We start from the raw sequence: 44,156 nt of genomic DNA on the forward strand, positions 1-44,156 counted from the left end.
ACACGGTAGGAAGGCCCATGCGCGAGGGACGCGCGGCAAGGAGGCGCATGGTCAAGAGCAGCATGCCCAGGAGGCGCGCGGGGAGGCAGGGGCCGCCCCGGCCGATCTCCAGGCCCGGGTCGAGGAGCTCCAGGCCCTGGTGACCGATCTGCAGGACCGCTGGCGGCGCGCCCTCGCCGACCTCGACAACCTGCGCAAGCGCGTCAGCAGGGACACCGGGCGGATGCGGGAGGAGGAGCGGGCACGGGCCGCCGCCGAGTGGCTGCCCGTGCTGGACAACCTGGACCGCGCGCTGGAGCACGCGGAGACCGACCCCGCCTCCATCGTCGACGGGATGCGGGCGATCAGGGACCAGGCGCAGGAGGTACTCTCCCGCCTCGGCTACCCACGCCGCGACGACGCCGGCGCCACGTTCGACCCGGCCAGGCACGAGGCGGTGGCCGTGCTCCCGCAGGAGGGCGTGCCCGACGGCACGGTCCTGCAGGTGGTGCGGCCCGGCTACGGAGACGGCGAGCAACAGCTACGGCCCGCGCTGGTCGTGGTGGCCAAGGGGGAATGATGCCCCCCGACCGCGACTTCTACGAGATCCTCGGAGTGCAGAGGGGCGCGAGCCAGGAGGAGATCCAGCGCGCCTACCGCAAGCTGGCACGGGTCAACCACCCCGACGTCAACAAGGACCCGGCCGCCGAGGACCGCTTCAAGGAGGTCTCCGAGGCCTACAGCGTGCTGTCCGACCCCGCGACCCGGCGCCGCTACGACGCGTTCGGGCCGAACTTCCGCCAGGTGCCCGAGGACGTGGACCCCGAGACGTGGGCGCGCGCCCAAGGCCGCCGTGCGCGTGCCGGTGCGGGGGCGGGGGCGGGCCGTGCCGGCTGGGGCAGGGCCGGAGAGCAGGCCGGCTTCGGGGAGGGGATCGACCTCGACGACCTTCTCGAAGGGCTGTTCTCCGGACGGGGAGCGCGGGGAGGCAGGGCCGGTGGAGGCTGGGGGCCGATCCCCGGCGCCGACCAGGAGGCCGAGATCGAGCTGACCGTCGAGGAGGCCTACCGGGGCGGCCGCCGCTCGATCACCGTCGGCTCGCGCAGGCTGCAGATCGAGATTCCCGCGGGCGTCTCCGACGGGCAGCGCATCAGGCTGGCCGGGCAGGGTGGAAGGGGCGGCGACGGGGCACCCGCGGGCGACCTCTACCTGATCGTCAGGATCGCGCCGCACCCCCGGTACCGGGTCGAGGGGCGAGACATCCACGTCCTGCTCCAGGTCACCCCGTGGGAGGCGGCGCTCGGCGCCTCCGTCGCGGTCGACACCCCCGCGGGCGAGGCCAAGGTCAAGGTGCCGGCGGGCACCTCCAGCGGCAAGCGGCTGCGGCTGCGCGGCCGGGGGATGCCCAGTCCCCGGAACAAGGCGGGTGATCTGTACGCCGAGGTGCGGATCATGGTTCCGGCCCGGCTGTCGGAGGAGGAGCGGCGGCTGTTCGAGCAGCTCGCCGCCGTCTCCACGTTCGATCCGAGGAGACGGCGATGACCCACCCCTTCCCGGAGCGCAGGCCGCCCCACCCGGGGGCGCGGCCTGCCGGGCCGGGGGCGGCCCCGGCCGGGGGCTCCGCCTCCCGCCCGCGGAGGGCGCCTGGCGGAGTGGAGCGGACCTACCAGCTCACCAGGCCCGAGCGCCTGGATCTGGAGACGTTCGCCAGGGCGACGGGGACCCACCCCGATCTGGTGCGGCGTCTTGTCGCGCTGGGCCTGCTCGACGCCGGGACCGACTCCGCCGGGCACCTGTGGTTCCCGCCTCCCGAAGTGCTCACCATGGCGCGGATCCGGCGGCTGCGGGCCGGGTTCTCGATCAACTATGCCGCGCTCGGCCTCGTACTGGATCTGCTGGACCGCATCGCCCAGCTGGAGGCCGCCCAGCGTGGGCGTTCCCGACTCACCGGAGGCTCGCCGTGGACATGAACCAGCTGACCCAGAAGTCGCAGGAGGCGCTGCACGACGCGCAGACCAAGGCCCTGCGCTTCGGGCACACCGAGGTGGACGGCGAGCACCTGCTGCTGGCGTTGCTGGACCAGCCGGAGGGGCTGACACCCCGCCTGCTCTCGTACGCGAACGTCGACACCGACAGGCTCAGGGGCGATCTGGAGGCGGAGCTGGGCCGCCGTCCCAAGGTGAGCGGTCCCGGCGCCGCGCCGGGCCAGGTCTACGTGACGCAGCGGCTCTCCCGCCTGCTGGACACGGCCAAACGGGAGGCCGACCGGCTCAAGGACGATTACGTGTCGGTGGAGCACCTGCTCATCGCCCTGCTTGAGGAGGGCAGCTCGAGCTCCGCCGGGAGACTGCTGCACGATCAGGGGCTGACCAGGGACGGCTTCCTCAAGGCGCTCACCTCGATCCGCGGCAACCAGCGGGTGACCTCCGCGATGCCCGAGGTGGCGTACGAGGCGCTGGAGAAGTACGGGCGCGACCTGGTGGCCGATGCCCTGTCGGGCAAGCTCGACCCGGTCATCGGGCGCGACGCCGAGATCCGCCGGGTCGTCCAGATCCTGTCCCGCAAGACGAAGAACAACCCCGTCCTGGTCGGTGACCCCGGCGTCGGCAAGACCGCCATCGTGGAGGGACTCGCGCAGCGGATCAGCCACGGGGACGTGCCGGAGGGACTCAAGGGCAAGACGGTCTTCAGCCTCGACATGGGCTCGCTGGTGGCCGGGGCCAAGTACCGGGGCGAGTTCGAGGAGCGCCTCAAGGCCGTGCTCAACGAGGTCAAGGCCGCCGAGGGGCGGATCCTGCTCTTCGTCGACGAGATGCACACCGTGGTGGGCGCCGGAGCGGCCGAGGGCGCCATGGACGCGGGCAACATGCTCAAGCCCATGCTGGCCCGCGGCGAGCTGCACATGATCGGGGCGACGACCCTCAGCGAGTACCGCAAGCACGTCGAGAAGGACGCCGCACTGGAGCGCCGGTTCCAGCCGGTGATGGTCGACGAGCCCTCGGTCGAGGACGCCGTCTCCATCCTGCGTGGCCTGCGCGAGCGCCTGGAGATCTTTCACGGGGTGAAGATCCAGGACAGCGCGCTGGTGGCCGCCGTCGTGCTGAGCCACCGCTACATCTCCGACCGTTTCCTGCCGGACAAGGCCATCGACCTGGTGGACGAGGCGTGCGCGATGCTCCGTACGGAGATCGACTCGATGCCCGCCGCGCTCGACGAGCTCACCCGCAGGGTGATGCGCCTGGAGATCGAGGAGGCCGCGCTCGCCAAGGAGGAGGACCTCGCGAGCGGGGTCCGCCTGGAGGAACTGCGCGCGGAGCTCGCCGACGTGCGCGCCGAGGCCGACGCCATGCGGGCGCAGTGGGAGGCCGAGCGGCACGCGCTACGCGCCGTCCAGAGCCTGCGCGAGGAGATCGAACACGTACGCGCCGAAGCCGATCGGGCCGAACGCGACTACGACCTCAACCGTGCCGCGGAGCTGCGGCACGGCAAGCTGCCCGAGCTGGAGCGGCGGCTGGAGGCGCAGGAGGAGCGTCTGCTCGCCAAGCAGGGGACGGCGCGTCTGCTGCGCGAGGTCGTCACCGACGACGAGATCTCGATGATCGTTTCCCGGTGGACGGGCATCCCGGTGAGCCGCCTGCAGGAGGGCGAGCGGGAGAAGCTGCTGCGGCTGGACCAGGTCCTGCACGAGCGGGTGATCGGCCAGGACGAGGCGGTGCGGTTGGTGGCCGACGCCGTCATCCGGGCCCGTTCCGGCATCAAGGACCCGCGCCGCCCGATCGGGTCGTTCATCTTCCTGGGACCGACGGGCGTCGGCAAGACCGAGCTGGCCAAGGCGCTCGCGGAGGCGCTCTTCGACACCGAGGACAACATGATCCGCATCGACATGAGCGAGTACCAGGAGCGGCACACGGTCAGCCGCCTCGTCGGCGCGCCCCCCGGCTACGTGGGGTACGAGGAGGGCGGCCAGCTGACCGAGGCCGTGCGGCGCAAGCCGTACTCCGTGGTGCTCTTCGACGAGGTGGAGAAGGCGCACGCGGATGTCTTCAACACGCTGCTGCAGGTGCTGGACGACGGGCGGCTCACCGACGCGCAGGGCAGGACCGTCGACTTCCGCAACACGGTCCTGATCATGACCTCCAACATCGGCTCCGTCTACCTCCTCGACGGCGTCACACCGAGCGGAGAGATCGAGCAGGAGGCGCAGCAGCGGGTGATGGCCGAGCTGCGCGCGCACTTCCGTCCCGAGTTCCTCAACCGCGTCGACGACATCGTGATCTTCAAGCCGCTCACCATGGAGGAGATCGAGCGCATCGTCGGCCTGATGTTCGTCGAGCTGCGGACCCGTCTCGAACAACGGGGGATCCGGCTGGACGTCACCGAGGCGGCGCTCAGGTACATCGCCGAGCGGGGCTACGACCCGGTGTACGGCGCCCGCCCGCTGCGCCGGTTCATCTCCAGGGAGGTCGAGACGCGCATCGGCCGCGCTCTGCTGTCCGGGGAGGCGTACGAGGGGGGCGTGGTCCGGGTCGACCTCGCCGAGGGCGAGCTCGACGTCACCTACGCATGAGGAGAACCGGCAATGTCATCAAATATCGTGCAATGCCGGAACTGTGGGGAAGAGGAACCGGGTACCCGCGGGCGCGGCGCCCGCCTCCGAACCGCGCTCATGGGCGGAGGGCGCGATCGCGCCGGTAGGTGAGGGGAGTGGCTGAGACGGGGGCCAGGTGAGCGGGCTCCTGGGGCGGAGGCCTCAAAGGATCTCAGTGCGGATCTCAGCGAGGAGCTCGGTGACCCTGGTGGGCGCCCTCCTCGGCGGAGAGCCTGGCCAGCTCGACCCGGGAGTGGATGCCCAGCTTGCGGAAGACCTGCCGCAGGTGGAAGGCGACCGTGTGCTCGCTGATGAACATCTGCTCGGCGGCGTTCCGGTTCGTCAGCCCCTGGGAGACCAGGTCGCAGACGGCCTGCTCGGTGCCGGTCAGGCTGGCCCACCCCGAGGTGGGATGGGCGGTCCTGACCCAGTGGCGGCGCCGCTCGCCCAGCAGCCGCAGCCTGCCCCGTACCCGCGCGGCGTCACGGACGGCCTCCACCGCGCCGTAGCAGGCGAGCGCGATCTTGAGGTTCTCCACGGCCGTATCCCGGCAGCCGTCCGCGCCGAGCAGCACGCCCAGATCCTCCGCCGCCGAACCCCTGGCCCACGGATCGCCGTGCCCGGCCACCGCGCGGCCCAGCGCCTCGGGGTCGCCCTCCCGCAGTCCACGGGCGTGGTCGGCGGCCACCGACGGATTGGGCAGGCCGGGGCTGCGCCAGGCGATGCCCTCGGCCGCGTCGACCACGGCGTCGGCCCGGTGCCGCTGACCCGTCGCCATGGCCATCCGTACCAGCCATGCCGCGGCGGTGGGCTCGCTGGTCAGCGCCCCGGTGTGCCGAGGCAGCGCGTCGTACAGCCCGCCGAGCGAGCTCATCCCGCCCGCGGCTCCGTCGCGCGCCTCGTTGATCCGCCCGGCCACCAGCTCCGAGCGCAGCCGCGTGCGCGGGGGCAGGTCTCGCGCCGACCCGACGAGGTTCCTCTCCATGTACCTGATGGCCCCCGGCAGGTCGCCCGCCCGCAGCGACGCGGTGCCGAGCACCGACAGGGCCGAGGAGGCCGGTGACGGGGCGCCCAGGGTCCCGGCGGCGGCCAGACCGGCCTCCGCGTGCTCGATCGCGCTGCCGAGCCTGCCCGCGGCCAGGTGCAGGCGGGCGCGCAGGACGGGGATCTCCGCGGCCCAGGCCGGCTCGCACTCGGCCTCGGCCGCGGCGATCTCCGTCGTGGCCTCCGCCTCGTCCAGCAGCCAGAGGTCGATCAGCATCGAGGCCAGCACCGCCCGGGGCTGCTGCCGCCGTCGTCCACCGGCCGGTTGCTCCACGGCTTCGCGTGCCAGGTCCAGCCCGTACGAGAGCCTGCCCTCGTCCCAGGCGAGCAGGGCCAGGTCCGTCAGCGTCTCGGCGTCGCCGCCCCCGGTCAGACGGGCCGGGCGTGTCCGGGCGGCGCGCTCGACCTGTTCGCGCAGCGCTCGCCGCACCGGTTGGGGCACCTTCTCGACGACCGAGCGCCACAGCAGCTCGTGCCTGAACGCCAGCTCGTCGGGGGTGGTGACGAGCACACCCGCGGCCAGGGCCTCCTCCAGAGCGGGAAGCAGTGCCGCCGGGGTCTCGCCGAGCATCTCGGCCGCGTACGCCGGTGAGAACGAGCGCCCGAGCACCGCCGTGGCCTCCAGCAGGTACCTGGTCCTGGTGCCGAGCTCGTTCAGCCGCCGCCGGACGGCGGTGTGCACCCGCAGGGGCAGCTCCGCCCCGGCGGGAGTGGTCTCGGCCAGCCGGGCGACGCCGTCCCGCACGAGGACGGCGCCCTCCTCGCACAGTCCGGTGAGATACTCGGACAGCAGCAGCGGGTTGCCGCCGGCCTGGGCGGCCAGCGCCGCCAGATCCTTCCCGGGAGCCGCGCCCAGGATGTCGGTGGAGATCTCGGTGACCGCACCGTCGTCGAGCGGGCGCAGCACGGTCCGGGTGGCGCCCTCCTCCTCGAGCAGGTCGAACAGCCGTCTGGCGTCGCCGCGCGCCGGGGTGCTGCGGCAGGCCAGCAGCCATGCCACCGGGCGTTCGGCCAGCCGCGAGGGCAGCGTGCGCAGGGCCATGAGCGTGGCCGGATCGGCCCACTGGAGATCGTCCAGGGTGACCAGCAGCGGCCCCGCGCCCAGCCTTCTCTCCAGCGAGGTCCTGACCTGCTCGGCCAGCCAGAGCAGCAGGCCGGGACCGTCGGGGAAGGCGTTCCTGGCCACGGTCATGGGCGCCGGCGACTCCTCCAGGGCCGACAGCAGCGGCCCCAGCGGTGTCAGCCGTCCCAGCTCGTCGGCCCGCCCGCTCGCGACCGCCGTCCCCCGCGCGGCCGCGAGGCCGGCGGCCTCGCCGAGCAGCAGCGTCTTGCCTATCCCCGGCTCGCCCTCGACGAGCATGACGTTCCCTGCCGTGGACGCGATGCCTTCCAGCAGGGCGAGGACCGCCGCCTGTTCATCTCTCCGGCCGCGCATCGTCTTGTCTCGGATCTGGGGTCATACGCCAGGCTTTCTTAGCGGTGATTACCGGTATGACATCCCCATCAGGCGAAATGCCATGCGGTGGATGCTCCCGGCTACTGGTTGTTTGATGCAGATTTGACCTTTAAGTACGACTTCTAGTCGTTCTGTCGATCTGGCCGATGCCCGACGAGCGTGATCTCCGGGAGGCGATCGCCGCGCGCGTTCCGTACGGGTCCCGCCCCCCGGAGGGGATCGGAACGTCCTGACGAAAAACGGCCGAGGCTCGCGGAGATGCCCGCCACGCGGGTAGGGGGCGTGCGTTCTCGTACAGGATGGGAGTCGGGGCGGCTCTCGGCGCCGGTCGGCAGGCTCACCGGATCCTTGCCGCCCGGTCCGCTCCCGAGACCGCCGGCGACCGGCGCGGCCCGATCGCGTCAATGGAGGAAGCATGGATCAGAGCACCTCGACAGAGCTCTCGGCCGTCGCGGTCGAGGCCGCCCGCGCGGTGGGCGAGCGGCTCCGCAAGGCGTTCAGGTCGCGTCCCGCGGTCGAGACCAAGAGTGACTTCCACGATCCGGTGACCGAGCACGACCGCGCCGCGGAGGAGACCATCCGGGGGGTCATCGAGAGGCGCGTCCCGGGCAGCACGGTCATCGGCGAGGAGGGCGGCAGCGAAGGGTCCGGTGAGATCCGCTGGTACGTCGACCCGATCGACGGGACCGCGAACTTCGCCGCCGGGCTGCCCTTCTTCTGCGTGTCGATCGCCGCCGCCGCCGGGGACGAGGTGGTCGCCGGGGTGGTCTACGACCCGGTGCGCGACGACGAGTTCCGGGCCGACCTGGGCGGGGCCTGGTGCAACGACGTGCGGTTGCGCAGCGCCGGTGCCACGCGCGATCGGGAGGCGATGCTGCTGACCAGTTATCCCACCCCTCGCGAGCTGGCCGACGGCGGGGAGGAGGTGCTGCGCGAGTTCGGCCGGATGCTGGCGTCGTTCGCCTCCACACGCCGTCCGGGCAGCACGGCGCTCAAGCTGGCCCATGTCGCGGGAGGGTGGGCGGACGTCGCCTACGGCAGTAGGGTCAGTCCATGGGACGTGGCGGCGGGGGCGCTGCTGGTCCGGCAGGCGGGGGGAGTGTTCATCCCGCTGGACGGATCGATCTTCGAGCCCGGCGGCTACCTCGCCCATGTCGGCGGGTTCGATCTGGCGGGATCGGTCATGAGCGATCTGGTTCCTCCGGGCCGCTCCGCCTGAGCGCCGGTGAGGGAAGGCCCGCGTACCCGGCCCGCGTGGTCCACGGGCAGGCGTCACCGCATTACCTATTGATCCTGTAGGAAATACAGGTAACATGATTGTCTCGCCGTACGAAGGAGCCGCCATGAGCCTGGAGTCGGGGGCGGAGAGCCCGCTGGCCACCGCGGTCGAGGCCGCGCGCTGGATCCGCTCGGCGGCCGTGGACGACGAACGGGGACGGCACTGGCAGGCCAACCCCGACCCCCGGGGCCGGGCCGCCATGCCCGACCACCCCCTGTCGTTGTACTCGGGGGCGGCCGGGATCATCCTGTTCTTCCTGGAGCTCGCCGCCGCCACGGGTGACGAGGGCTACCTGGACGATGCCGGGGCCGGGGCCCGCTATCTCGCCGCCACCTGGCGGGAGCAGGCCGATCTCTCCCTCCACCACGGTCTGACCGGGGTGATGTTCGCCCTCGCCGAAGCCGGATGGGCCACCGGTGAACGGGATTTCGAGGTCGAGGCCGGCGCGGTCGCCGACCGCATCGTGCGCAGCGCCCGCCCCATCGACGGCGGCCTGGGCTGGACCGGTGACCCCGCCCAGCGCGGCGACGGCGGGATCATCCTCGGCCTGCTGCACGCCGGCGGCATCCTGGGGGTGCCCGCCTACCAGGAGATCGCCGTCGAGGCCGGCGCCCGCATCGCCGCGCTCGCCGTCCCGGGCCACCGCTTCGGCGAGGGCGCCTGCGCCGACCTGCCGCTGGACGCGGTCACCCCGGGGTTCCTGTCCGGCACGGCCGGCACCGCCTTCCTGCTCGCCCGCCTGTACGGCGTGACCGGCGAGACCCGCTTTCTCGACGGCTCCCGCAGGGGGGCCGACTTCGTCCGCGCGGTCAGCGCCGTGACCGAGCGGTGTGCGCTGGTGCCGCACCACATCCCGCAGGGCCGCGATCTGCACTACCTGGGCTTCTGCTCCGGTTCCGCGGGGGTCGCCCGGACGTTCTACGAGCTGTACCGGGTGTCGGGTGACGCCGGAGACCTCGACTGGGTCGAGCGGCTGGCCAGGGGGATCGTCAGCAGCGGTGCCCCCGCCAGCCAGAGCGGTGGCTACTGGAACTCGGCCTGCCAGTGCTGCGGCACCGCCGGGCTGGTGGAGCTGTTCGTCGGGCTCTGGGCGGCGACCGGCCGCCCGCAGCACCTGGAGTTCGCCCGCACGCTGGGGGAGAACCTGACCGGCCTGGCCACCGGCCACGACGGCCGGGGCTCCCGCTGGTACCAGGCCTACCGGCGGCTGCGCCCCTGGGAGGTCACCGCCGACACCGGCTACATGGTCGGCGCCGCGGGCATCGGGGCCGCGCTCCTGCACCTGGACGCCACCGCGCGCCCGCAGGAGGCCCGGCGGCTCATCCTGCCGCCGGACAACCCGTTCCCCGCCATCCCGCTGCCGAGCGCGACGCTCCGCCGGTCCTGAAGAGCGTGGAAGGCGCGTCGCCGGTGAACCGGACGGTCACCGCGGGGGAGCGCGGCGCGGGTGCCGGCCTGGCCGGGGGCCCGCACGGCTCGGGCCCGCGCACGTCCCCGTACCCTGTACGGTCGGCATCGAGGTCTCCGCGGGCCCCGGCATCACGGACCCGTCCCCTGGCGCGCACGGCATCCGGGCCATGTCACCCCCGCGCGCCCGATCGTGCCGGTCCGGCCGTGGAGGGGCGGCAGCCGCCGCGCCTCTCACGCCGGAGGCCCCGAGAACGACGCACCCTTTGGCCGTCAAGGGGTGACAAAACTCGTGACCATGATTGGTGATTCTCCGTGAGTGCCACCCAGGGCCTGCCTAATCTCGGTGTCGTGACAATCGAGGATTTCCTTCCCGACCCGGGCCGTTCCACAGTCGCGATCGAACCGGCCCAGCCGGGCGCGGGCCACTGGGCCGGTGCGCCGAGCGCCGTGGCGAGCGACGGGCTGATCTATCTCGCCTACCGGCTGCGCCGCCCCGTCGGCGAGGGCCGCGGCTACGCCGTCGTCGTTGCCCGCTCCACCGACGGTGAGCGGTTCGAGACCCTGCTCACCATCGGCAGGCAGGAGATGGACACCGAGTCACTGGAGCGGCCCACCCTGGTCCGCACACCGGAAGGGCGCTGGCGGCTCTACCTCAGCTGCGCCACCTACGACACCAAGCACTGGCGGGTCGAGGTGCTGGAGGCCGACGACCCGTCCGGGTTCCGCGCCGCGCAGCGGCAGGTGGTGCTACCCGGCGACCCGAAGACCGGCGTCAAGGACCCGGTGATCGTGCGGCGGGGCGACGTGTGGCATCTGTGGGCCTCCTGCCACCCCCTGGCGGAGGACGACGAGGCCGACCAGATGGTGACCGACTACGCCACCAGCGCCGATGGCATCGAGTGGACCTGGCAGGGCACCGCGCTCAGCGGCCGGCCCGGAGCCTGGGACGCCCGGGGGGCACGGGTGGCGGCGGTCCGCTTCCTCGGGGAGCAGGTGGTGGCCTTCTACGACGGCAGAGCCACCGCGGTGGAGAACTACGAGGAGAAGACCGGTGTCGCGGTCGGCACCGACCCGGCGGAGCTGACCCCGGTCGGCACCGGGCCCGCCGCCCTCTCGCCGCACGCGGGCGGCGGCCTGCGTTACCTGGACATCGTGGACCTGCCGGAGGGCGGGCGGCGACTCTACTACGAGTACACCCGCGCGGACGGGGCGCACGAGCTCCGCACCGAGCTGCGCTGAGCACGGCCGCCGACCTGCGCGGGGCCGTGCCGATCACGCCCCGGCCGGGCACGGCCGGGCACGGTGAGGCCCACGAGCCCCGTAGCGGGCGGTGCCGATCGCGGCCTGGTACGGGGCTCGCCCCCACTGTCCCGCTCGAGGGAGGGGGTCAACCCTGGGGGCGGCCGTTGCGGGCCTGGCGCTGGCCGTTGGGGCGGACGCCCACCAGGCCGCCGGAGCGCTCGCGGGGACGGAGCCAGTCGCTGAAGTCCTCGCCGGTCACCCTCTGCAGCAGCGCCACGTCCTGGGTGAAGTGGGAGATCAGTTTCTCTCGCTGGTCCCAGGTCAGCGGCTGGCGGGAGCGGGCCCGCCGCTGCAGCTTGCGCTCCAGCGGGTCGGTCAGCGCCACGCTCACCCGCGACGGCAGGAATCGTCCCACGGACGACCCCACGCGCAACGCCCGCGACAGCATCCGGTGTCCGCGGGTCGGTTCCGGATGGGCGGTCACGTTCTCCCGGGGGACCTCGGTGACGACGCCGGTCTCCACGCCGAGGAAGCGGCAGATCCGGTCCAGGGTGTCGGCGGGCCGGTCGACCAGGTCGCGGTAGCGGTAGACGAGCACCTGCTCGCGGGGGAACAGGGTGAACAGGTGTTCCAGCTGTCTGCCGTACTTGCCGAGCCCCAGGTAGTGCCAGAACGGCGCCCAGCCGGCCGTGACCCTTCGCTCCTCCTCGGCGCAGGCCTCCAGCACGTCGCCGATCGGCTCCAGTCCGGCCGACCACAGATGTGTCCAGTTGGAGTGGGCGCGCTCCACCGGGTCGCGCAGCACCACGATGAGCCTGGCGTCGGGGATGGTCTTCCTGATGCGCCGCTGGGCCGCCAGGTCGTAGAGGTAGAACGGGGTGGACTCGCCGGTGAGTGTTCCCGGCGGTGCCGCGTCGAACAGGGCTTCGTAGTCCTCGCGCCGCCAGACGTGCTCGCGGTAGGTCTGGGCGTCGCCCGGGCCTCCTCTGCTGGGAGGGGGGCCGTCACTGAGGAAGAACTTCGGCTCCTTCACCGGGGACATGAACAGCTCCGGGTGCCGGGCCAGTGCGGCGTGCAGGGCGGTGGTCCCGGTTTTAGGGGCACCGATCGTGAGGAAATTCGGCAGGGGCATCGTTATTACCCTTAATCCCTACTATTATTATTGGTAAATATAACCCCTTTCCCGGCGAAGGCAAGCGTCCCACCACGGGGTTGTCGTGCCCCAAAGGCCTGCCCCATGGCGGGAGTTCCAGTCGCCGACGCCTATCCCCAGCTCATGGAGGCGAGCCGTGCTGTTCCGTTCAATGAACGCCAGGCGCTTCTCTCCTATTTCGACGTCGCGAGGGAGTTTTGTCGCGTTGTAAATAAACGCAACATCCGTTCCGTATTCCGACCCTGATGTGCCTCCGGCGGGACCCCGCGCCGCCGGATTCCCGGGGGAGCCGGTCGGGCGAACACGGCGAGAGACCGGCCTCGAACTCCTTTCCGCGGCGCCGATCAGGCATCGAACCACCTGCCGCGAGGGCTTCGGCATCAGGGCGTACCCTGGGCGGCCGGAAACACGTGCGCGGTGGCGCGAACCGGGAACCCCGCCGATACCCTTGCCGGATGCCCGACCCGTACCTGACCCCGCGGAACACGACAGAGCACGAGATCGACATAAAACGCTCCCGTTTCCTGTGCGCCATCGGTCAGGTCGCCTCGGAGGAAGAGGCCAGGGAGTTCATCGCCGGCCGCAAACGGCTGTACGGTGACGCCACGCACAACTGCTCGGCCTACGTGATCGGCGGTGACCGCCACATCCAGCGGGCCGACGACGACGGCGAGCCCGGTGGCACCGCGGGTACCCCGATGCTGGAGACCCTCCTGCGCAGGGGCGTCGCCGACGTGGTGGCGGTGGTCACCCGGTACTTCGGCGGGGTGAAGCTCGGAGCGGGAGGCCTGGTCCGCGCGTACGGCTCGTCGGTCGGCAAGACGCTGGATCTCACACCACTGGTCGAGATGGTGCCCGCCAGGGTCATGACCGTGACCGTGGACCACGTCCAGGCCGGGCGGCTGGAGAACGACCTGCGCATCTCGCCGTACGAGGTCAGGGAGGTCCGCTACGGCGCGGAGGTCGGCTTCCGCGTCGCGGTACGCGAGCGTGACCTGGCCGACTTCCCCGGCTGGGTCGCCACGCTGACCGCAGGCCGCGCCAGGATCGAGCAGGGCGAGACGGTCCATCTCAGAAACAGCTGAAACGGTGCCGGACCGTATAAGAGTAAAGATATCTGGACGTCCCTCGCGTGGGCCCAAACCACTTTTCGGCGGTGGTCAATGTGGGATAGGTCACAGTTGCGGGCGGAGAGCCCGGCCGGAAGGCGGGTGCGCCCGCCCCTTCCCGGGCCGCGACGGCCTCTGCCCGCCGTACCCGCCTGGCCGGCCAATACCCACCCTGACGTGCGAGAACTCCGGAGATTTTGTGATCGTCACGATGGAGTTCCAGGCACCTGTGGTTTTCCGCAGCCGAACCCTGTGGCGTGTACGAGGCAGAAGCGGGCGCATTCCTCATCCACGCCCTACCCAACCCTCCGTAGCCTTGTCCCTATGAGTTCACCGAATCTCGACGGAGTCGCCGGATGGGCGATCAACCTTATGGAAACCCTGGGTGCGCCAGGGGCGGGACTGGCGATCGCACTTGAGAACCTGTTTCCGCCGCTGCCCAGCGAGGTGATCCTGCCGCTGGCCGGGTTCACCGCGAGCAAGGGGAACATGGGGTTGTTCGACGCCGTGCTCTGGACGACCCTGGGATCGGTGATCGGCGCACTGGCGCTGTACGCGGTCGGGGCCCTGCTGGGCCGCGAACGTGTGGTGTTCATCGCCTCCAAGCTGCCGCTGGTCAGTGTCTCCGACATCGAGAAGACCGAGGCGTGGTTCGCCAAGCACGGCAGGAAGACCGTCTTCTTCGGCCGGATGATCCCCATCTTCCGGAGCCTCATCTCGATCCCGGCGGGGGTCGAGCGCATGCCGATCGTCATCTTCACCCTTCTCACCACCCTGGGCAGCCTCATCTGGAACACGGCGTTCGTGATGGCGGGGTTCCTGCTGGGAGAGAACTGGTCGCTGGTCGAGGACTACATGGGGATCGTCTCGAAGGCCGTGCTGGGCATCGTGATCCTCGCCGTGGTGGTCTTCGTGGTCGTCAGGCTGTCCGACCGGCGCAAGGGCAAGCACCACGCCTGATCGTGAACCCGCTGAGCAGGGCCTGCCGGGCGCTTGCCGGTCTCGCGCTCGGGACCCTCTCGGCCGGGGCCGGACCGCACCGAACCGGCCGGGACATGGACGGGCATCGTGGCGGCGGTCGATCAGGAGCGCAGGCGCATCGAGCGCGACCTGCGCGACGGCGTGCAGCAGCGCCTGGTCGCGCTGGCCATGTTGATCGGGGCGCTCGTCCGAACTGCTCGATGAGCTTCTCCGTCAGGCCCACGATCAGGCTCAGCAGGTGCTGAGAGACCTGAAGCCGCTGCCCTTGCCGCACGCTCCGACTCCGAGCGCCAAGCGCTCCCCGCGGCGGCCCCCGTCGCCGCGGAGGCCGCCGCCGAAATCAAGACGAGCAACCACCGAACCCGACCGCACGCCAAGGAACCTGAGCGCGCGGCCGACACCACGGTGTCCACGGTTCACGTGAAGGCCCAAAGCTCGTTGTCGTCGACCAAGGTCGCGGCGTCGATACGCTTGAACTCATCTGATTCGTAGTACGTGAACGTCCTGCCCTCCGTAGTGCGCCACCACAACTCAAGCTTGGCTTTGAGTCGATGCTTCAGGTCCTCGTATGTTGTGTCGGCGGCGAGGTTGCGCTCCTCGCGGGGATCATGCTGAAGGTCGTACAACTCCTCGGCGGGCTCGTCGGGGCCGTAGTAGTAGACGTACTTGTAGGAACGAGTCACGATCATCCGGAACGGGTGCCACCCCCAGTAGGCGCCGTAGTGCTCCATGAAGACCTGCTCAGGACCTTCTGCCTGCCGGAGCACCACATCGGTGACCGAGCGGTTCGGCCAGTCGTCGGGCACTTCCACCCCGGCGAGTTCCATCAGAGTTCGGGGCAGGCTCACGTTCACTCCGAGGCTCGCCGTGCGGGCACCACCCGCGACACCGGGCGCCTTGATGATCAGAGGAACACGGAAGAGTTCTTCGTACGGGAACGTGCCTTTCAGCCGCAAGCCGTGGCCGCCCATCATGTCGCCGTGATCTGATGTGAACGCGATAACCGAATCGTTCCAAAGACCGCGGCCCTCGAGTGCGTGGCGGACTCTGCCAAAGAGTTCGTCTACTTTGGTGATCATTGAGTAGTACTGCGCCATTTCAAGACGCAACTGTTGCCTGGTGACGCCCCCTCCGGGTGACTCTCTTCTTTTTCTCTGGAACTCGGGCTTGCCGGCCAGGTCGTCGGCAAAGGAGGGGGGAATCGGCATCTGTTCCGGGTCGAACGACCGGATGTATGGCTCGACGGACTCGAAGGGAGGATGCGGCTGATGGAGGGATATCACTAGGAAGAGCGGTTCCGTCGCGTCGTAGCTCGCCAGGAAGTTCGTGGCGTCGCGAGTGATCTCCTCGTCCACGACGGCCAGGGAACTTCCGCCACCGCGTTCGATCCCCTTCTCGTAGCCGAGCTTCTCAAGCGGGTACCCGAAGTGACTCTTACCGAAGTAGGCGGTCCGGTAACCGTGTTCCTTGAGGACCTGCGCGATGGTGCGGTGCCGGGGGCCAAGGTGGCCGGTATGGCCACCGAAGCCATAGATCACCATCACGCCGGCCTCGTGGGGGTGGAGGCCTGTCTGCAGGGACATGCGAGACGGTGAACATTGTGGGTTCGAGCAGTAGAACCGGTCGAAGAAAACGCCTTCGTCGGCGAGCGCGTCGAGGTTGGGCGTCCGGGCCAGAGGATCGACACGGCCCTGTCTCATGTACTGCATTTGGTCGCAGATGAACAGCACGATGTGCTTTCCGCGTAAATCAGACATGTTCACGTCATGCTCCGATCCGATCGATGATGAGGGGAGAACAGCTATGGGCGGGTCTTCGGGCGCGGTGATATCCGCCCTTGAGTGCGCACCCGCGTCCCGTTCGTCGGGGCGTGATGTTGAGCAGCGGCCGGCCTCGCATGAGCACTGTCCTGGCGTGGTGTGGATCTCCATGCCATCGCAGGCCCGCCATCGAAGCCGGATGAGGGTACCTCGGAATTTCACCGATGGAGTCGACCACGCCTCCTAGCGTCGTACACGCCCCGTAGCGCCGTTGAGTACCTCCCAGGTCGCGATCTCGTCGACGCTGACCGGCTTCTTCAGGACACCGAGCTGTTGGTACTCGCTGAGCGCGCTCTTCCAGAGCGCCTTGTCCATCCACCCCCATCCGTGCTGCTGGGTCTGGGGTCCGTAGAGGAAGTCAGGAAGAAGGGTCTTGATCTCCTCAAGCTCGTGCTTCTTCTGAAGCCCGGGAGCGGCCTCGGCCACCATGTCGACCGCCTGCTGTGGGTTGTCGATCGCGTAGGCCCATCCCTTGGAGACCGCTTCGAGGAAGGCGACCAGCTCGTCTCGGCGGTTGGTGAGGGTTTCCTCCGTGGCGATGTAGTAGTTGGACTGGATGCGCACGCCGTTGTCCCACAGGGTCTGGTGGTTGAGGCCCTTCTCCTTGGCGGGAGCCAGTTGCTGGAGGTTGAGCACCCAGGCGGCGAAGAGGTCTACCTGCCCCGTGATGAGCGGGGTCGTGTCCGCACCGACCTTGACCAGTTCGACGTCCGACAGGTCCAGGCCGTTCTTGCGGAGCAGCGCGGAGAGCAGGGGCTCTCCACCGACCTGCACCCCGACCTTCTTGCCCTTGTACTGACTCACGTCGGTGATGCCGCTGCTCTTCAGGGAGAAGTAGGCCAGCGGCGCCTTCTGCATCGCGGCGCCGAAACAGCGGACGGGGATGCCCTGACTGCGCGCCAACATCAGCGCGGGCGCGTAGGTGATTCCGACCAGGGAGTTTCCCCCCGCCACCAGCGGGATCGGATTGGCGTTCGGGCCACCTGGCCGGGTGGCGACCGTCAGCCCGACTTCCTTGAAGTACCCGAGCTTGTCGGCCGCGATCTCGCCGGCCGACTGGACGTTGGCGAGCCAGGCGAGCTGCAGGGAGAGATTCTTCGCGCCGGGCGCGGCGGTGTTCTGTGTGCCCGCGTCGCGACGGTCCTGCCCGCAACCCGCGAGCAGAGTGGCTGAGCTTAGCCCGGTGACGCCTGCGAGCGCTGTCTTGAGCACGGAGCGCCGGGAGAGATCATTGTTTGACATGGGTGTCCTCTGGGGGTGTTCTCATGAAAGGAGAGGCCGTACGGAGAATGCACCGAAAGCCGAGATGTGAGCTCGACGTGTCGGCGGCCTGGGGACTGCGAGCTGCCGGTCGGTAGCGTCGGCAGTAGTTGGGGGCGCACAGATGCGAGCCGCCCTTGATGACGAAGCGCGGAATATGGGCTTGTGGCATCGCGAGATCCCACGCGTCGTCCGGAACTCGCGGGGTGCCGCAGCAGGGTGACGGGGCTTTCGCTGACCGGCGGGTGGCGGTCCACCAGCTGGTGGTCCACTCCCACACGTTTCCCGTCATGTCGTGGAGGCCGTACCGGTTTGCCGGGTAGGAGCCGACGGGGGAGGTCCCCACCCAGCCGTCCGCGGCGAGGTTCTCCCAGGGGAATCGGCCCTGCCAGGTGTTCGCCCGGTGCTCCCCGCCGGGGGTGAACTCGTCGCCCCACTCGTAGCGCGCCTGGTGCAGACCTCCGCGCGCGGCGTGCTCCCACTCGTCCTCGCCGGCGAGCTCGGCTCCTCGCCAGCGCGCGTAGGCGCGGGCGTCCTCGATCGTGACGTGGACCACCGGATGGTCCTCCACACCGGCGATGTCACTGCCCGGCCCTGAGGGGTGATACCAGGTGACGCCCGGTACGACCTGCCACCACTGCGAGGCGTCGTGCAGGTCGACTGGATGGTCACCGGGAGTGAAGAGCAGAGAGGAGGGGGCTCGCAGGTCAGGAGGCAGGTCGCGGTACACGCTCGCGTCCAGCGGACGTTCCGCGTCGGTGACATGGCCTGTCGCCTCGACGAACTCAGCGAACTGCCGGTTTGTCACCGGGCAGGGGTCCATCCAGAAGCCGGCCACGAGCGCCTCGCGCGCGGGGGCTTCCTCCGGATACGCGGTGTCACACCCCACGATGGTTCTGCCGCCGGGAATCCAGACCATTCCCTCGGCGGCAGCGGGCCCGGTCATGTGGGACGCTCCTCAAGCAGTCTGAGGTCCAGTCGCAGCAGACGCTCCAGCACCCCACCACTGAGTACCGGTGAGGCGCTGTCACGCCCAACGGCCAGGCCGAGGAACGAGACGTTGTTGAGCGTCAGGGGGATACGTCCCTCGCCGACGGTCACATCGTCGATGAGCAGCCGGACGCTGCCGCCCTGCTCCCGCGCGGGGCGAAACGAGATCTCCACTCGCGCCGGGACGGCGGGAACGGGCATCCCGGCACTGACACGGGTGCGGTGGCCGAGCGCGTTGTACTCGTAGACCAAGATCCCGTCGATGATGCCGAGCCCGTGCCCGGTGAGCGCGCTGCCCTGGGCGAACACCGTCCCGTCGCCCTCCCCGGCCAGCAGGTCTGCCCGGCAGCTCCAGGCAAGCCTCGCCAGGTTGGGGGCGAGGCCGTACGGAACGTAGGTCGGCGGATACAGGGTCCACCGGGTGCGTCGGTAGGCGGGGGCGACGTGGCCGCCGTTGAGCATGTCGCGCATGGGACGGTCGTCCAGCGGGAGGATGCCGTTGGCCTCGGCCTCCCGCCACCAGAGTGCGGCCAGTTGCTCGACGAGACGAGGTTGCTGGGCGGCGAGGTCGTGGCATTCCGAGACGTCGGTGTGGAGGTCGTACAGGTGCCACTGGTCCTGGGCGTAGTCCTCACCCGTCACGTGCTCGGCGACGATCTTCCATCGCTCGTGCACCAGCGCCCGGTGACCGAACATCTCGAATGCCTGGGTTCGGCGGCCTGCGGGGATGTCCGGATCGTCGAGTACGGCGGCGACGCTCCGCCCGTCCATCGGACGTTGCAGCACACCGGCGATCGACCTCGGCGGGTCGATGCCGGCGACGTCGAGGATCGTCGGGGTGATGTCGATGGCGTGCACGAACTGCGTCCGCACCGCCCCGGCGTCTCCGATCCTGTGGGGATAGCGGACCAGCAGCGGCGTGTTGACACCACCGCCGTCCACGTACTGCTTGTAACGCCGGAACGGGGTGTTGCTCGCCATGGCCCAGCCTGCCGGGTAGTGCGGGGCGGTCGTCCTGCCCCCGGCTGACTCAAGGAAGCGCTCCGACTCGGACAGCTCCTCCGACAGGCCGTTGTACGGGGCGAGCACCTGCATGGCGCCGCTCCCGCCCTCGTGACTGGCACCGTTGTCGCTCAGCAGCACGATCATCGTGTCGTCGAGAACGCCGCATTCGCCCAGTGCGTCGAGCAGCCGTCCGATCTGTGTGTCGGTGTGCTCGAGGAAGGCCGCGTAGGTCGCCTGCAGCCGGGTGGCGACGCGGCGCTGCCGGTCGTCGAGGTCATGCCAGGCCGGTATGTCCTGGGGCCGCTCTGACAGCTCCGTCCCCTGTGGAACGATCCCAAGCTCGATCTGCCGCTGGAGGCGTTCCAGGCGAACCCGGTCCCAGCCGTGCGCGAAGACCTCGTCGTACTTCTCGACCAGGTGCACCGGCACCTGAAACGGCGCGTGGGTCGCGCCGAAGGCCAGATAGAGGAAGAACGGCCGGTCGGCAGCCAGTGAGGTCTGTTCGCGTACGAAGAGCACGGCTTCGTCGGTCAGGTCTTCGGACAGGTGGTAGTCGTCGCCGAAGTCCCGGCGTATCCGTGTGTTGTCCCGGACGAGCTCCGGTGTGTAGTGGTCGGTCACCCCGCCCATGAAGCCGTAGAAACGCTGGAATCCCCGGCCCAACGGCCAGTTGTGGAAGGGGCCGGCGTGCGAGGTCTCCGTCAGCGGCGCGAGGTGCCACTTGCCGACCGCCATGGTCGCGTAACCGTTCGTGTCAAGGATCTGGGCGAGCGTGCCGCAGGTGGCGGAGATCTGGCCACGGCAGTTGGGAAATCCGGTGTCCACCTCGGACAGGAACCGCATACCGACGTTGTGTGAATTCCGGCCGGTGAGGAGGGCCGCCCGGGTCGGGGAGCACAGTGGCGTGGTGTGGAAGTTCCTGAAGCGCAGGCCGTCGGAGGCGAGCCGGTCGATGTTAGGCGTCCTGATCTCCGATCCGTAACAGCCGAGGTCCGCGAATCCGGTGTCGTCGAGGACGATCACGACGATGTTGGGCCGGTTTGAGTGGCTGGGAGTCTCGGGCCACCACGGCGTGGACTCGGTGACGGAGGTGCCGATGACGCCGCGGAACTCTTCCTCGAAGGTCATCGCGCCGGCTCCTGCTCCCAGCGCACGATCAGCTTCTCGGCGACGGCGACGAGCCCGAAGGCGATTATCGCGAGTATCGAGACGACCAACATCGTCGCGTACAGCAGTGTCGTGTTGAAGTCGAACGTCGACTGGATGATCAGGTAGCCGAGTCCCCTGTCCGCGCCGATCCACTCACCCACCACGGCGCCGAGCACGCAGTTCCCTGTTGCGATCTTCAGTGCGGAGAAGATGAAGGGAAGGGCGCTGAACACCCTCACCCGCAGGAACGTCTCCCACGGCCGCGCCGAGAGGATCGCCATGAGCTCCAGCATCTTGGGATCGACGTTCTTGAAGCCGACGATCGCGTTGACCAGCGTCGGAAAGAACGAGATCAACGCCGCGATCACGATCTTGGGTGTGGCGTCGTTGCCGAAGATGATGATGAGGATCGGCGCGATGGCGATGATCGGGACCGTGCGCAGGCCGACCACGATGGGAAAGGTGAGTCGTTCGAGGAACGGGCTCATCACGAAGACGACGGCCAGCGCGATGGCCGCGGCGTTTCCGATCGCGAAGCCTAGGAAGGCCTCCTGCGCGGTCTGACCGGTGTTGGAGTAGATGAGTTCCCAGTTGTCGACAAAAGCGGTGAAGACCTCCGAGGGGGCCGGCACCAGGTAGACGGGCACGGCAAAGGCCCGAACCACGGCTTCCCACAGCGCGACGAACAGGACGAAGCCCATGGCCGGTACGAGAGTTCGCGCGATCGGTGACCGCTTCTTCGACCTCCTTTTTTCCTGGAGGCGGCCGTGCTCACGAGTGCCCGACTGGACGGTCACAGTTCCTCCTCGGTGAGCAGGCGCCGCAACTGGGCGACGATGCCGGTGAACTGGGGGCTGTCTCGCAAGGACAACTCGCGGGGGTACGGCAGAGGCACCTCCACCGTCGCCCTGACGCGACCCGGTCTGGAGGACATGAGGATCACGCGCTGCCCGAGGAACACGGCCTCCGGGATCGAGTGCGTGACGAAGACGATCGTCGTCTTGCTGGCCTGCCAGATGTCCAGAAGCTGGACATTCAGCCGGTCGCGGGTCAGCTCGTCCAGGGCGCCGAACGGCTCGTCCATCAGGAGAATGTCGGGCTTGGTCACCAGCGCCCGCGCGATGGCGACCCGCTGCCGCATTCCTCCCGAGAGCTGGGACGGGTACGCCTGAGAGAAGGAGGTGAGCCCGACCACGGCGAGAGCCTCGTCCGGCGACATGCCGAGCTTGCCGCGCACGCGCGATGGCCCGACCTGGGTCGGTAGGAGCACGTTGTCGATGACTCGCCGCCAGGGCAGCAGGGTGGCGTCCTGGAACACGAAGCCAACGCGCCGATGCGCCCGGGCGGTGCCTGGGCTGTCGCCCAGGACGTTCAGCTCTCCCTCCCCGGGATGCAGCAGGTCGGCGATGAGGCGCAGTGTGGTGGACTTGCCGCAGCCGGAAGGGCCGAGTACCGACAGGAACCCGCCGTGCTCGACCTCGAAACTCACGTCGTCAAGAGCGACGATCCTGTCACCGCCGACGGTGAAGGAGACGGTGACCCGGTCAAGGGCGAGTGCCTCGCGGTCACCGGTGTTAGGTAGTGTGTCTGATTTTTCACGCTCGGTCGATCTGTTCATCGCCGCTCAACTCCTATCCGACCGGCATGTCCGACGCCTCCGATGAGCGGTGGCGTCAAGTTGCCGCTGATAAGGCCATCAGGATAGGTTGGACCTTCTACCTCGTCAATATTCATTCCGGCAGAATCGGTGCTGTCGGATGGGCAGTAGTGGTGTGACCGGAAGCAAGGAAGGGTGGGCCTGATGCCATCACAACCTGCGACGCGATCAGTGCAGCGCACTCAGCGGAGCGCCCTCGTGCGGGAACTGCTCGAACGATTCCCCGCCGACTCCAAGCTGCCCCCCGAGGTGACCCTCGCCTCCGACCTCGGGGTTTCACGCAACACGCTCCGCGAGGCGTTGGAGGAGTTACGTGTCCGTGGGCTCGTGGTTCGCCGGTGGGGCATAGGCACCTTCATGGCGAAGCGGCCCGAGCAGATCGAGTACACGCTCTCGGACCTGGTGTCCGTCGAGACGCTGCTCACCGCTGCCGGACGTGTGTGCCGCATCGTCGAGCAGCCCCACGGGAAGGTGCCGGCGGACGACGAGGTCGCCACCGCCCTGCATGTCCCGCGAAAAAGCGAGGTCTGGAAGACCGACCGGCTCTACTTCGCCGACGAGATCCCCGTGGTGTGGGTCCACGAGTTCCTGCCCGCCTTGCTCGACGGAGTCTCCATCGACCCTCAGGGGGTGGGCGATGACATCCAGGCGTACTTCGCGCAGCAACTCGGCATACCCCTGAGTCACGCCGACGCCTACCTGGAGCCACTGGTGCCGGACGAGAGGATCTCCGAGTTGTTGGACGTCGATTCCTCGACGCTGGTGGTCCGCACCTGGCAGACGATCTATACGGTCAGGGGGCACACCGCGGTGTACGCCGTGGCGACGTTCCGGCCCGACATCCTCCACATCAAGTTCCAGCGTCGCCCCCCTGTCCTGTAGCGCCAGTGAGCGGGCTGCTGCACGTCACCGGCTACAGCCGCCGTGTCCTGGCCGTGCTGCGCTATCTCGGCTCCCGACGCCGGATCCCGGCCGGTCGAAGATCGAGGATACGGCGGCCGCCCCGGGACGCCCGCCGGTCAGAGCCGGAGCTCGTCCTCCTGGGCCGAGGTGAGGTCGCTGGGCCAGAGCCGGTAGACGTTGAGGCGCGTCTCGTAGTACTTGTCCGTCTCGCCGACCCACTGCATGCCGATGCGCCTGGCCGTGCCGGCACCGCGCTCGTTGTTCACCCGCACGACCGCGACGAGCTCGTGGGCACCGATGGAGAAGGCCCATCCGGCCAGGGCGCGGCCGGCCTCGGTGGCGTAGCCGTGACCCCAGAAGTCGGGGGCGAGCTGCCAGCCGATCTCGATGTCCTCCTCGTCGGGCGGCAGGTACCTCAGGGAGAGGCCGCCGATGATCCGCTGGTCGGAGTTGCGGACGATCGCCCAGCGGCCGAGCGGGGGCGTCAGGGTTTCACGGTTGCGTTCCCATGCCTCGAGCGTGGCCCGCATGGCCCCCTCACCGTCGAGCCGGTTCATCGCCGGGGACAGCCACCGGGTGACCTCCGGTGTGCCGTAGATGGCCAGAGCATCGCGGGCGTCCTCGGGACTCCAGTCGCGTACCGTGAGGCGGTCGGTGGTCAGTAACGCCATGGTCTTCCTCTCCCCGGCGAGCGAGCCGGCCGTGCGGCGACGAGAGAACAGCGAGTAGAAGAAAGTGTCGTTTTCTTGCCGGAAATGTCCGATGTGTTGCCCTTGTGAGGGTACGCCTATCTGGCTGCCGCCGACCAGCCGGGTGGGAATTACCTGTTCAGGGATGATCGCCCTGGCCCGGCCTCCGGCCGGGCGCCCCGCGCGGCGGCGGTCAGCCCTCCAGGGCGTACTGCATCACCCGGAGCTTGGCCTGGGCCTCGGCGAGCTCGGACGCGGGGTCGGAGTCGCCCATGATGCCGCACCCGGCGAACAGCCGGGCCCGGGGGCCCTCGATCTGGGCGCAGCGCAGCGCGATCCCCCACTCGCCGTCCCCTCGCGCGTCGATCCAGCCGACAGGACCGGCGTATCCGGCGCGGTCCATACCCTCAAGCTCGCGGATGACGCCGAGCGCGGCCCCGGTCGGGGTGCCGCCGACGGCGGCGGTCGGGTGCATGGCCGCCACCACGTCCAGGACCGAGATCCCCGCCGACAGCCGCCCGGTCACCGGGCTGGCCAGGTGCTGGACGTTGGGGAGCACCAGGAGTTCGGGCTCCTCGGGGATCTTCAGCTCGGCGCAGAGCGGGTCGAGCGCCTCCCGTACCGACGCGACCGCGCAGACGTGCTCGTAGCGGTCCTTCTCCGAGGAGAACAGGGCCGCGCCGCGTGCCATGTCGTCCGCCCGGTCGCTGCCCCGCGCGATCGTGCCGGCCAGCACCAGGGACTCGATGGTCTCCCCGGTACGCCGGACCAGTAGTTCGGGGGTGGCACCGACCAGCCCCGCGCAGGAGAAGGTGTAGCACTCCGGGTAGCGGCCGGCCAGGCGGGCCAGCAGCAGGCGGACGTCGATCGCCCGCTCCGCGACGGCGGTCAGGTCGCGGGCGAGCACCGTCTTCTCCAGCCGGCCCGACCTGATCCGCCGGACGGCGCGGGCCACGGCGTGCTCCCACTCCGGCGCGCTCAGACTGCCGTCGCCGTACCGGATCCTGCCCGGGTCGCGGAGCGGGGTGACGGTGTCGAGCCGCTGCTCACCGACGGTGGTCAGCCAGGCGCGGCCGTCGCGGCGGGCGAGGATGGTCCGGGGGACGAGGAGGACCGACCCGCGTGACTCCGGGTCGAAGGTGAACGAGCCGAAGGCGACGGGGCCCGAACCGGGGGTCGTCACGTCGTCGTCGACATCCGCCTCGCCGAAGAGATCCGACAGCCGGTCGCGAGCCCAGTCGAAACGCCGGGGGCCGGGCGGCACCTCCAGGCGCAGGGCCTCGCCCCAGGCCACGAGGCCCTCCCCGCGCCTGACCCAGGCATAGGGCGCGGTCTCCGGCAGTCGTGCGAACAGGTCACCGGGGTCGTCGACGGAGGTGGTTCTCACCACGAGAGGACGGGTTGATCCGAGCGCTACACTCACCCCCGCCACTCTATGCCGGAAACTGAACATGTTCGACGGCGGTTCCCCCCGCCAGCACGGCCGCCACGCGGTGTCAAGAAAACCAAGGCACTCGGTCAACGGAACCTGCCGCCCTGGCCTGCGGTGATACATCCGAAGCAGACGCGATCTCTCAGCGGAGGTGTCATGCTTCGCAGGACTGTGACAGCACTCACAGGGCTGGCCGCCCTGACGGCCGCCTGGACCGTTCCGGCCGGGGCGACACCGGTGGAGCAACCCTGGCGGCCGGTGGTCATGGCCGCGCTCGGAGACTCCATCAGCGCGGGGTTCAACGCCTGCGGGTGGTACGTCACCTGCGCCTCGCGTTCCTGGTCGACCGGCGAGCACCGCGATGTCAGGAGCCACTACCTGAGGCTACGCGCCCTGGACGTGGCACTCGCCGGGCACAATGTGAACCTCGCCGTCCCCGGCTCCACCAGTGCCGACCTGGCCGGGCAGGTGACGCAGGCGGTCGGCCACCGCGCCGACTACGTGACGCTCCTGATCGGCGCCCAGGACGTCTGCGTGTCCGAGGAGCGGCTGATGACCCCCGTGGCCGTCTACGAGAGCCGGGTGGCCGGGGCACTGGCCCTGTTGCGGGCGGGCAGGCCCGACGCCCGGGTGTTCGTGGCGAGCATCCCCGACATCAGACGGCTCTGGCAGACCGGCAGGGACAACCTGGTGGCCCGCGGGTTCTGGGAGGTGGGCCGGATCTGTCCCACCATGCTGGCGCGCCCCACCTCGACGTCGGCGGCCGACCAGGCCCGCCGTGACCGCGTGCGCGCCCGGGTGATCGGTTTCAACGCCGCACTCGCCAGGGTCTGCGCGGCGTATGGCCCGAACTGCCGGTTCGACGGCAACGTGGTGTTCGGGCAGACGTTCACGCTGAGTCACATCAGCAAGTGGGACTTCTTCCACCCCAACGCCGCGGGCCAGCGGCTGATCGCGGAGAAGACCTACGGCGCGATGCGCGACTGGCTCGCGGAAGAGGCCCCGGAGCCCGTCCTCGCCCCCTGAGCCGGCAGCCCGGGGCGGCCGGTGACAAGTCGCCGCCCCCTTCAGAGCCAGCCGTTGTGCCGGGCGGTGCGGGCGGCCTCGATGCGGTTACGGGTGCCGGTCTTGCCGATCGCGGCGGACAGGTAGTTGCGGACGGTGCTCTCCGACAGGTGCAGCCGCCGCGAGATGTCGGCGATCGTCGCGCCGTCCGCCCCCGCGGCCAGCACGTCCCGCTCACGATCGGTCAGCGGGCTGGCGCCGGTGCTCAGCGCGGCGGCGGCCAGCGCGGGGTCGATCACCTTCTCGCCCGCCAGGACCCGGCGGATCGCCGCGGCGAGATCCTCGACGGGACCGTCCTTGACGAGGAATCCGGCGGCGCCCGCCTCCATCGCCCGGCGCAGGTAGCCGGGCCTGCCGAAGGTGGTCAGGATCAGCACCCGGCAGCCGGGCAGGCGGTCCCGGAGGCCGGCCGCGGCCTCCAGGCCGCTGATCCCCGGCATCTCGACGTCCAGCAGGGCGACGTCGGGACGCGTGTCCAGCGCGGCGGCCACGACCTCGTCGCCCCCGGCTACCGTGGCGACGACCTCGATGTCGTCCTCCAGACCGAGAAGCAGGGCCAGCGCGCTGCGCATCATGCCCTGGTCCTCGGCCAGCAGCACCCTGATCATGAAAGCGTTCCTCCTCGGCGGAAAACCAGCGATCTTGCGGGCGGAGGGCAAGCGATCATGAAAGGTTCCTCCCCGGTGGAAGAGCGCCGATCATGGGAGCGTCACCCTCAGCGCGAAGCCGTCGCCGCCGCCGGCCTCCAGCGTTCCGCCGAGCGCGACGACCCGCTCGGTCAGGCCGCGCAGGCCATTTCCCAGGGCGCCCGCGCCGGCCCCCCGGCCGTCGTCACGGATCTCCAGCACCGTGCCCTCCAGGGTGATCTCGCAGGTGCGGGCGGCGCTGTGGCGGACGACATTGGTCACGCCCTCCCGTACGGCCCAGCCCAGCAGGGCGTCGGCCTCCGGCGCGGGGCGGCCCTCGGAGACGGTGACCGTGGCGGCGATGCCCGCGTCGGCCAGTACCGTGCGCGCCGAGGCCAGCTCGGCGGCCAGCCCGCGCCCCCGGTAGCCGCTGACCGCGGCCCGCACCTCGGTGAGCGCCTCCCGGCCGACCGTCTCGATGTCGGCCGCCTGCCGAGCCGCCGCCTCCGCGTCGCGGGGAACCAGCCGTCGTACGGCCTCCGCCTTGACCACCATCATCGACAGGGTGTGCCCGAGCAGGTCGTGCAGGTCGCGGGAGAACCGCAGCCGCTCCTCGGCCACCGCGGCCCGGGCCAGCTCCTCACGGGTCTCCTGGAGCTCGGTGATCACGGAGAAGAGCTTCAGGACGACGCTGACCACCAGGCCGCCGGTGGCCGTTCCCCAGGTGGCCAGGGAGATGCTCGTCCAGCCGGCTCCCGCGCGCCACATCACCGCGGTCAGCGCGAGCGTCAGCACGGTGAGGAGGAGGTAGACGGACCTGCCGCGCAGCACGACCCCGCAGGCGATCGTCATCAGCGGTGCGAGGTAGAACCAGTTCTGCGCAGGCCCGGTCAGCAGCAGGAAGATCACCACCAGCAGCCCGGCCAGGGCCACGGCCGCCGCTCGTCGCCGGCCACGGAAGGACAGCCGGATGCAGAGCACGTACAGGGTGGCGAAGGCGACGACGCCCAGCGCGGCCGGCGGCGCCGGCCGCACCTGCCCCGCCACGAGGTCGCTGATCGGGGGATAGGCGATCAGCAGCCACGGATAGAAGGCGAGTTCCCCGGGCCCCTGCCTTCTCAACCTCCCCGACCATTTCCGTCTGGCCGCTCCCAGCAGTTTCGCTTTCGCCTTCTTCGGCCCTTGCGGCCTCTCCCGCTCCGTCACCTCCGGCCTCCCGCTCATCCGGCCACTCCTATCACGCGACTCGCGCGATTCACACCACGCGCCCGGCCCGGCGGTAGCCGTACACCGCCAGGACGCCGAAGGCGACCAGCCAGCCGGTCAGGATCAGCGCCACGCCGGCCCCGGGTGCCTGGCCAAAGGCGATCTTCCGCGCCAGGTCGGCGTAGGTGAAGCTCGGCGTCCACTCCGCGAGCGTCTTCAACCAGGAGGGGAAGCCCTCGGTGGGCAGCCACAGACCTCCGACGATCGCCAGCGCCATGTTGGCCGCGATGTTGAGCACGGCGGCGGTCTGGCCGCTGAACCGGTAGCCGATGGCCAGGCCGAGCAGGGTGAAGGGCAGGGAACCCGCCCAGAGCAGGAGCACGATCGAGGCCCACTGCCAGATCTCCAGCCGTACCCCGTTGAGCAGCGCCGCCGACAGGCACACGCCGGCGATCGCGGGCAGCACCACGAGCATGCCGGTGCCCGCCTTACCGGCGATCACCCGTACCGGCGCCAGGGGAGTGATGCGCAGCTGCCGCAGCCAGCCCGCCGTCCTGTCCTCGGCGATGCCGGTGCCGTTGTTGAAAGCCGAGCCGATCGCGCCGAAGGCGGCCATGCTGACCATCACATGCAGGGCGGCCCAGGTACGGTCGTCGCCCGCTATGCCGAGGTTGGTGAAGATCAGGTACATCACCACGGGCATCGTGAAACCCATGATCACGTATCCCGGGTCGCGGCGGCTTCTGGCGATCTCCAGGCGGATGTAGCCGAGCATCAGGCGTCCACTCCCGTCAGTGCGATGAAGGCGTCCTCGAGCGCGGCGGGGACCACCTCAAGGTCTCGTACGGCTCCGGCCTCGGCCAGCGCCAGGACCGTGGCGTCGGCGTCGCGGGTGCGCAGGTGGGCGCGGTTCCCGTGGATCTCCACGGAGGTGACCCCGGGAAGGCGTTCCAGCAGTGCGACGTCCCCGGCGGTGGCGGTGACGCTGACCGTGGTCAGCGGGACCAGGCGCTTGATCTCCCGGCTGGTGCCGTCGGCCACGATCCGGCCCCTGTCGATCACCACCACCCGGTCGGCGTACTCGTCGGCCTCCTCCAGGTAGTGGGTGGAGAACAGCACGGTCCTGCCGCGCGCGGCGAAGGCACGCATGCTCTCCCAGAACTCCCGCCTGGCCCGGACGTCCAGCGCCGCGGTCGGCTCGTCCAGCAGGATCAGCTCCGGGTCCCCGGCCAGCGCCAGCGCGAAGCGGAGGCGCTGCGCCTGGCCGCCGGAGAGCCGTTCCACCCTGCGGCCGGCCAGCTCCTCCAGCCCCGCGACGGCCATCACCTCCGGTAGTGGGAGCGGCGCCCGGTATGTCCCGGAGACGAAGCCGAGCAGCTCGCCGACCGTGGTCCGGGAGACGAGGCCGCCCTCCTGGGGCATCGCCGCCAGCCGCCCACCCCGGATCGCGGCCTCAGGGGTGCCCCCGAACACGCGTACCGTCCCGGAGTCGGCGGCCAGCAGCCCGAGCAGCAGCCCGATGCTGGTCGACTTGCCCGCGCCGTTGGGGCCGAGCAGGGCGACGGTCTGCCCGGCGGGGATGTCGAGGCTGAGGTCGTCCACGGCGCGTACCGCCCCGAAACGTTTGGTCACGTTCTTGAGTGACACCGCGTCATTCGTCATGCGAAAGACGCTACGGAGGGTGCGGGATCCCAGGTAGATCCATCGATCCAGGGCTGCCCGGGACAAATGTCACGCCTCGGTGCTCGCGGAATTCCCGGCCCGTCACCGGAACCGCAGCGTGGAGGCCCCCGGTGTGCACGGCGGGCCTCCACGAGCCCTGTCGTGGGGGCATCGGGCGGAGCGCGCCGGCCGCTCTCGGCCTCGCCCACCGTTCCTGTTCCCACCCCGCCCCGCCCCGCCCCGTCAGGCTTTCGTCTCAGACCGCCAGCGCGGCGAGCGCCGCCGCGGTCTCCTCCGGCTTGGAGAACATCGGCCAGTGGCCGGTGGGCACCGAGACGAAGCTCCATTCGGGCCCGGCGAGCGCCGCGAAGAACGGGTGACCGGCGGCGATCATGGCGTGCACCTGCTCCAGCGGGAACGAGCACGCGATGAGCGTCTTGGGCAGCGCGTCCGCGCCGCCCTTGAGCGCCAGGGGCTGGGTCATCGTCCCGTACGGCTGCGGGGTCGCGCGGGAGACGAACCACTCGCGCTCGGTCTCGCCCAGCCCCTCCAGGCTGGCCCCGGCCCGCTCCTGCTCCTCCCAGGACGGGAGTGGGTAGCCCACCCCGTCGCCCTGCTCGGCGACCCGCTTCTCGATGAACGCCCGCCACTCGGGCTCGGTGGCGTCCAACTGGGTCATGCCGTCGGCCAGCGGACCGCTGTCGAGGTAGACGATCCGGGAGACGCGCTCGGGAATCCGGTCGGCCGCGCCGGTGACCGGCGCGCCGGCCCCGCTGTGGGCGACGAGGATCACCTCGTTCAGGTCCGCGAAGACGACCGTGTTGACGATGTCCTGGATGTGGGTCTCCAGGTCGACCCCGGGACCTGCCAGGTGCGCTCTGTCGCCGAGCCCGGTGAGCGTGACCGGGTGGACCTCGTGCCCGGCCTCGCGCAGCGGCCGGGTGACCTTCTCCCAGGCCCACGCGCCCAGCCAGAGACCGGGAACCAGTAGGTAAGTGCTCATATCTCTGCTCTCCTTCGTTCGTCTGGTTTCAGCCTAGAATCGAATCCGGACAGTATCGGTCCTGATTTTTGAGGAGAATTCGAATGACCGCCGCGAGGGTCCTCGCGCTGCTGGAGCTGCTGCAGGCCGCCCCCGGCCTGACCGGCCCCGAACTCGCCGCCAGGCTGGAGGTGGACGAGCGCACGGTGCGCCGCTACGCGGTGCGGCTGTCGGAGCTCGGCGTGCCGGTCTCGGCCGAGCGGGGCCGGCACGGCGGCTACCGGCTGCTGCCCGGCTACAAGCTGCCGCCGCTGATGCTCACCGACGACGAGGCCACCGCGGTGGTGCTGGGGCTGCTGGCCGGACGGCGGACCGGGCTGGCGGTGGGGGAGACGGCCACCGAGAGCGCCCTGGCCAAGATCCAGCGGGTGCTCCCGGGGCCGCTGCGCGAGCGCGTCGACGCGATCTCGGAGACGCTGGGCCACACCGGCGTCGCGACGCGGGCACCCGCCCCGAAGGCGGGCCCGCTGCTCACCCTCGCCGACGCCGCCCGTCGCCGGGTCACCGTCCGGCTGGCCTACCGCTCCTGGCGTGGCGACGCCTCGACGCGCGATCTGGACCCGTACGGCATCGTCTTCCACTCCGGCCGCTGGTACGTCACGGGCCTCGACCACGACAGCGGGGAGATCAGGACCTTCAGGGTGGACCGGGTGGCGAGCGCCGCACGCACCGAGCGGAGGTTCTCGGCCCCGGACGGTTTCGACCCGGTCGCGCACGTGGTCGGATCGCTGTCGGCGGTGCCCTACCGCTACGAGGTCAGGGTGCTGCTGGAGGCCACGCTGGAGGAGGCCGCCGCCCGGATCCCCGCCGCCACGGCGACCCTGGCCGAGACCTCCGCCGGGGTGCTGCTGGCCACCAGGGCCGACCGGCTGGCCGGGATGGCCCAGATGCTCGCCGGCCTCGGCTGGCCGTTCACCGTCATCACCCCCGCCGAACTACGCGACGAGATCAGAGCCCTCGCCGCCCGCCTCCTCGCCTCCGCAGACGTCACCCCGCCCTGACCTCGGGGCTTCGCGGTATCCCGCCGAGGAGACCATCTGGCCGCACCGACCGCGATCCGGTTGCTGGGATAGTTGCCTTTGGCAAGTCTCCGCCGGCGGGCGGAGGAGGATGCCAGGGATGACGAAAGGCGATCATGCTGATCAGAGCGGCGCAGGTGGTCGAGGCGGACCTCCTGAGCGAGCTGGCGGTTCGATCCAAGGCGTACTGGGGCTACGACGAGGCATTCATGGCAGCTTTCCGGGACGAACTGGCCATCTCGGCCTCGGAGGTCGAGAAGCTGCGAACCATGGTGGCCGAACACAACGGCCGCGTCCTGGGTTTCGCCACTCTGGAAGGGAACCCGCCGGAGGGGGCCTTGGGCATGCTCTTCGTCGAACCGGACGCCATCGGCCAAGGCGTCGGCCGCCGCCTGTTCGAGCATGCCGTCGCCGCTGCGGGGGACCTCGGCTTCGCGCGCCTGACCATCGACGCGGACCCGAACGCGGAACCGTTCTACCTGGCCATGGGCGCCACCAGAATCGGCGCGACCCCCTCAGGTGCCATCCCTGGGCGGTTGCTACCCCTGCTCGCGATCACCATCGTCGGACGCGACGCTGACCATTTCGGCTCGTAGGGGTCGATGGTTGCGAAAAAACTCAGGCGGGTCGAGCTGAGGACATCCTCATGTCCCCGCTATTGCGCATGGGGCGGGCTTGACAAGCGTGGGTCGGTGGTCCCATCACGCGCGGCAGATCCTCTACCTGACGTTGAACGCCGCCGAGCCGGATCGGCAGGGTGCCCGAGGGTTACGGCTCCTCGCCGTGAGCGCGTCGGCGGCCTTCGTCGAAGAATTCGTAGATGGCTTCGGTGTGCGGCAGTTGGGTGAGTGGGCGGGCGGCGCCGAAGGAGACGTTCCAGAACTGGCCGGTTCGTGGTTGCCCGGGGCCGACGTAGGCGTACGGCTCGGGTATGTGCCTGTCACCCGGCGAGACGCCGTAGTTGACCTCGTCCAGGGTGACGCCGATGTCGAAATGCTCCGGCCAGAGCACCGGCGTCATGCCGGGAGCAAGCCTGCGCAGGGCCGCATCACCGTCGCCGAGGGCGCGGGCGATCACCATTGCCGCCTGCGGATCGACATGTACGCGGTCGTCGGCCGTGACCCCGGAGCCCTCGGAGTACAGGCCCTCGGGGGCGCCGGCTACGATCCCGGCGGCAGCCGCGAGTTCGGCGTAGGTCACTCCGGTCAGCTTCCCGAGCGGTCGGCCGCTGGTGAGCAGCAGGTCTCCGTTGACGGCCACGTCGGGGGGCTTGGTGGTGGCGAAGCCGCCGGGGACGGCCCGGAGCCTGATGGTGCCGCTTTGGCGGTACTGCGGCCCGGCCAGTACGAGTTCGGCCACTCCATGCAGGCTCTGCCTGGTCAGGACCAGTGTCGTCATGTCCACCGGCGTCTCCTCCCACGTCGTGTAACCCCGAAAACCCTGCCATGTACGGGGTCGAGTACCTCGCGCTCTGTGGGGGACTGCTAGGGCTGGGTCAGCTGCCAGAGGGCCGCTGAGGACCACAGGATTGCGATGAGGGTGACCAGGGTGCCGCCGGCGAGTGGCAACGCCCAGGTGGGTAGGCGCCGACGGTGCGATCCAGCCGGCCGCAGGTGGCCTCTATTCGGTACCAGAAACTCGCGCGGGATACCAGTTCACCCGCCCTTGACATCCGGTGGCAAGATCGACGGCGGCACGCGCCACGAGTATCGACATGCGGCGTGACCAGTATGGATGATTATTCGGCACCCGTGAGGCTCTCCGCCGGCTTGCGCATGGCCAGCTGCCGGGCCGCGAGCAGCAGCAGCGCGGCCACTTCGACGATCACGCTGATCGCAGCCTGCGGGGAGGGGGTGAATCCGTGCTCGGTGAACCCGAAAATCCCGATGGTGCGGGAGAGCGTGAAGCCGCCCAGCGTGCCCAGGGCCACGGCGGCGGCGCCGAGCCTGACGATGGCCGAGTCGCTGACGAGCAGCAGTAGGGTGACGGCGAAAGCGCCGCCGACCTGGAGCAGGAACGCCGTGCCGATGATGGGGATGTGCCGGTAGCCGCCGTTGAGGTAGAGGTCGGCGTGGATGTAGCCGCTGGCGGCGATGGCGGCGGCCGTGCTCAGGCGGGTGGCGAGGGCCGCGGACGCCTTCATGCCAGCTTGTGGTCGGTGACGGCCAGGCCGCCTGCGCCCTTACGGTAGGTGACAGTGCGGATGCCCAGTGCCTCCTTGAGGCGGCCGGCTGGTACCACCTGCGGGAGGGGTCCCGGCCCGACGCCCGGTTTGGGCAGCGGGTAGGCGGTGGTGGTGGCGCTGTGAAAGGTGACGTTGCCTTCGGTCTTGGTGAACAGCTGGTGCACGTGGCCGTTCAGGCAGGTCACAGAGGAGAAGCGGCGTAGCAGGCCTAGGACCTTGATGGCGTCATCGGTGCCCCAGCCCCAGGCCGGGTACATGGCGAACAGCGGGATATGGCTGAACACCACGATGGGAGTGTCAGCCGATAGACCAGTGACGTCTTTGCGGACGAAGTCGATCTGGTCGGCGCCAAGGTGCCCGAGTTGCTCCATGTGCAGGGTGTTGACCAGAGCGATGAAGTGGACGCCATGGGTGTCGAAGCTGTACCAGCCGTCGCCGAGGGTGTTTGCGCCGAATCGCTGCCGGTACGCATGTCCGGCGTCGCCGATCGAGTCGTGTTCCCCGGGCACCGTGAAGATGCGACCGGTACGCAGGCCGGTCAACATCTGCTTGACCTGGTCGAACTGGCCCGGGGTGGACAGGTGGGTGAGGTCGCCGCTGTGCATGACGAAGTCGGGCTGGAAGCCCAGGCTGTTGACCTGATTGAGCGCCTCGGTGAACGTTCGGTTCACGTCGGTGTTGGCGGCGCCGGTGAAGCCGATGTGGCTGTCGGAAATCTGCACGAACCGCAGCGCGCCAGAGTTGGCGGCGGCCTGTGTGGCGGCGCTGTCCTGGCTGCCTGCGATGCTGCTGATCACTTGGCCGTCGGCCACCGTCAAGACCACGGCGGAGCCGAACCAGCCGGCGTGGCGCAGCAGTTGGCGGCGAGACATCCCGTGTTCCGGCGTCGGCTCGGCTCCACGCGGATCGATAGGGCCGGTCACTGGGTCACCGTCACAGTGGCGGTCATGAACGGGTGGATGCTGCACAGGTACTTGTAGGTGCCCGGCTTGGTGAACTTGTAGGGGTAGCGGGCACCGGACGCCAGCGCGGCGGAGCGGAGCGGACCCTGGCCCTGGCCCTGGCTCGTCACGGTGTGCGGTTCAGGGTCCTGGTTGATCCAGGTCACCGTAGTGCCTGCCTTGACGGTCAGCGCAGCGGGATGGAAGGCGAAATTCTTGATCGTCACGGAGTTCGGGCCCACCGGCGTGGCCGGCGCGCTGCCTGTGGGTGCGGCTGTGGCCGTGTTGGGGATCACCGGGATGGCAGATGCCGGGCCGGTGCCGCCGGGCATGCCGGGCAGGCTCTGGCCGGCGCCCGGGGTGATCCCGGCGGACGCCGGGCCGCGGTGCGGCGGGTCACCGCAAGCGGTGACCAGACCAAGTGCGCCGATCAGAGCAAGTGCGCCGATCAGGGCCGGTAAGCGCGGTATGCGGGGATGAATACCGTGACTCATACTCATGTCCCTCTCGCTGGCTGGAGTGCCGATCCAATCAGCGCGAATCGGCATCGACACTGTGAGATGGCACGCCGGGTTACCCACGGAACCGGTGGCCGGTATGGAGCAGGAATGGGGTGACGTTGCCCCAGCGGGTGAACTCCGGTGCCTTGAAGTCCGGATGGGTCGGCCGGTAGTCGCCGGGTTTGCCGGTGGTGGTGTAGGGCGGGGCGGCGTCCGCGCCGTCGTGCGCGCGCAAGGCGAGGATGTCGCGGGCGCCTGGGCACCGGCCTGGATGCCCGCCTGTTTAGCGGGGCCGGCGGGATGCCAGGCGAGGTCGGCGGCCAACTGGTGGTCCAGGTTGGTCTTCTGCGCCGGGTACATGATCCTCCTCCTGCATCAAGGGAGGAAAGGTGACAGGCCGCTCCGGCACGTTCACCAGCGCCGACCGTGGCTGGGACTCGACTGCGCCGACGTGCTGAAACCCGATCCAGAGCGTTTTTACCCTGAACTGACCGAAGCAACGTGAAACCACTGGATGTGCGACGTTGCCACTCATATCACCGGAGATAGATGCATGGTTAAACTATTTCCTCAGTTATGTCCCACCTTCGCGGTATCCCCGGCGCCAATCTCCCGAAACCGCGGAATGCCGGGTTTTGCTGTGCTCTGAAATTCGCGGGGATATTTTACTGAGAAATACCTGGGGTTATCGCCCCGCTGGGTTTCCTCGCCCGTCAATTCATGCGTATCGAAACGGGTCGCTTCCGTAGGTGCTGACCGAGAACACGCTTGTGCCAACCGCTGCGTCTTCCTCCGTGAGGTCTATGACCTGGAGGGGAAACTCACCTCGGCGATCGCCGCACTCGGCATCACCAGTCTGACCGCCGACCAGGTCACCGCAGCCCAACTTGCCACACTGGTCAGATCACACTGGTCCATCGAAACCAGTCACTACGTGCGTGACGTCTCCTACGGCGAGGACGCCGGCACCATCCGCACCGGCACCGGACCCGCCGTCATGGCCGCACTGCGCAGCTTCGCCGTCGGCGCCCTCCACCTGGCCGGCTTCCCCAACATCGCCGCAGGCCAACGCTGGTCACACAGCGACTACGCCAACCCACTCAGCACCCTCGATCTCAAAATGTGAGAACGCCGGAACCATGGGGGGTGGGCCGTCCCATAGCTCCAGCGTGACCCCGGCCTCATGCCAAGGAGAGGTGCTCCAGAATATCGCCCAATTCAGGGTCGCCTCGAAGCAGGAGCCCTCGGGAAGACGCGCCGCGATCTCCCAGAAAGGGGGCCATCCTGCCGGCTCGTACAGAAGGCCGTCTTGGTCTTTCAGAGTAAATTGACTGCGTTCCACGCAGATTACCTCGTGGAGTCGTTCGACGAGTTGCGGCATTCATTTTCCCTGGATGGATAAATGCACGATGTGTGGCCTCCCCGCAGAGGACACACATCGGTGGATTCGGCCTGGTCGACACTCATGCTGCCTGGATCTTCGAATAAAGCGTCGTGTACTCGATGAGGGAGCCTAATGAGAGCTGACGGGCCTGCTTCAGGCAGACTCGAACCTGGTAGCCAACCGGCGGGTGAGCACTCACTGAGCACGCACTGCGAGTCCTGGAAAAAGATCGTGCCCCTGCCTGTCGACCGGGAAATAGATCGCTGCTGGGATGTCGCGCTCCCAGTCCGAGCTGTCCCAGGTCGACTGCGCTCACGACGCCCGGCACATGGGCCTGAAAAGGCTCAGTACTCAAGGACGCCGTGGGAGGCCACGATGTGACTGGAAGTGTTCGGCCGTACCCCGGTGATGCGCTCGGCCAACTGCAGCGCCGCGGCAAGCCCGCCCTCCGACTTGCCATGGACCAGGCCGAGCTCGATCCGGTCGGCCAAGTAGTCTCGCGGGGCGTCGTCCGCGTCGTAGGGGATCAGCGGGTCGAAAGACAAGATCTTGCGGCCGTCCGCGTAGTGGTCGAAGGACGCGACGCTGTTCACGTTGACAAAGACGCTTGCCGTGACCGTTCCTGCCGACAAGGGCCGCAGCACCTCGTCCAGCGTGCCGGCGAAGCCGTTCCACTCGCTCAGGATGGTGCCGCCCTCGGCCGGATGGGCACAGATGAGACCCTCCTCAATCTCGCCTTCCTCGTCGTCACCGTCGAACACCTCGATGCCGAGGCGGGCCAACGCCTCGTGCGGGGTGAGACCGCGGACGAGCGTTGTGCAGAACGCGGTGTCATCGAGCCAGCTGTAGACGCTCACGGAAATCCTGCTCTCTCTAGGGCTAGATCATGGGAATCCTGGCATGCGGGTCCGACGGAAATCGCACGCGACCGGGAGAGACGACAAACGCGCTCCTGAGCGCCTTACGCTGCTTGGGAGAACGAGGCTTCGCCTTGCTCGCAGAGCACTGGCGCGCCCTCCAGCACATCACCACCGCCAGCCCCAGCAAAAATCGGGGACATCGTCAAAGCCGCACTCGTCCTCACCCATTTCGAACACGGCCACCTGACGTGAAAGGTCGCTGAGATCACCTCAGTGTCAGTGCAGGTCAGAGGGCATGTGTGGTCCAGGTTGGACGGTCTTGAACGGCCCTGAACCGCAACTGAAACTGCAACTGACGATGCTCGGCGGGCCGGGACTGAGGAACGAAGCCCTGGACCTCCGATCGCCCCCGACCATGAACGGTGACCGGCCACCCTGTGGCGATCGTCGTGCCGCATCTGGGCGGCGGCGTGACCATGAGCTGGCCGCGAGGTACGGGCGGCTTGGCCTGCGAAAATAGGAGGCGGCAGTCAGAATGCCTATGTCAGGATGGTCGCTTTGTGTCCGATATGAAAGGAACTGAATGACCATGCCTAGCGCCATCACTTTGATCCGCTCCGCTTCTCTGTCCGACGTCGCCCAGTACGCTTACGCAGCCACGGCGCCTGCCGAGTCACGACTCATCTTCCTCGCCGGAGCGTGTCCCCTGAACGAGGACGGCTCGACGGCAGCGATTGGGGACTACGCGGGCCAAGCAGCGAAAGCCATCGAGAACATGCAGGCGGCTCTCACTGCCTCTGGCGCATCATTGCAGGACGTCATCAGCACAAGGGTTCTTGTCGCATCCACCCGGCAAGAGGATTTGGTGGCTGCCTGGGAGGTAGTCCGGGACTCGTTCGGTGAGCATGACGTACCGAGCACCTTGATGGGAGTCACCGTGCTTGGTTACGACGACCAGCTCGTTGAGATCGAAGCCATCGCCGCCGTACTTGATTCCTGAGCGGTAAGCGTCCACCTGGCGCAAACGGACACGGCTAAGAGACCTGTGCGAACGCACGCGCCTCTCCCGCCGGGTGCCGGCTAGCGCTCTGAACGGGGATGCTGTCCGGGTTCGGTGAGTGCGAAAGGCGCATGCATGTTCGGGCTGGGCTGGTTTGAGCTGCTGATTCTCGCTGTGGTGGTGCTGGTCGCTGTCGCGACTGTGTTGGTGATACGAGCATTGCGGCGATAGGCCAGCCATGTTCCTCGGTGAGCCGGGGTGAGGAACGAACCCAGCGCACCGATCGCCCCCGGCCACGGCAAACTGAACCGCGCCGGGATTGCTGGAGGCCTATGAGTCCCCATGGTTTCCTGCTGTCCCTCCGTCCCGACGGGTACGCAGAAGCGGTCATCAGCCGAGTGGAGGTGATCGTTGGTGTGGTAGGTGCGCAATGCTCTACCGCGACACCCGAGTCTCGTCCGCCGGCACTACCCGGGCGGTCATACCGGGTGAGGCAAGACCGGCGATAACCGCCGCGAGAACGGGCAGACCGACGACCAGAGCGGCGATCAGCGACCACGGGGTATCGAAGGCCACCCGTGGCATCGGATCCCATTCGACCGAGGCCGTCATCGGCCATACGAGGAGCAGGCCGATCGTGCACCCGGCGGCTGCGCCCATCGCCGTACCGCAGGCCGCGCTGAGTCCCGCACGGCAGGCGGCGAGTGATCGCAGAGGCGCGGTCAAGTCGCCGCCGACCCGTAGAAGCACACGTCTCGATCGGGAGTCGCCGACCTGGCCGGTCGCGGCCAATGCGCTGCCGAGGGCGACGACAACCGCTGCCACAACGAAGACCCACCAGCCGGTCGAAGCCTGGAACCCTCGCTCGACGTACGTGGTTGCGGTGTCACCCAGCCGACGGTCGAGCCGCTCCTGTTCGATCATGGAGGTTCGATGAATGGAGGGGTCGATGATCATTTTATCGGGCTCCAAGTGATAGCCGAGATCTCGCATGATCTTCGCTGGGAGGAAGAGCTCCTCCATGTGAGGGTCGGCGGGCTTGACGACGATTACAGGAATGCTCTTGGTCAACAGTGACTCGTCATTCCTGGCGAAGTCGAAGTCGTAGTGAATCGACACCTTGTCGACTTCCACGTCGTCGGCCGTGACCACTACTGCTGTGTTCTCGTCGTAGGGCGTCGACGGGTCTCCAGTGAGATAACGGAGCAGCGCGTGGTCGCCGATGATGCCGGCCGGAGCAACGCTCTCCAGGTCCGGAAACTCTACGTTCTCGATGTCTAGGCCGAAATGCCCGTTCTCGCGCTGGCGATCGACCTGCGTAATGGGCACTCCGGGTAACTCCTGTTGGATGGCCGCACGTACGGCAGCTGCTTCTTCCGCTGAGAACCACTGCACCAGGAGGGCGCCGGACCGGACCTGTGGATAATATTCCGCCCTGTTCTGTGCTGTTGTGGCGACAGCGATGATCATTACCGCGATTGCGAGGGCCGTCGCGACCATCGTTGCCGCGACCGCGGGAGCCGTTCTAGCCCGATTGCCGGCCACGTCGTGGGCCGCCAGGCGCATCGGCAGAGGCAGGTGTACGGCGCGTCGCCCGAGGATTCCCAGAAGCCATGAGGTGAGCGGGCCCAAGCCGAAGAGAAACAGTGCCCCGCCCATCAGGGCTGCCAGGGTCGTCAATGCCGATCCGAAGTCGTCATAGTGCTGGTCTTCGTGTGTGGACCATGCGGTGAGCGCCATCACCATAATGCCGATCATCGACAGAATCGATCCATAGACCAGGTGGAGCAGCTGTACGCGGGTGTGGCGACCGTCCGGGGCTGATCGTGCCGCGAATCCTATGGAGCCGAGCGCAAAAGCCATAGGAATGCTCAAGATCGCCTCAATCATGGGGAAATGGTATGCGGTGCCGAATGAGGCTGTGTGGAAGAAGGTCAGGGATACCTAAGGAGTCGTGATTCGGACCGATGCCGTGCATTGGTGCGGCCCGAGCCGCTGGCTGCCGGGACCGACCCTCCAGGCCGCATGCCCGGCCGCTGAGTGGACGCAGGACTGTGAGGCGGTGCAGAGCGCCGAGCCTATGGTCCAACATCTGCGCCATCACTCCTGAACAGGTAGCCTCACCGCCGACGTGGTAGCTGTACGACCCGCGGCACGCGGTGGTCTTGCTCTGCCTGAACGCCAGGGTGCATGCGCCGGAGGCCGCCGAGCGGGTCGGGCACGAGGTGGATGTGCTGCTCAGGGTCTACGCCCGGTGCGTCGGCGGGCAACACAAGATGGCAGACAAACGGATCGTGGAAGCGCTGTCGACGTGGCCCCTGGCAGTGCGACACGAAGGACCCCGGGCATCCCTCGGGGTCCTTCGTCGTGCCGGCTCCGGGCTCTCCGAAATCATTTCGCGTGCTTCCGAAATTCCCGATGCCACGGGGAAAACGCCGCTGGTTCCGTTCCACGTGTGTTCCGTGAACGGTGGCCCGGAATTGCATCCGGCCGCATGTGCCGGGAAGACCGACAGGAGCAAAGACCCAGCTCAGGGCCTTAATTCCTGGTCAGGAGTGACAGGGCGCCTGGAATTCGAACCCAGAACCTACGGATTAAAAGATCGATCTTGTGCTGTTCCGGACAGTTCAATGCAGGTCAGTGGGTGTGGGCGGTCCATCCTGAACCGCTTGGAACGTCCTGGGGCTGCAACGGGAAATGCAACGGGCAGCTCATCCTCGATCAGTCCGGGCAGTCAATGGATCCGACGATGGGCGCCGCCGCGTAGTGAGTCGGTGTGAAGGTGACCCCGGTGGCCCGTGCGGCCAGGGCGATGACGAGAGCGGTGGAGACCCGTGTGTCGGTGAACTCCTCCCCGTCCAACGGCATGCCCAGATCCCGCATATGGGCCAGCAGACGGTCCGGATCGCTGCCGTTCCGCTCGCTGGGAAAGAACGGCTCGAACCGTGTGGTCACCACCTCGTCGACCGAGTAGACGAAGTGCTCGTCCATGGTGATGCCGGTGATGAGCCTCGCCGTCTGCGTCTCATGGGAGAGCGCCTCCGGGAGATCCTGGCAGTGGTAGTCGATCAGGACCGCTCCTCCGTCTGCCGCGTAGGCGGCGATGCCCCATTCGCGGGAGATGTCACCGGGGGTGGCGCCGATCCGGTGTAGTGCCTCCTCAGGGGGCAGGCCCCGCACGAACGTCACTCCGATCAGGTCGCTGTCCTTCTCGTACTCCTCGATGAACCAGGCGTAATCCGTCGGTGTTGCGCAGCTCACCGGCGCTCCCCTTTTCTGTTGGCCGACCAAAGTGGTCCTTAGCCTTGCAGGATTCACCTGTGATCATCGGATTGGAAGTGGACGGCGCTTATTGGCTTTCGTGGCGCTCTGACCTGGTGCTTTGGACGCTGCCCCGGTCCCGTCCAGGGGAGGCGATCCGCGCATAGTCCGGATCTTGAAATCCTGCCTGCTCGCTGCAGCCTTGCCGTTAGGGCCGGCCACGCTGCTCGGTGGGCCGAGGTCGAGGAACGAAGCCGCAGACCGTCGATCGCCCTCGACCACGTCCGACGGCCAACCATGGTCGGGCAATCGTGAGAGTAGTACTCGTGTGGCAATGGGATCGAGGCATAGGGAAGGGGTCGATGTCCCGCTCTATACAAGACACCATCGCTCCTGGATCATTCGGTGTATGAATTGGGAGACGCTCAGTACAACTGTTCTGCCCCTGCTCGGCGTGTTACTGGGGACAGGCGGAACTCTCCTAGGTCAGCACCTGGCCACACGTGTTGATAGGAAGCGTCTGGAACACGACCGGCTTGTCGTTATGCGTACTGAACGGAAAGTCGCCATCCTTTCTTTTCTCGATGTGGCTCAGCGGATCGAGATGGCCCTGGACGAACACGCTGAATCTAAGGATTCACCAGGTGAAGTGGACTCGAAGGAAAGCCTCCATCAGTTGTGGCTGGCCAAGAAAAATGTTGAACTCGTCTGTTCGCCTGAATTGGCTCAGAGCGCACATGACTACACGTACGCTCTGCATGTCGGCCTGAGAAGCCCTGATCGCATTACTGATCCAAGTGTGAAGCGGCAGGCCCGATATCTCGTAATGGAATCTGCGAGGCGAGATCTCGGAATCACCGGACGTCCTCTTCGGCGTGAACTTTCTCCAGCTTCGACATCCGGCGACGACTGAATCCTTTGAAGATCTCGGCACTCGCCCCTCGGGCTGCCGCGTTCCAGGTCGGGGGCGGTTTCACCTTGCCCGTGATTCCCCATGGTGACCCTCCTGACGGGCACGCTTGGGATGCGTCGGCGCGGTCCTGCTACCTGGTAAGCCGTACTGGGGAACGAGGCATGGCTCGTCGATCGCCCCCGACCCCGTACGGAGATCAGCCCGCATGAGGGTGGTGCCGGCTTCGGCGCCGCATCACTGGCTTGAAGACAGCGCCTGTCGTGGGATCGACGGTGGACAGCGTGGGCCAGGGCGGGCAGGCTGATCACACGGCGATGAGGGAGAGATCATGAATTTCGGCGCCACGGGCGTGAGCGTGCTCTTCATGCTGCTTGGCGCTCTCGTTCAGTTCCTGGTCATCTACTTCGCCGTACGCCTTGCTCTGAAGCATGACCGTGAACGTTCCGAGCGTGGTTGGCCGCAGAGGTAGCATCCTCGGAGAGCTGAGCGGCCGGCGCCGATGCGAAGCACCCCAAAGGGGCCGTGAAACGGTCGGGGCCGGTGGCCGTAGCGCTACGGCAGGCTCCAGCAGCCCGGATCGTCGGAGTGACGTGCTGTGGGTGCTCCAGGGCGCGGGGCGGGAAACAGACGGACCTCGCCCGGAGTGCTCACCGGCCCGGAGGTGCCCAGCTGGAAGGCGGATCCGGTTTCCACGCCGACGTCTCGTCAGCTGCCCGCCTCTGGGTGGCGATCCCGCCACTATATCGAGTTTGACTTATATAAGGTGAAACTGAAATAGTCTTCACGTGCGCACGTCGACGTTCCTGGCGATCCGGTCCGGAGTCGGGGCCGCTGACGAGCAGGCCGTTCCCATCGCCAGGAACATCATCACCTTTAACGCACCTCGCTAGGAGTCCACCCGATGTCACAAAAAATCACTACTTTCTTGATGTTCGAGGGCGCGGCAGAAGAAGCAATGACGTTCTACATGTCGCTGTTCGACGACGCGGAGATCCTGGCCATTGCCCGCTACGGCCCCGAGGGGCCCGGCGCGGAGGGCAGTGTGCAGCACGCCACGTTCACGCTGGCGGGACAGGAGTACATGGCCATCGACAGCAACGTGTCGCACGCGTTCACCTTCACCCCGTCGGTCTCGCTGTACGTGCAGTGCGAGTCGGAGGCGGAGATCGAGCGCCTGTACGCGGCGCTGTCGGAGAACGGCGAGCCGCTGATGCCGCTCGGCTCCTACGGCTTCAGCAAGCGCTTCGGCTGGACCAACGACCGCTTCGGCGTCTCCTGGCAGCTGAACCTCGCCTGATTCCTCCACCCGGCCCGCCGTGGCGGATCCCGCGTGCCCGTGACGCGGG

At 68.6% G+C, this 44,156-nt stretch carries 43 protein-coding genes (1 of these 43 cut by a window edge); 18 read left to right on the forward strand and 25 right to left on the reverse strand.

Features of this window, described 5'->3' with window-relative positions; genetic code table 11:
* The 4 genes in view from ACWD3H_RS33125 to clpB are tightly spaced (each overlapping or abutting the next) and all read left to right on the forward strand, a layout consistent with a single transcriptional unit that may run on beyond the window.
* Positions 1 to 559: the 3' portion of a nucleotide exchange factor GrpE gene (locus ACWD3H_RS33125; protein WP_451957771.1), read on the forward strand. It extends 101 nt beyond the left edge of the window; only the last 559 of its 660 coding nucleotides appear in the window; its start codon lies off the left edge, out of view; it ends in the stop codon at positions 557 to 559.
* Entirely contained in the window at positions 556 to 1,521 is a 966-nt protein-coding gene (locus ACWD3H_RS33130; protein ID WP_451957772.1) for a DnaJ C-terminal domain-containing protein, read from the forward strand. The genes ACWD3H_RS33125 and ACWD3H_RS33130 overlap by 4 nt, the downstream gene beginning before the upstream one ends.
* Positions 1,518 to 1,949: a chaperone modulator CbpM gene (locus ACWD3H_RS33135; protein ID WP_451957773.1), complete on the forward strand. Its 432-nt coding sequence runs from the start codon at positions 1,518 to 1,520 to the stop codon at positions 1,947 to 1,949. Before ACWD3H_RS33130 ends, ACWD3H_RS33135 begins: the two co-directional genes overlap by 4 nt.
* Positions 1,946 to 4,546 carry an ATP-dependent chaperone ClpB gene (gene clpB / locus ACWD3H_RS33140; protein WP_451957774.1) on the forward strand — a complete coding sequence of 867 codons (2,601 nt, stop codon included), beginning with the start codon at positions 1,946 to 1,948 and terminating at the stop codon, positions 4,544 to 4,546. Before ACWD3H_RS33135 ends, clpB begins: the two co-directional genes overlap by 4 nt.
* Before the next feature lie 205 nt (positions 4,547 to 4,751).
* On the opposite strand, the gene ACWD3H_RS33145 is transcribed toward clpB, so the two are convergent.
* The gene (locus tag ACWD3H_RS33145; protein ID WP_451957775.1) at positions 4,752 to 7,046 is read right to left on the reverse strand and encodes an AAA family ATPase; all 2,295 of its coding nucleotides are present in this window, start codon (positions 7,044 to 7,046) and stop codon (positions 4,752 to 4,754) included.
* A 436-nt stretch (positions 7,047 to 7,482) separates the two neighbouring features.
* Between ACWD3H_RS33145 and ACWD3H_RS33150 the strand changes: the two genes are divergently transcribed.
* From ACWD3H_RS33150 to ACWD3H_RS33160, 3 genes are all read left to right on the forward strand, one after another.
* On the forward strand, positions 7,483 to 8,286 hold the full coding sequence (locus ACWD3H_RS33150; protein ID WP_451957776.1) for an inositol monophosphatase family protein: 804 nt from the start codon (positions 7,483 to 7,485) through the stop codon (positions 8,284 to 8,286).
* 124 nt (positions 8,287 to 8,410) lie between these two features.
* Positions 8,411 to 9,733, forward strand: coding sequence for a lanthionine synthetase LanC family protein (locus ACWD3H_RS33155; protein WP_451957777.1), 1,323 nt, complete (start codon positions 8,411 to 8,413; stop codon positions 9,731 to 9,733).
* A gap of 371 nt (positions 9,734 to 10,104) precedes the next feature.
* Complete coding sequence (locus tag ACWD3H_RS33160) at positions 10,105 to 10,995, forward strand: hypothetical protein (protein WP_451957778.1); 891 nt, start codon at positions 10,105 to 10,107, stop codon at positions 10,993 to 10,995.
* Between the two features lie 148 nt (positions 10,996 to 11,143).
* Here ACWD3H_RS33160 and ACWD3H_RS33165 read toward each other — a convergent pair whose 3' ends face one another.
* The gene (locus ACWD3H_RS33165) at positions 11,144 to 12,130 is read right to left on the reverse strand and encodes a sulfotransferase family protein (RefSeq protein ID WP_355557397.1); all 987 of its coding nucleotides are present in this window, start codon (positions 12,128 to 12,130) and stop codon (positions 11,144 to 11,146) included.
* Positions 12,131 to 12,606: 476 nt separating this feature from the next.
* On the opposite strand from ACWD3H_RS33165, the gene ACWD3H_RS33170 reads away from it, so the two are divergent.
* The 3 genes from ACWD3H_RS33170 to ACWD3H_RS33180 all read left to right on the forward strand — a co-directional run bounded on the left by ACWD3H_RS33170 (position 12,607) and on the right by ACWD3H_RS33180 (position 14,445).
* Entirely contained in the window at positions 12,607 to 13,236 is a 630-nt protein-coding gene (locus ACWD3H_RS33170) for a YigZ family protein (RefSeq protein WP_451957779.1), read from the forward strand.
* 348 nt (positions 13,237 to 13,584) lie between these two features.
* Positions 13,585 to 14,220, forward strand: a complete 636-nt coding sequence (locus tag ACWD3H_RS33175; RefSeq protein ID WP_451957780.1) for a DedA family protein — start codon at positions 13,585 to 13,587, stop codon at positions 14,218 to 14,220.
* A 108-nt stretch (positions 14,221 to 14,328) separates the two neighbouring features.
* On the forward strand, positions 14,329 to 14,445 hold the full coding sequence (locus ACWD3H_RS33180; protein WP_355557388.1) for a histidine kinase: 117 nt from the start codon (positions 14,329 to 14,331) through the stop codon (positions 14,443 to 14,445).
* 212 nt (positions 14,446 to 14,657) lie between these two features.
* Here ACWD3H_RS33180 and ACWD3H_RS33185 read toward each other — a convergent pair whose 3' ends face one another.
* The 6 genes from ACWD3H_RS33185 to ACWD3H_RS33210 all read right to left on the reverse strand — a co-directional run bounded on the left by ACWD3H_RS33185 (position 14,658) and on the right by ACWD3H_RS33210 (position 22,083).
* Complete coding sequence (locus tag ACWD3H_RS33185) at positions 14,658 to 16,172, reverse strand: sulfatase family protein (protein WP_451957781.1); 1,515 nt, start codon at positions 16,170 to 16,172, stop codon at positions 14,658 to 14,660.
* 72 nt (positions 16,173 to 16,244) lie between these two features.
* Positions 16,245 to 17,303: an ABC transporter substrate-binding protein gene (locus tag ACWD3H_RS33190; RefSeq protein WP_451957782.1), complete on the reverse strand. Its 1,059-nt coding sequence runs from the start codon at positions 17,301 to 17,303 to the stop codon at positions 16,245 to 16,247.
* Positions 17,290 to 18,267 (reverse strand): formylglycine-generating enzyme family protein, encoded by a 978-nt coding sequence (locus tag ACWD3H_RS33195; protein WP_451957783.1) that lies wholly within the window; start codon positions 18,265 to 18,267, stop codon positions 17,290 to 17,292. Before ACWD3H_RS33195 ends, ACWD3H_RS33190 begins: the two co-directional genes overlap by 14 nt.
* Positions 18,264 to 20,444 carry an arylsulfatase gene (locus tag ACWD3H_RS33200; RefSeq protein WP_451957784.1) on the reverse strand — a complete coding sequence of 727 codons (2,181 nt, stop codon included), beginning with the start codon at positions 20,442 to 20,444 and terminating at the stop codon, positions 18,264 to 18,266. The genes ACWD3H_RS33195 and ACWD3H_RS33200 overlap by 4 nt, the downstream gene beginning before the upstream one ends.
* On the reverse strand, positions 20,441 to 21,262 hold the full coding sequence (locus tag ACWD3H_RS33205; protein ID WP_355557375.1) for an ABC transporter permease: 822 nt from the start codon (positions 21,260 to 21,262) through the stop codon (positions 20,441 to 20,443). The genes ACWD3H_RS33200 and ACWD3H_RS33205 overlap by 4 nt, the downstream gene beginning before the upstream one ends.
* Positions 21,259 to 22,083, reverse strand: a complete 825-nt coding sequence (locus tag ACWD3H_RS33210) for an ABC transporter ATP-binding protein (RefSeq protein ID WP_451957785.1) — start codon at positions 22,081 to 22,083, stop codon at positions 21,259 to 21,261. Before ACWD3H_RS33210 ends, ACWD3H_RS33205 begins: the two co-directional genes overlap by 4 nt.
* A gap of 183 nt (positions 22,084 to 22,266) precedes the next feature.
* Here ACWD3H_RS33210 and ACWD3H_RS33215 point away from each other — a divergent pair, with 183 nt between their 5' ends.
* Positions 22,267 to 23,004, forward strand: a complete 738-nt coding sequence (locus ACWD3H_RS33215; protein WP_451957786.1) for a GntR family transcriptional regulator — start codon at positions 22,267 to 22,269, stop codon at positions 23,002 to 23,004.
* Positions 23,005 to 23,141: 137 nt separating this feature from the next.
* Here the strand turns inward: ACWD3H_RS33215 and ACWD3H_RS33220 are convergent, their stop codons facing one another.
* Positions 23,142 to 23,696 carry a GNAT family N-acetyltransferase gene (locus ACWD3H_RS33220; protein ID WP_355557367.1) on the reverse strand — a complete coding sequence of 185 codons (555 nt, stop codon included), beginning with the start codon at positions 23,694 to 23,696 and terminating at the stop codon, positions 23,142 to 23,144.
* Positions 23,697 to 23,907: 211 nt separating this feature from the next.
* Positions 23,908 to 25,137, reverse strand: coding sequence for an isochorismate synthase (locus ACWD3H_RS33225; RefSeq protein ID WP_451957787.1), 1,230 nt, complete (start codon positions 25,135 to 25,137; stop codon positions 23,908 to 23,910).
* 180 nt (positions 25,138 to 25,317) lie between these two features.
* On the opposite strand from ACWD3H_RS33225, the gene ACWD3H_RS33230 reads away from it, so the two are divergent.
* Positions 25,318 to 26,172 carry an SGNH/GDSL hydrolase family protein gene (locus ACWD3H_RS33230; RefSeq protein ID WP_451957788.1) on the forward strand — a complete coding sequence of 285 codons (855 nt, stop codon included), beginning with the start codon at positions 25,318 to 25,320 and terminating at the stop codon, positions 26,170 to 26,172.
* A gap of 41 nt (positions 26,173 to 26,213) precedes the next feature.
* Here ACWD3H_RS33230 and ACWD3H_RS33235 read toward each other — a convergent pair whose 3' ends face one another.
* The 5 genes from ACWD3H_RS33235 to ACWD3H_RS33255 form a co-directional block, all read right to left on the reverse strand.
* A complete protein-coding gene (locus ACWD3H_RS33235) occupies positions 26,214 to 26,819 on the reverse strand; it encodes a response regulator (protein WP_451957789.1) in 606 nt (201 codons plus the stop codon).
* Between the two features lie 90 nt (positions 26,820 to 26,909).
* On the reverse strand, positions 26,910 to 28,061 hold the full coding sequence (locus ACWD3H_RS33240) for a sensor histidine kinase (protein ID WP_451957790.1): 1,152 nt from the start codon (positions 28,059 to 28,061) through the stop codon (positions 26,910 to 26,912).
* Between the two features lie 31 nt (positions 28,062 to 28,092).
* The gene (locus ACWD3H_RS33245; protein ID WP_451957791.1) at positions 28,093 to 28,818 is read right to left on the reverse strand and encodes an ABC transporter permease; all 726 of its coding nucleotides are present in this window, start codon (positions 28,816 to 28,818) and stop codon (positions 28,093 to 28,095) included.
* Positions 28,818 to 29,705 (reverse strand): ABC transporter ATP-binding protein, encoded by an 888-nt coding sequence (locus ACWD3H_RS33250; RefSeq protein WP_451957792.1) that lies wholly within the window; start codon positions 29,703 to 29,705, stop codon positions 28,818 to 28,820. The genes ACWD3H_RS33245 and ACWD3H_RS33250 overlap by 1 nt, the downstream gene beginning before the upstream one ends.
* Before the next feature lie 256 nt (positions 29,706 to 29,961).
* Entirely contained in the window at positions 29,962 to 30,708 is a 747-nt protein-coding gene (locus tag ACWD3H_RS33255; RefSeq protein WP_451957793.1) for an alpha/beta fold hydrolase, read from the reverse strand.
* A gap of 83 nt (positions 30,709 to 30,791) precedes the next feature.
* Between ACWD3H_RS33255 and ACWD3H_RS33260 the strand changes: the two genes are divergently transcribed.
* Together ACWD3H_RS33260 and ACWD3H_RS33265 are read left to right on the forward strand one after the other, a co-directional pair.
* Positions 30,792 to 31,748: a helix-turn-helix transcriptional regulator gene (locus ACWD3H_RS33260; protein ID WP_451957794.1), complete on the forward strand. Its 957-nt coding sequence runs from the start codon at positions 30,792 to 30,794 to the stop codon at positions 31,746 to 31,748.
* A gap of 134 nt (positions 31,749 to 31,882) precedes the next feature.
* Positions 31,883 to 32,362, forward strand: a complete 480-nt coding sequence (locus tag ACWD3H_RS33265) for a GNAT family N-acetyltransferase (RefSeq protein ID WP_451957795.1) — start codon at positions 31,883 to 31,885, stop codon at positions 32,360 to 32,362.
* A gap of 172 nt (positions 32,363 to 32,534) precedes the next feature.
* Here the strand turns inward: ACWD3H_RS33265 and ACWD3H_RS33270 are convergent, their stop codons facing one another.
* The 6 genes from ACWD3H_RS33270 to ACWD3H_RS33295 all read right to left on the reverse strand — a co-directional run bounded on the left by ACWD3H_RS33270 (position 32,535) and on the right by ACWD3H_RS33295 (position 35,627).
* The gene (locus ACWD3H_RS33270; RefSeq protein ID WP_355557339.1) at positions 32,535 to 33,164 is read right to left on the reverse strand and encodes a hypothetical protein; all 630 of its coding nucleotides are present in this window, start codon (positions 33,162 to 33,164) and stop codon (positions 32,535 to 32,537) included.
* A gap of 86 nt (positions 33,165 to 33,250) precedes the next feature.
* Entirely contained in the window at positions 33,251 to 33,415 is a 165-nt protein-coding gene (locus ACWD3H_RS33275) for a DUF6529 family protein (RefSeq protein ID WP_451957805.1), read from the reverse strand.
* A gap of 89 nt (positions 33,416 to 33,504) precedes the next feature.
* Complete coding sequence (locus ACWD3H_RS33280; protein ID WP_451957796.1) at positions 33,505 to 33,909, reverse strand: hypothetical protein; 405 nt, start codon at positions 33,907 to 33,909, stop codon at positions 33,505 to 33,507.
* Positions 33,906 to 34,748: a metallophosphoesterase family protein gene (locus ACWD3H_RS33285; RefSeq protein WP_451957797.1), complete on the reverse strand. Its 843-nt coding sequence runs from the start codon at positions 34,746 to 34,748 to the stop codon at positions 33,906 to 33,908. The genes ACWD3H_RS33280 and ACWD3H_RS33285 overlap by 4 nt, the downstream gene beginning before the upstream one ends.
* Positions 34,749 to 34,870: 122 nt before the next feature.
* Positions 34,871 to 35,440 carry a plastocyanin/azurin family copper-binding protein gene (locus ACWD3H_RS33290; protein WP_451957806.1) on the reverse strand — a complete coding sequence of 190 codons (570 nt, stop codon included), beginning with the start codon at positions 35,438 to 35,440 and terminating at the stop codon, positions 34,871 to 34,873.
* A gap of 25 nt (positions 35,441 to 35,465) precedes the next feature.
* A complete protein-coding gene (locus ACWD3H_RS33295; RefSeq protein ID WP_451957798.1) occupies positions 35,466 to 35,627 on the reverse strand; it encodes a hypothetical protein in 162 nt (53 codons plus the stop codon).
* 699 nt (positions 35,628 to 36,326) lie between these two features.
* On the opposite strand from ACWD3H_RS33295, the gene ACWD3H_RS33300 reads away from it, so the two are divergent.
* Positions 36,327 to 36,518 carry a hypothetical protein gene (locus ACWD3H_RS33300; protein WP_451957799.1) on the forward strand — a complete coding sequence of 64 codons (192 nt, stop codon included), beginning with the start codon at positions 36,327 to 36,329 and terminating at the stop codon, positions 36,516 to 36,518.
* A 602-nt stretch (positions 36,519 to 37,120) separates the two neighbouring features.
* Here the strand turns inward: ACWD3H_RS33300 and ACWD3H_RS33305 are convergent.
* The gene (locus tag ACWD3H_RS33305) at positions 37,121 to 37,633 is read right to left on the reverse strand and encodes a DUF6461 domain-containing protein (RefSeq protein ID WP_451957800.1); all 513 of its coding nucleotides are present in this window, start codon (positions 37,631 to 37,633) and stop codon (positions 37,121 to 37,123) included.
* 592 nt (positions 37,634 to 38,225) lie between these two features.
* Between ACWD3H_RS33305 and ACWD3H_RS33310 the strand changes: the two genes are divergently transcribed.
* Positions 38,226 to 38,636, forward strand: coding sequence for a RidA family protein (locus tag ACWD3H_RS33310; protein ID WP_355557416.1), 411 nt, complete (start codon positions 38,226 to 38,228; stop codon positions 38,634 to 38,636).
* 435 nt (positions 38,637 to 39,071) lie between these two features.
* Here the strand turns inward: ACWD3H_RS33310 and ACWD3H_RS33315 are convergent, their stop codons facing one another.
* Positions 39,072 to 40,526 (reverse strand): hypothetical protein, encoded by a 1,455-nt coding sequence (locus ACWD3H_RS33315; RefSeq protein ID WP_451957801.1) that lies wholly within the window; start codon positions 40,524 to 40,526, stop codon positions 39,072 to 39,074.
* Between the two features lie 831 nt (positions 40,527 to 41,357).
* Positions 41,358 to 41,897, reverse strand: coding sequence for a DUF6461 domain-containing protein (locus tag ACWD3H_RS33320; protein ID WP_451957802.1), 540 nt, complete (start codon positions 41,895 to 41,897; stop codon positions 41,358 to 41,360).
* Between the two features lie 409 nt (positions 41,898 to 42,306).
* On the opposite strand from ACWD3H_RS33320, the gene ACWD3H_RS33325 reads away from it, so the two are divergent.
* Positions 42,307 to 42,810 (forward strand): hypothetical protein, encoded by a 504-nt coding sequence (locus ACWD3H_RS33325; protein ID WP_451957803.1) that lies wholly within the window; start codon positions 42,307 to 42,309, stop codon positions 42,808 to 42,810.
* Positions 42,811 to 43,114: 304 nt separating this feature from the next.
* Here ACWD3H_RS33325 and ACWD3H_RS33330 read toward each other — a convergent pair whose 3' ends face one another.
* Positions 43,115 to 43,240 carry a hypothetical protein gene (locus ACWD3H_RS33330; RefSeq protein WP_350923701.1) on the reverse strand — a complete coding sequence of 42 codons (126 nt, stop codon included), beginning with the start codon at positions 43,238 to 43,240 and terminating at the stop codon, positions 43,115 to 43,117.
* Positions 43,241 to 43,711: 471 nt separating this feature from the next.
* Here ACWD3H_RS33330 and ACWD3H_RS33335 point away from each other — a divergent pair, with 471 nt between their 5' ends.
* Positions 43,712 to 44,107 carry a VOC family protein gene (locus ACWD3H_RS33335; protein ID WP_451957804.1) on the forward strand — a complete coding sequence of 132 codons (396 nt, stop codon included), beginning with the start codon at positions 43,712 to 43,714 and terminating at the stop codon, positions 44,105 to 44,107.
* Positions 44,108 to 44,156: the final 49 nt, after the last annotated feature.

The sequence above is a fragment of the Streptosporangium sp. NPDC002607 genome, from assembly GCF_053592655.1.

Excerpts from the sequence above, each read along its gene's own strand:
- ACWD3H_RS33210 (WP_451957785.1), bottom strand. The coding sequence starts at position 22,083 with ATGAACAGATCGACCGAGCGTGAAAAATCAGACACACTACCTAACACC.
- ACWD3H_RS33315 (WP_451957801.1), bottom strand. The coding sequence starts at position 40,526 with ATGATTGAGGCGATCTTGAGCATTCCTATGGCTTTTGCGCTCGGCTCC.
- ACWD3H_RS33145 (WP_451957775.1), bottom strand. The coding sequence starts at position 7,046 with ATGCGCGGCCGGAGAGATGAACAGGCGGCGGTCCTCGCCCTGCTGGAA.
- ACWD3H_RS33290 (WP_451957806.1), bottom strand. The coding sequence starts at position 35,440 with ATGCCGATTCGCGCTGATTGGATCGGCACTCCAGCCAGCGAGAGGGAC.
- ACWD3H_RS33335 (WP_451957804.1), top strand. The coding sequence starts at position 43,712 with ATGTCACAAAAAATCACTACTTTCTTGATGTTCGAGGGCGCGGCAGAA.
- ACWD3H_RS33190 (WP_451957782.1), bottom strand. The coding sequence starts at position 17,303 with ATGTCAAACAATGATCTCTCCCGGCGCTCCGTGCTCAAGACAGCGCTC.
- ACWD3H_RS33175 (WP_451957780.1), top strand. The coding sequence starts at position 13,585 with ATGAGTTCACCGAATCTCGACGGAGTCGCCGGATGGGCGATCAACCTT.
- ACWD3H_RS33195 (WP_451957783.1), bottom strand. The coding sequence starts at position 18,267 with ATGACCGGGCCCGCTGCCGCCGAGGGAATGGTCTGGATTCCCGGCGGC.
- ACWD3H_RS33215 (WP_451957786.1), top strand. The coding sequence starts at position 22,267 with ATGCCATCACAACCTGCGACGCGATCAGTGCAGCGCACTCAGCGGAGC.
- ACWD3H_RS33165 (WP_355557397.1), bottom strand. The coding sequence starts at position 12,130 with ATGCCCCTGCCGAATTTCCTCACGATCGGTGCCCCTAAAACCGGGACC.
- ACWD3H_RS33250 (WP_451957792.1), bottom strand. The coding sequence starts at position 29,705 with ATGACGAATGACGCGGTGTCACTCAAGAACGTGACCAAACGTTTCGGG.
- ACWD3H_RS33170 (WP_451957779.1), top strand. The coding sequence starts at position 12,607 with ATGCCCGACCCGTACCTGACCCCGCGGAACACGACAGAGCACGAGATC.
- ACWD3H_RS33280 (WP_451957796.1), bottom strand. The coding sequence starts at position 33,909 with ATGAAGGCGTCCGCGGCCCTCGCCACCCGCCTGAGCACGGCCGCCGCC.
- ACWD3H_RS33260 (WP_451957794.1), top strand. The coding sequence starts at position 30,792 with ATGACCGCCGCGAGGGTCCTCGCGCTGCTGGAGCTGCTGCAGGCCGCC.
- ACWD3H_RS33255 (WP_451957793.1), bottom strand. The coding sequence starts at position 30,708 with ATGAGCACTTACCTACTGGTTCCCGGTCTCTGGCTGGGCGCGTGGGCC.
- ACWD3H_RS33130 (WP_451957772.1), top strand. The coding sequence starts at position 556 with ATGATGCCCCCCGACCGCGACTTCTACGAGATCCTCGGAGTGCAGAGG.
- ACWD3H_RS33245 (WP_451957791.1), bottom strand. The coding sequence starts at position 28,818 with ATGCTCGGCTACATCCGCCTGGAGATCGCCAGAAGCCGCCGCGACCCG.
- ACWD3H_RS33265 (WP_451957795.1), top strand. The coding sequence starts at position 31,883 with ATGCTGATCAGAGCGGCGCAGGTGGTCGAGGCGGACCTCCTGAGCGAG.
- clpB (WP_451957774.1), top strand. The coding sequence starts at position 1,946 with ATGAACCAGCTGACCCAGAAGTCGCAGGAGGCGCTGCACGACGCGCAG.
- ACWD3H_RS33155 (WP_451957777.1), top strand. The coding sequence starts at position 8,411 with ATGAGCCTGGAGTCGGGGGCGGAGAGCCCGCTGGCCACCGCGGTCGAG.
- ACWD3H_RS33135 (WP_451957773.1), top strand. The coding sequence starts at position 1,518 with ATGACCCACCCCTTCCCGGAGCGCAGGCCGCCCCACCCGGGGGCGCGG.
- ACWD3H_RS33270 (WP_355557339.1), bottom strand. The coding sequence starts at position 33,164 with ATGACGACACTGGTCCTGACCAGGCAGAGCCTGCATGGAGTGGCCGAA.
- ACWD3H_RS33310 (WP_355557416.1), top strand. The coding sequence starts at position 38,226 with ATGCCTAGCGCCATCACTTTGATCCGCTCCGCTTCTCTGTCCGACGTC.
- ACWD3H_RS33325 (WP_451957803.1), top strand. The coding sequence starts at position 42,307 with ATGAATTGGGAGACGCTCAGTACAACTGTTCTGCCCCTGCTCGGCGTG.
- ACWD3H_RS33220 (WP_355557367.1), bottom strand. The coding sequence starts at position 23,696 with ATGGCGTTACTGACCACCGACCGCCTCACGGTACGCGACTGGAGTCCC.
- ACWD3H_RS33330 (WP_350923701.1), bottom strand. The coding sequence starts at position 43,240 with ATGCTTCAGAGCAAGGCGTACGGCGAAGTAGATGACCAGGAACTGAAC.
- ACWD3H_RS33185 (WP_451957781.1), bottom strand. The coding sequence starts at position 16,172 with ATGGAGATCCACACCACGCCAGGACAGTGCTCATGCGAGGCCGGCCGC.
- ACWD3H_RS33150 (WP_451957776.1), top strand. The coding sequence starts at position 7,483 with ATGGATCAGAGCACCTCGACAGAGCTCTCGGCCGTCGCGGTCGAGGCC.
- ACWD3H_RS33235 (WP_451957789.1), bottom strand. The coding sequence starts at position 26,819 with ATGATCAGGGTGCTGCTGGCCGAGGACCAGGGCATGATGCGCAGCGCG.
- ACWD3H_RS33240 (WP_451957790.1), bottom strand. The coding sequence starts at position 28,061 with ATGAGCGGGAGGCCGGAGGTGACGGAGCGGGAGAGGCCGCAAGGGCCG.
- ACWD3H_RS33200 (WP_451957784.1), bottom strand. The coding sequence starts at position 20,444 with ATGACCTTCGAGGAAGAGTTCCGCGGCGTCATCGGCACCTCCGTCACC.